General features: G+C 52.5%; 53 protein-coding genes, 1 tRNA gene and 1 pseudogene (1 of these 55 running past the window's edge). 26 read left to right on the plus strand and 29 right to left on the minus strand.

Annotated elements, in window-relative coordinates:
* From KP707_RS04030 to KP707_RS04075, 10 genes are all read left to right on the plus strand, one after another.
* Positions 1 to 1,151: ABC transporter ATP-binding protein (locus KP707_RS04030; protein WP_252348827.1), on the plus strand; the 1,151-nt coding region annotated here is incomplete at its 5' end.
* 42 nt (positions 1,152 to 1,193) lie between these two features.
* Positions 1,194 to 2,381: an extracellular solute-binding protein gene (locus tag KP707_RS04035; protein WP_249202783.1), complete on the plus strand. Its 1,188-nt coding sequence runs from the start codon at positions 1,194 to 1,196 to the stop codon at positions 2,379 to 2,381.
* Positions 2,378 to 2,809 (plus strand): hypothetical protein, encoded by a 432-nt coding sequence (locus KP707_RS04040; protein WP_211506653.1) that lies wholly within the window; start codon positions 2,378 to 2,380, stop codon positions 2,807 to 2,809. Before KP707_RS04035 ends, KP707_RS04040 begins: the two co-directional genes overlap by 4 nt.
* Complete coding sequence (locus KP707_RS04045; protein WP_046900785.1) at positions 2,806 to 3,294, plus strand: YcgN family cysteine cluster protein; 489 nt, start codon at positions 2,806 to 2,808, stop codon at positions 3,292 to 3,294. The genes KP707_RS04040 and KP707_RS04045 overlap by 4 nt, the downstream gene beginning before the upstream one ends.
* 4 nt (positions 3,295 to 3,298) lie before the next feature.
* Positions 3,299 to 3,982, plus strand: a complete 684-nt coding sequence (locus KP707_RS04050) for a M48 family metallopeptidase (RefSeq protein ID WP_211502249.1) — start codon at positions 3,299 to 3,301, stop codon at positions 3,980 to 3,982.
* 7 nt (positions 3,983 to 3,989) lie between these two features.
* A tRNA-Leu gene (locus tag KP707_RS04055) sits at positions 3,990 to 4,075 on the plus strand.
* A gap of 93 nt (positions 4,076 to 4,168) precedes the next feature.
* Complete coding sequence (locus tag KP707_RS04060) at positions 4,169 to 5,884, plus strand: tyrosine-type recombinase/integrase (protein WP_252348828.1); 1,716 nt, start codon at positions 4,169 to 4,171, stop codon at positions 5,882 to 5,884.
* The gene (locus KP707_RS04065) at positions 5,881 to 6,435 is read left to right on the plus strand and encodes a GNAT family N-acetyltransferase (protein ID WP_211509024.1); all 555 of its coding nucleotides are present in this window, start codon (positions 5,881 to 5,883) and stop codon (positions 6,433 to 6,435) included. The genes KP707_RS04060 and KP707_RS04065 overlap by 4 nt, the downstream gene beginning before the upstream one ends.
* A gap of 282 nt (positions 6,436 to 6,717) precedes the next feature.
* Positions 6,718 to 6,915: an AbrB/MazE/SpoVT family DNA-binding domain-containing protein gene (locus tag KP707_RS04070; protein ID WP_215751639.1), complete on the plus strand. Its 198-nt coding sequence runs from the start codon at positions 6,718 to 6,720 to the stop codon at positions 6,913 to 6,915.
* Between the two features lie 81 nt (positions 6,916 to 6,996).
* Complete coding sequence (locus KP707_RS04075; RefSeq protein ID WP_252348829.1) at positions 6,997 to 7,308, plus strand: PIN domain-containing protein; 312 nt, start codon at positions 6,997 to 6,999, stop codon at positions 7,306 to 7,308.
* An 83-nt stretch (positions 7,309 to 7,391) separates the two neighbouring features.
* On the opposite strand, the pseudogene KP707_RS04080 reads toward KP707_RS04075, so the two are convergent.
* The 3 genes and pseudogenes from KP707_RS04080 to KP707_RS04090 form a co-directional block, all read right to left on the minus strand.
* A pseudogene (locus tag KP707_RS04080) lies at positions 7,392 to 8,092 on the minus strand (IS5 family transposase).
* Positions 8,093 to 8,207: 115 nt separating this feature from the next.
* On the minus strand, positions 8,208 to 9,554 hold the full coding sequence (locus KP707_RS04085) for an FRG domain-containing protein (protein WP_215751638.1): 1,347 nt from the start codon (positions 9,552 to 9,554) through the stop codon (positions 8,208 to 8,210).
* A gap of 258 nt (positions 9,555 to 9,812) precedes the next feature.
* Entirely contained in the window at positions 9,813 to 10,394 is a 582-nt protein-coding gene (locus tag KP707_RS04090; RefSeq protein WP_252348830.1) for a recombinase family protein, read from the minus strand.
* 239 nt (positions 10,395 to 10,633) lie between these two features.
* On the opposite strand from KP707_RS04090, the gene KP707_RS04095 reads away from it, so the two are divergent.
* Both KP707_RS04095 and KP707_RS04100 read left to right on the plus strand, forming a co-directional pair.
* Positions 10,634 to 11,485: a hypothetical protein gene (locus tag KP707_RS04095; protein WP_215751637.1), complete on the plus strand. Its 852-nt coding sequence runs from the start codon at positions 10,634 to 10,636 to the stop codon at positions 11,483 to 11,485.
* A gap of 10 nt (positions 11,486 to 11,495) precedes the next feature.
* Entirely contained in the window at positions 11,496 to 12,410 is a 915-nt protein-coding gene (locus tag KP707_RS04100; protein ID WP_215751636.1) for a hypothetical protein, read from the plus strand.
* A gap of 20 nt (positions 12,411 to 12,430) precedes the next feature.
* On the opposite strand, the gene KP707_RS04105 is transcribed toward KP707_RS04100, so the two are convergent.
* Positions 12,431 to 12,991: a recombinase family protein gene (locus KP707_RS04105; RefSeq protein WP_215751635.1), complete on the minus strand. Its 561-nt coding sequence runs from the start codon at positions 12,989 to 12,991 to the stop codon at positions 12,431 to 12,433.
* Between the two features lie 361 nt (positions 12,992 to 13,352).
* Between KP707_RS04105 and KP707_RS04110 the strand changes: the two genes are divergently transcribed.
* Positions 13,353 to 14,840, plus strand: a complete 1,488-nt coding sequence (locus KP707_RS04110; protein ID WP_215751634.1) for a replication endonuclease — start codon at positions 13,353 to 13,355, stop codon at positions 14,838 to 14,840.
* A gap of 17 nt (positions 14,841 to 14,857) precedes the next feature.
* The gene (locus KP707_RS04115) at positions 14,858 to 15,409 is read left to right on the plus strand and encodes a recombinase family protein (RefSeq protein ID WP_215751633.1); all 552 of its coding nucleotides are present in this window, start codon (positions 14,858 to 14,860) and stop codon (positions 15,407 to 15,409) included.
* 239 nt (positions 15,410 to 15,648) lie between these two features.
* On the opposite strand, the gene KP707_RS04120 is transcribed toward KP707_RS04115, so the two are convergent.
* From KP707_RS04120 to KP707_RS04150, 7 genes are all read right to left on the minus strand, one after another.
* Positions 15,649 to 17,061, minus strand: coding sequence for a hypothetical protein (locus KP707_RS04120; RefSeq protein WP_215751632.1), 1,413 nt, complete (start codon positions 17,059 to 17,061; stop codon positions 15,649 to 15,651).
* Positions 17,058 to 17,405 (minus strand): plasmid mobilization protein, encoded by a 348-nt coding sequence (locus KP707_RS04125; protein ID WP_215751631.1) that lies wholly within the window; start codon positions 17,403 to 17,405, stop codon positions 17,058 to 17,060. Before KP707_RS04125 ends, KP707_RS04120 begins: the two co-directional genes overlap by 4 nt.
* A gap of 427 nt (positions 17,406 to 17,832) precedes the next feature.
* On the minus strand, positions 17,833 to 20,943 hold the full coding sequence (locus KP707_RS04130) for a type I restriction endonuclease subunit R (protein ID WP_215751630.1): 3,111 nt from the start codon (positions 20,941 to 20,943) through the stop codon (positions 17,833 to 17,835).
* A gap of 45 nt (positions 20,944 to 20,988) precedes the next feature.
* On the minus strand, positions 20,989 to 21,921 hold the full coding sequence (locus KP707_RS04135; RefSeq protein WP_215751629.1) for a DUF5655 domain-containing protein: 933 nt from the start codon (positions 21,919 to 21,921) through the stop codon (positions 20,989 to 20,991).
* The gene (locus tag KP707_RS04140) at positions 21,918 to 23,267 is read right to left on the minus strand and encodes a restriction endonuclease subunit S (protein ID WP_215751628.1); all 1,350 of its coding nucleotides are present in this window, start codon (positions 23,265 to 23,267) and stop codon (positions 21,918 to 21,920) included. The genes KP707_RS04135 and KP707_RS04140 overlap by 4 nt, the downstream gene beginning before the upstream one ends.
* On the minus strand, positions 23,264 to 25,105 hold the full coding sequence (locus tag KP707_RS04145; protein ID WP_215751627.1) for a class I SAM-dependent DNA methyltransferase: 1,842 nt from the start codon (positions 25,103 to 25,105) through the stop codon (positions 23,264 to 23,266). The genes KP707_RS04140 and KP707_RS04145 overlap by 4 nt, the downstream gene beginning before the upstream one ends.
* A 111-nt stretch (positions 25,106 to 25,216) precedes the next feature.
* The gene (locus KP707_RS04150) at positions 25,217 to 26,329 is read right to left on the minus strand and encodes a Fic family protein (RefSeq protein WP_215751626.1); all 1,113 of its coding nucleotides are present in this window, start codon (positions 26,327 to 26,329) and stop codon (positions 25,217 to 25,219) included.
* Between the two features lie 429 nt (positions 26,330 to 26,758).
* Here KP707_RS04150 and KP707_RS17050 point away from each other — a divergent pair, with 429 nt between their 5' ends.
* The 3 genes from KP707_RS17050 (at position 26,759) to KP707_RS04160 (ending at position 28,641) form a co-directional block, all read left to right on the plus strand.
* On the plus strand, positions 26,759 to 26,959 hold the full coding sequence (locus KP707_RS17050; RefSeq protein WP_338085305.1) for a DUF6538 domain-containing protein: 201 nt from the start codon (positions 26,759 to 26,761) through the stop codon (positions 26,957 to 26,959).
* A gap of 104 nt (positions 26,960 to 27,063) precedes the next feature.
* Complete coding sequence (locus tag KP707_RS16715) at positions 27,064 to 27,234, plus strand: hypothetical protein (RefSeq protein ID WP_249202785.1); 171 nt, start codon at positions 27,064 to 27,066, stop codon at positions 27,232 to 27,234.
* Positions 27,235 to 27,732: 498 nt separating this feature from the next.
* Entirely contained in the window at positions 27,733 to 28,641 is a 909-nt protein-coding gene (locus KP707_RS04160) for a hypothetical protein (protein ID WP_215751625.1), read from the plus strand.
* Positions 28,642 to 28,717: 76 nt separating this feature from the next.
* Here KP707_RS04160 and KP707_RS04165 read toward each other — a convergent pair whose 3' ends face one another.
* Together KP707_RS04165 and KP707_RS04170 are read right to left on the minus strand one after the other, a co-directional pair.
* The gene (locus KP707_RS04165) at positions 28,718 to 29,716 is read right to left on the minus strand and encodes an alpha-E domain-containing protein (protein WP_086633579.1); all 999 of its coding nucleotides are present in this window, start codon (positions 29,714 to 29,716) and stop codon (positions 28,718 to 28,720) included.
* Between the two features lie 26 nt (positions 29,717 to 29,742).
* Positions 29,743 to 31,215 carry a circularly permuted type 2 ATP-grasp protein gene (locus KP707_RS04170; RefSeq protein ID WP_202207186.1) on the minus strand — a complete coding sequence of 491 codons (1,473 nt, stop codon included), beginning with the start codon at positions 31,213 to 31,215 and terminating at the stop codon, positions 29,743 to 29,745.
* A gap of 261 nt (positions 31,216 to 31,476) precedes the next feature.
* Between KP707_RS04170 and KP707_RS04175 the strand changes: the two genes are divergently transcribed.
* Both KP707_RS04175 and KP707_RS04180 read left to right on the plus strand, forming a co-directional pair.
* Positions 31,477 to 32,325 (plus strand): transglutaminase family protein, encoded by an 849-nt coding sequence (locus tag KP707_RS04175; protein WP_215751624.1) that lies wholly within the window; start codon positions 31,477 to 31,479, stop codon positions 32,323 to 32,325.
* 39 nt (positions 32,326 to 32,364) lie between these two features.
* Positions 32,365 to 33,447, plus strand: a complete 1,083-nt coding sequence (locus KP707_RS04180) for a putative zinc-binding metallopeptidase (protein ID WP_099211816.1) — start codon at positions 32,365 to 32,367, stop codon at positions 33,445 to 33,447.
* On the opposite strand, the gene KP707_RS04185 is transcribed toward KP707_RS04180, so the two are convergent.
* Complete coding sequence (locus KP707_RS04185; RefSeq protein ID WP_211509396.1) at positions 33,444 to 34,376, minus strand: LysR family transcriptional regulator; 933 nt, start codon at positions 34,374 to 34,376, stop codon at positions 33,444 to 33,446. The two genes, KP707_RS04180 and KP707_RS04185, sit on opposite strands and share 4 nt — an antisense overlap.
* 107 nt (positions 34,377 to 34,483) lie before the next feature.
* On the opposite strand from KP707_RS04185, the gene KP707_RS04190 reads away from it, so the two are divergent.
* Together KP707_RS04190 and acnA are read left to right on the plus strand one after the other, a co-directional pair.
* On the plus strand, positions 34,484 to 35,506 hold the full coding sequence (locus KP707_RS04190) for an isocitrate/isopropylmalate dehydrogenase family protein (protein WP_215751623.1): 1,023 nt from the start codon (positions 34,484 to 34,486) through the stop codon (positions 35,504 to 35,506).
* Between the two features lie 33 nt (positions 35,507 to 35,539).
* Positions 35,540 to 38,230 (plus strand): aconitate hydratase AcnA, encoded by a 2,691-nt coding sequence (gene acnA / locus KP707_RS04195; RefSeq protein ID WP_215751622.1) that lies wholly within the window; start codon positions 35,540 to 35,542, stop codon positions 38,228 to 38,230.
* A gap of 58 nt (positions 38,231 to 38,288) precedes the next feature.
* On the opposite strand, the gene KP707_RS04200 is transcribed toward acnA, so the two are convergent.
* The gene (locus KP707_RS04200; RefSeq protein ID WP_211502272.1) at positions 38,289 to 39,974 is read right to left on the minus strand and encodes a Hint domain-containing protein; all 1,686 of its coding nucleotides are present in this window, start codon (positions 39,972 to 39,974) and stop codon (positions 38,289 to 38,291) included.
* Between the two features lie 128 nt (positions 39,975 to 40,102).
* On the opposite strand from KP707_RS04200, the gene KP707_RS04205 reads away from it, so the two are divergent.
* Complete coding sequence (locus KP707_RS04205; RefSeq protein ID WP_249202786.1) at positions 40,103 to 41,206, plus strand: LuxR family transcriptional regulator; 1,104 nt, start codon at positions 40,103 to 40,105, stop codon at positions 41,204 to 41,206.
* A 63-nt stretch (positions 41,207 to 41,269) separates the two neighbouring features.
* Here KP707_RS04205 and KP707_RS04210 read toward each other — a convergent pair whose 3' ends face one another.
* From KP707_RS04210 to KP707_RS04235, 6 genes are all read right to left on the minus strand, one after another.
* Positions 41,270 to 41,602, minus strand: a complete 333-nt coding sequence (locus KP707_RS04210) for a YegP family protein (protein ID WP_064274707.1) — start codon at positions 41,600 to 41,602, stop codon at positions 41,270 to 41,272.
* 110 nt (positions 41,603 to 41,712) lie between these two features.
* Complete coding sequence (locus KP707_RS04215; protein WP_233126093.1) at positions 41,713 to 42,375, minus strand: LysE family translocator; 663 nt, start codon at positions 42,373 to 42,375, stop codon at positions 41,713 to 41,715.
* Between the two features lie 35 nt (positions 42,376 to 42,410).
* Complete coding sequence (gene ahpF / locus KP707_RS04220; RefSeq protein ID WP_064274705.1) at positions 42,411 to 43,973, minus strand: alkyl hydroperoxide reductase subunit F; 1,563 nt, start codon at positions 43,971 to 43,973, stop codon at positions 42,411 to 42,413.
* A 98-nt stretch (positions 43,974 to 44,071) separates the two neighbouring features.
* A complete protein-coding gene (gene ahpC / locus KP707_RS04225; RefSeq protein ID WP_211502273.1) occupies positions 44,072 to 44,635 on the minus strand; it encodes an alkyl hydroperoxide reductase subunit C in 564 nt (187 codons plus the stop codon).
* Between the two features lie 167 nt (positions 44,636 to 44,802).
* On the minus strand, positions 44,803 to 45,927 hold the full coding sequence (add, locus tag KP707_RS04230) for an adenosine deaminase (protein WP_211506652.1): 1,125 nt from the start codon (positions 45,925 to 45,927) through the stop codon (positions 44,803 to 44,805).
* Positions 45,928 to 46,046: 119 nt separating this feature from the next.
* Entirely contained in the window at positions 46,047 to 46,778 is a 732-nt protein-coding gene (locus tag KP707_RS04235; RefSeq protein ID WP_211502275.1) for an SDR family oxidoreductase, read from the minus strand.
* 146 nt (positions 46,779 to 46,924) lie between these two features.
* Between KP707_RS04235 and KP707_RS04240 the strand changes: the two genes are divergently transcribed.
* Entirely contained in the window at positions 46,925 to 47,857 is a 933-nt protein-coding gene (locus KP707_RS04240; RefSeq protein ID WP_086633398.1) for a hydrogen peroxide-inducible genes activator, read from the plus strand.
* A gap of 138 nt (positions 47,858 to 47,995) precedes the next feature.
* Positions 47,996 to 48,940, plus strand: coding sequence for an SMP-30/gluconolactonase/LRE family protein (locus KP707_RS04245; protein WP_211502276.1), 945 nt, complete (start codon positions 47,996 to 47,998; stop codon positions 48,938 to 48,940).
* Positions 48,941 to 48,957: 17 nt separating this feature from the next.
* Here the strand turns inward: KP707_RS04245 and KP707_RS04250 are convergent, their stop codons facing one another.
* From KP707_RS04250 to KP707_RS04260, 3 genes are all read right to left on the minus strand, one after another.
* The gene (locus KP707_RS04250) at positions 48,958 to 49,422 is read right to left on the minus strand and encodes a hypothetical protein (RefSeq protein ID WP_232309178.1); all 465 of its coding nucleotides are present in this window, start codon (positions 49,420 to 49,422) and stop codon (positions 48,958 to 48,960) included.
* A gap of 59 nt (positions 49,423 to 49,481) precedes the next feature.
* Positions 49,482 to 50,735: a sodium:proton antiporter gene (locus KP707_RS04255; RefSeq protein WP_046900764.1), complete on the minus strand. Its 1,254-nt coding sequence runs from the start codon at positions 50,733 to 50,735 to the stop codon at positions 49,482 to 49,484.
* Between the two features lie 149 nt (positions 50,736 to 50,884).
* Positions 50,885 to 51,970, minus strand: coding sequence for a DNA topoisomerase IB (locus tag KP707_RS04260; protein WP_211502277.1), 1,086 nt, complete (start codon positions 51,968 to 51,970; stop codon positions 50,885 to 50,887).
* 154 nt (positions 51,971 to 52,124) lie between these two features.
* Between KP707_RS04260 and KP707_RS04265 the strand changes: the two genes are divergently transcribed.
* Positions 52,125 to 52,343 carry a hypothetical protein gene (locus KP707_RS04265; RefSeq protein WP_215751645.1) on the plus strand — a complete coding sequence of 73 codons (219 nt, stop codon included), beginning with the start codon at positions 52,125 to 52,127 and terminating at the stop codon, positions 52,341 to 52,343.
* Positions 52,344 to 52,357: 14 nt separating this feature from the next.
* Here KP707_RS04265 and KP707_RS04270 read toward each other — a convergent pair whose 3' ends face one another.
* From KP707_RS04270 to KP707_RS04290, 5 genes are all read right to left on the minus strand, one after another.
* Positions 52,358 to 53,014, minus strand: coding sequence for a glutathione S-transferase family protein (locus KP707_RS04270; RefSeq protein ID WP_211502278.1), 657 nt, complete (start codon positions 53,012 to 53,014; stop codon positions 52,358 to 52,360).
* A 2-nt stretch (positions 53,015 to 53,016) separates the two neighbouring features.
* Positions 53,017 to 54,099, minus strand: coding sequence for a tRNA 2-thiouridine(34) synthase MnmA (gene mnmA / locus KP707_RS04275; protein WP_211502279.1), 1,083 nt, complete (start codon positions 54,097 to 54,099; stop codon positions 53,017 to 53,019).
* A 5-nt stretch (positions 54,100 to 54,104) separates the two neighbouring features.
* Positions 54,105 to 54,419, minus strand: coding sequence for a ferredoxin family 2Fe-2S iron-sulfur cluster binding protein (locus KP707_RS04280; RefSeq protein ID WP_046900759.1), 315 nt, complete (start codon positions 54,417 to 54,419; stop codon positions 54,105 to 54,107).
* Between the two features lie 17 nt (positions 54,420 to 54,436).
* A complete protein-coding gene (locus KP707_RS04285) occupies positions 54,437 to 55,585 on the minus strand; it encodes a cysteine desulfurase family protein (protein WP_211502280.1) in 1,149 nt (382 codons plus the stop codon).
* Between the two features lie 253 nt (positions 55,586 to 55,838).
* Positions 55,839 to 56,930, minus strand: coding sequence for a cysteine desulfurase family protein (locus tag KP707_RS04290; protein WP_211502281.1), 1,092 nt, complete (start codon positions 56,928 to 56,930; stop codon positions 55,839 to 55,841).
* 137 nt (positions 56,931 to 57,067) lie between these two features.
* Between KP707_RS04290 and KP707_RS04295 the strand changes: the two genes are divergently transcribed.
* A protein-coding gene (locus tag KP707_RS04295) for an alpha/beta hydrolase (protein ID WP_064274695.1) crosses the window boundary here: on the plus strand, positions 57,068 to 57,671 show its 5' portion. The gene runs 62 nt beyond the window's last position; only the first 604 of its 666 coding nucleotides appear in the window; its start codon is at positions 57,068 to 57,070; its stop codon lies off the right edge, out of view.

The following is a 57,671-nucleotide window of genomic DNA, read 5'->3' on the forward strand; positions in this document are numbered from 1 at the left end:
CACCCGGCGCCCCACCTTCCCCCACACGCCGCAAGAAGCCCGCCACACGCCTGGCTCCGGCTCTCCGGCTTGAAGCTCTACGCGCTGGACTACGGGGAGAAGCGTTTGACCTCACGGTTTCCGAGGGGGAAACGGTTACCGCCTATGGAACTGATGAAGCTGCATTATCTGGCCTATTGGATCTGATCGCAGGCTTTTCTCCCCCAATGGGCGGGCGCGTCCTTGTGCAGGAAACAGATGTTACATCCCGTCCCGCCGGGCAACGCAGCACTGTCCTGATCAGCACCCGAGATCCGCTGTTTCCTCACCTCGATACGCGCAGTAACATCGTTTTCGCACTGCGCGCCCAAGGACAAAGCCGCGCAGAAGCCGATGCGGGTGCAGGCCGCATGATGTCTCTTCTGGGACTGGATGGACTGGGAAATCTTTCTCCGCAGGACCTCAATCCAGAGCAGACCTTCCGTGCAATGCTGGCCCGCGCCCTCGTAACCGCCCCAACCATTCTTTTGCTCGACAACCCATACGGTGGTCTGGACATCCAGGCTGGTCGACGTATCGCGTCTCTGCTGTCGAAACTGTCGCGCGCGCGAAATCTCAGCGTTTTGCAAAGCGTCACGCGCAAGGAAGATGCATTGCGCGCAGGAGGACAGATCGCCCTCTTTAATGAAGAGGCGTTGCTTCAGTGCGGAACAGCAGCCGAACTGTATGATCGCCCATCAGACGTTGGAGTGGCGACACTCTTTGGTGAAGCCAATGCCTTGACCGGGCAGGTTCTGGATATTGCGGATGACGTCGCGCGCGTTCAACTTGCCTGCGGCGGCATTGTGGAAGCTCTCGCATCCGACGATACGCTTCAAGAAGGTCACCCCTGTCTGGTGTGCGTTCGCCCGGATCGGATCTCGCCCTTTTTCGGCAGCCAGTCTCTTGGTCTTGATGATGAGGAAGCTCCACCTGTTCGCGGCACACTGACGGACAGCGTTCATCTTGGCGATCATATCAGAATGCGGGTGCGCTGCCCGGATGGTACCGAGATTGAGCTCCGGCGCCCGCCCCTTCAGGCCCAGAAGCTGCCACGCGCCGGAGCCGCCGTTCAGCTCGCGTGGCCAGCGGGCCATGCAACGGCCTTTCCGCTTCGTGCCGACCTGTATTAAAGTGCCGCCGCATTCGGTCAGGCATCTGCGCCTGGCTTCTTCATGCTGATTGAGGACACCATTCTGACCCGGCCCGCTTTCTTTCTGCGACATACGCTCCCGGCACGATGCCGGGCGGGTCTCGGTCGTATCATGCGTCCTGCAGCATTTCTGGTGGGCCTGCTTGCGATACAGGTTCTGCCTGCCAATATGCACGCGCACGCCACATCCGCGAGTAGCACCCGCCCTTCCGATGACATCGGGGATTTCTTTTCCCATGTCGGCCAGAGTGTCGCCTCGGTGTTCTCGCCATCCGAAGCCTCGGCGCACGCGCATAAACGAGCTGTTACACACCACTCCACAAAACATCGTCGTGCAGCCAAACCTGCTCCTCCCGCCCCCGGCTGGGCCATTCCTGAAGGGGCGGTGACTGCGAATGCCCTGATCACAAGCGACAAGTCGCTGAAGCAGGTTGAATGGGACGGCCAATACAGCACGCTGGAAACGGGCGTTCATTCATCAAACCCAAGCTGGGCTGCTATCCTGTTAAACGGCAGCCAGCTTGCAGATGCCTGTCAGAAAGGTTGGGTTCACCCGCTGGACGGTACTTTGGGATGTGGCCTGCCCGGAGGCCAGACAATCATGGCACTCGCATGGGATCGTTCACGACTACCTGCCGCCCCTGACTGGAAAGACTTCTGGGACGTTGCACGTCATCCAGGACGCCGCGGTCTTTATCTGGGCGCACGTACAACGCTGGAAATTGCCCTGCTTGCGGACGGCATAGACGCGCGTGACATTTACACTGCGCTGTCCACGCCCGCGGGCGTTAGTCGTGCGTTCCACAAGCTGGATCTGCTTCGCCCCTATATTGTGTGGTGGAAAACACCCGATGATGCCGCCCGGATTATGGAGCAAAGCAGTGCGCTCATGACCAGCGCCCCCATGACGGAAATTTCCAGCGTCAGCATGAAAGTCAAAGCGGGACCAGCGGCTTCTCTTTTTGTCGCGCAACCAGAGCAAACTCTCAGCACGGCACTCTATTGGGCAATCCCGGCTAACAACCCGACGACGACAGCCCAAAAAACCCTAATCCAACTGCACACTCAGTCTCCACACCTGAACGACATGCCCGACAGCGTCCTTGATCCGAGAGGAACAGCTTTGTCCGTCAATGACGCGTTCTGGACGAAATACGGCGACCAGCTGGAGCAGCGGTTTCAGGACTGGTACGGCAGCAGCAAGCCATGATGGCCATTTCCATGCGGCTTCACTTGCCTGCCATTATACTTGGCCTTCTCATTGGCTGTGGTGTCATCACGCTGCTGATGCGTCTTTTGCCAGCCAGACACGTACGCCTTCTTGGTTTGCTGGTTTTATTGCCCGGCCCTGCTCTCGCTTTTGCGCTTCCTGAACTTCATCGCGCTGGACTGAGCTTTGTCGGCCGACATTATGACATCCTCCAGGGTGTTCTGATTTCCCCAGCCGTCATGATGCCCTTCGGAGCCACGTTACTTGGACTGCCCATCGGAACAACACGCGCAGCAATCGGCCTGGGAGCAGATCTGACGACCCGCCTGAAATTAATATGGCTTCCCCTGCTTTTACCCGCCGCCCTGCTTTCCCTGACAATAGCGGTTCTGTTGTGCCTCGGCTGTGTGATACTGGATCGGCCATGACTTCAGTTTCTCCTTTCTGGCAAACCACGCCGCTAGATCAGATGACGTCCGAGCAATGGGAATCCCTTTGTGACGGATGTGGGCGTTGCTGCCTGAACAAGCTCCGCGACGAAGATACGGACGAGATCGTTTACACGACCGTTGCCTGCCGACTTCTGGACACACAGACGTGCCGTTGCACAGATTATCCGAAGCGCCATCGCAAGGTGCCGGACTGCGTTACCCTAACGCCTGAACTCTTGGCTGAAATCGACTGGCTTCCACCAAGCTGCGCTTATCGATTGCTGCGAGACGGGTTCGATCTCCCGGAATGGCACCCTCTGCGCTCCGGGACGCAGGACAGCGTTCTGCTTGCCGGTGCTTCAGCAGGTGGGCGCTGCGTAAGTGAGCGCCGCGCGGGTCCATTGGAGAATTACATTACCGCATGGCCCGGCGAATGGCCTGCGAATGCACCCGCGTGCATTTCTAGAAAGCGCTCCGGCTAACCCCATGCTTCCGCCGACCGTCCCTCTCGTATGGAGACGTTCGCCTCGTGCACGCCGCATGACCCTCCGCATTGATGCTCAAGACGGCAGGGTTGTTGTTACAATGCCGGAGCGCATCAGCCAGCGGCAGGGTCTTGCGTTCGTCCATCAGCATATGGACTGGATTACGTCCTCTCTCGCTGCTCTGCCTGAAAAACGCGTACTGGCTAACGGCCACGAAGTCATGATCGAAGGATCACCGGTTCCCATTCTGCACGAGCCAGATGCCCGCCGTGGCACATGGCTGGATTCAGATGGCCTTCATGTCAGCGGTGATGCGGCTCATACCGAACGTCGCGTAAGGGACTTTCTTCACAGCCTGGCCAAAGAGCGCCTTTCAACGGCTGTGGCACTTCACAGTAAAAGAATGGGGCTTGTGCCGTCCCGTGTCGATTTGCGGGAAGTCCGGTCTCGCTGGGGCAGTTGCACCCGAAAAGGACGCATCATGTTGAGCTGGCGTCTGGTCATGACGCCGCCGGAAATTCGAGATTACGTCGTGATCCATGAACTCGCTCATCTTCAACATTTTGACCATAGCGCTGCTTTTTGGGGTCTTGTTGACAGATTTTGCACAAATGGACGCACAGGACGTCTTGCAGCGGAACGCTGGCTGAGCCAAAACGGGACCGCCCTGCTGCGAGCAGCATGAGGCGTGTGCGAGCTTGGCGGAATGGTAGACGCACGAGACTTAAAATCTCGAGTCCGTAAGGGCGTGCGGGTTCGAGTCCCGCAGCTCGCACCACATAACCATTTGATTTCATTGGAAACGCGAGGATATGACCCATAACAAGTGGGTTGGTTCTCCAAAGCTCTTCTCCAAAGTTGGAGAAATTTTATGCTCAAACTTGTCGGCTCGCGATTCCATTTTCGACGCGTCGTCCCAGTCCCCTTGCGCCCGATTCTTGGTAAGAGCGAGATCTGGATTTCCTTGGGAAGAGCAGGCAAAATCGAGGCGCGACATCGTGCAGCACAACTGCATGGACAAACGACTGACCTGTTTGAAGGACTTTTCAGTGTGAGCGATATAAAGCAGTCATCTGATGCGCTCACTTCCCTACCGGAAGAAATCAAATCCACCAACGAAGAATACGTCTTAAAAAAAGAACTTTATGCCCGTGATACAGAAATAAGAATTTTAAAGAATATAATAAAAATACATGAAAACCTTAGAATAACAGGAATTCACAACGCAGAAAAAATGGCAGAAATAAAATACAAAGAAACTGTTTTTCAACACACTAAAGATTTATTACTTTTTTCTTTAGAAATTGACGAAATCGAAAAAGCTATAGAAACTTTTCGAACAGAATTTTTGGAGTCTATGGAAGATCTTGTTCGGAGGCTACAAATCTCTTCCGCTGAGAAAGAAGTCCTAAGAAGCGAAATTGACCGCCTCCATAACACTCTCGTTACAACTTTAACAAAAGCCATTGAAACTACAACTTCCCGACCAGCACCACAGTCTCCAACACCTTATTCCGAAGTGGCACTTCCCGTAGTAGCCGAAACTCAAACCAAACTACAATCAAAGGCTCCCTCACCTCTTTTACTATCGGCGGCCCTAAAGCGTTTTCTCAACACCAAACCCGCCAAAAGCCTCGAAACTCAGCGAGACACGAGCAGAACTGTCGCACTTTTCGTACAGGCATTTGGAGATCTTCCCGTCCGTGAAATTGATGGCAAAATCTCAGGTGATTTCCGCGACGTTCTCTTTTCCCTTCCGGCATCACATGGCAAGCGCCGCAACCTCTCTTTTCAAGATGAGATAGACCGTGCAGCTTCTCAGGATGTGCCATTGCTAAGCACAAAGACGGTAAAAAACCACTTCATGCGCCTGTCTTCTCTATGGAATGAACTTTTAAGACGGGACATGGTTGAGAAAAATCCATGGAACAAGTGGAGTTTCAACCTGTCCAACCAAATATCGCGTCGAGCCTGGAAACAGGAAGAAATGAATAAGCTCGTTAATACCCCTTGGCCAGTAGGCAGTATTTCTAACGAGACCTTCATGGGAATCACGATGGTTGCTGCTTACAGCGGTATGCGGCTTGGCGAAATCAGTAACCTGAGAAATGAAGACATCCAAGACGTGGAGGGTGTTCCGTGCTTCCGGATTTGTGCCCATCCAGAAGACAACTGGTCCCCCAAGACTGACGCAGGAGAACGCATTGTTCCCATTCACTCCACCCTACTGAGCTGGGGGCTGCTAGCTTTTCAAAAAGCCAATCAGAAATACCTTTTTTCTGATCTTAAAGACTCACGAGACGGAAACCGTGGCGCTGACTTCAGCCGGGCATTCTCACGCTACAAAATGATAATGGACCTTCCTCCGGCTGTTACTTTCCACGGTTTCCGGCATACAGTGTCAACACTTCTGCGCAATCAGAAAAGCGACATTCGCGAAATCTGGATTGATGCTCTGTTAGGTCATGAATCCAGCCACAAGAGTCAGGGGGCCACGACATATCTGAGCGGTATCGATCTCACCAATCTGCAAACAACAGTCGAGGCTATTCAATATCCAGACTTTTATTTGGGAAAAAGGCTATGAGCGATACAAAAAAGATTAAATTAGAGCCTTTAGGTCCTGAAGATGCACAAGATATGTTTTCAGGACTATCTGATAATCGCGCCTATCAATTCATTCCTGATGAACCACCAATAAGTCTTGAAGCTCTTCGTGACAGGTATGTTGTTTTGTCTTCAGGCGGGAATTCAAATGGTACCGAAATCTGGCTGAACTGGATCATCAGACAAGGTGTGGATCAGAAGACTGTTGGGTATACGCAAGCGACACTGACAGCAGAGGAAGCGGTTGTCGCCTATCACGTCTTCCCTCTCTACTGGCGTCAAGGCATCGCAGCAGAAGCCATGAAGATCACCCTCACAACTATTTTCTACAATCCCGACATCAAAATCGCACGCGCCTTTGTTGATACGAGAAATCACGCCTCTATAGCCCTGCTACACAAACTAGGCTTCAAACAGGTCAGAAGAATTCATGACGCAGACTTCTTTAAAGGAGCAAAAAGTCACGAATATGAATTTGAAATTACTCAAACAGAATGGCTGAAGACGCCAATGCCTTCTCAAACCCAATAGTATTGCTAGATCTACAGGAAATAGCAGACCATAATTTCCTACATGTATCCATGGACGTGTTCTTAGGAATGATGCCAAAGCGCATGTTTGGCCATCCCAACGATGCATAAAATTCCTTTCCGCTTATCTCCAATATCTGAAGTCGTATCCTCCCGGCAATCACCTCGCATCATGGGCGTTGAACTGTCCGGGAACCAGCGGCTAACGTTCTGGTCAGGTCAAGGATCGATCTTAGTATGATTTTCCTTGTCGTAATATGGATATCTATCCACGGAAAATGACATGCAGGTTTCAAAATGGGTTAACAGCCTTGCTGTTCGTATCCCCGCCCATATCGTCCGTCAGCTTGATTTGCAGGAGGGAGACAATGTTGAGACAGTCTTTTCTCACCTGAAACGCCCTGAAGAAGCTTTGCAGTCTTTGAAAACAATTGGTCGGAAACTGCCCAAAAACTTTCGATTTGAGCGTCCGCAAGACTGAATATGCCTGTTCTTCTGGATAGCAATATCCTGCTCTATGCGTTCATAGAGTAGGATGTGGAAAAGATGCGGATCGCTGAAGATGTTATCCGCCATACGGATTGTCATATCTCTGAACGAGATGACGAATACGTTGCCTCGTAAAACGAAGCTGTCTCTAGATGATATTGGCGAGCTGATTGCAGATATTAGAAGCCTGACAACCGTACATGACCTGACGACAGGTATTTATGCCAGAGGCTGGGCAATTGTACGCCGCTATGGCTTGCAGACTTATGACAGTATGATTTTAGCATGCGTCATCGAAAATGGCCTTGAAACGGTACTGTCAGAAGATATGCAGGCTCGCCTGTCCATTTTCGATATGACGATTATAAAAAACCCGTTTGGATAAAAGAAATTTTTGGAGAGCAATTTCGATATATCTCTAACTTTTTTGGGGTACTTATTCTTTTTCAATTTTTTTAGGCTCAGGAATCATATCCAGAAGATGACGGTCAGGCATGTGTCATAGCGAGTTGCGACCCGCCGCCAGTCTTTGAGCCTTCCGAACACGATCTCGATGCGGTTGCGGCGTTTGTATTTCCGCCTGTCGTATCTGACAGATTTCCCGAGAGATTTCCGTCCTGGAATGCAGGGTTTAACCCCTTTTTCTTCCAGGGCATCCCTGAACCAGTCGGCGTCATACCCTCGGTCCCCCCCAGTATCCTTTGTGCAGCAGGAAGACTGTCTAGCAAGGCAGAGGCTCCGGTGTAATCACTGACCTGTCTTGCTGGCATGAAGAAGCTCAGCGGTCCTCCGCTCTGAGTTAGTAACCGAGTGCAGCTTCGTATTCATGCCAACTTTTGTCGATTTGATCAGACAGCCCGAATCCCCCTTCTTAGACGGAGGCTTGAAGCCGTTCGGTGTGCCTTGAGATACGTCGAATTAATCATGATGTTCTAAGCCTCGACCTTTGCAGCAGACAGGCCGTCCGCCATCTGGGATAAGACCTTCATCACCATGTCGCTCCAACGCTTCAGGCGGTTGTAGAGCGTCTTGTGCTGACCGTATTTCCGAGGCGCATCGCACCAGCACAGGCCACTACGATTTATGGGAATGATGCCGCCCAGCACGCGGCGGTTATCAACTCGAGGTTTGCCGTGGCTCTTGGGAAAGAACGGCGGGAGACGTTTCATCTGTCATCCAAAACAGGTCGTTCATCTTAGATCTCCTCACGGGGTTTGAATAAGATGCTACAAGAAAATCTTTTAGGTCCTGAGCCCAATGAAACCCGCAAGAGAAAATAATAATTCAACATAATTTAATTTGTTCTCGTAAATGCATTGCTGTTTGGTCAATACTTGGGTACACAGTTGTGGAATTAATATTAATACTATTCAATTGACGAATTATATTTTCTTTATTGGTTATTGTAATTCTGCTTACTCCGATATTATATTGCCCATGATCTGGCAACTCTACTTCATGACCAAAAAGTAAAAACGCTCCAGATTGAGATTTTATACGGGTATTATTTCTTTTTGCTTTTACACAAATTATGCTACTTAAATCTTTTGGTATAATTCTATCCTCAAAAAAACCTTTCTCTGAACGTATGTGATGTAATAATTTCCGAATTGAATCGGATTTGTTAAAATCATCCGTATCCAAATTGAGGTTAATAGAATTTTTCTGATTGAAGTTAAGGTTCGATATATTTGATAAGCAGCTAACAGTATCGGAATCATAATATTTTATTGTATCTGCTATGATATTGAATATTATTACTTCTCCATTCTTCTCTTCATTACCTGAGCATGCAAAAAACAAAGCTACAAGGGGGTTACCAGACAAATCCAGTAATCTGGTTGGAAGTCCATAGTGTTGCATTCGTACAAGTCGATCAAAACAATACTGATCACTCTGAAATTCGTCATAATGGGAAATTAATAATTCTTTACAAAGTCTATCTTCATTGGGCATGAACTGCCAATTTCCGTTACTCCATTTTCTTAAAAGAGAAGGAGTCAGTTCGTAACTAGAATCACTATGGCCACGAAAAAAAAATTCTTTCTCTTCTCCTGTACGAGATTGGTACAAAAGTTTTAAAAAAGATTCTACACTATCGGCTAGTCCTAGAATATTTTTTTCACGTGGAGGCGGTTGAATATCTTTTTTATCTTGGAGAAAATTGTTACCTGGAATGACAAATTTCGATAAATCAGGTTTAAGTTTTACTAAATTTTTTAGAATTTCTTGCGCATCCCCTTCACGGACTGCCCAGTGAGTACGAGAAATTTGGAATCGATCTAGGTAGAAAAGGTCTTTCGCAGATTTAGGATCATCAAATTTTACTTTACCGAAATCAATTTCTGTTTGAAAATTTGCTTCTACTTCGCTATTTTTCTTGATTATATTATTTATTTTTCCATATTTTATTATTGAATAGTAACCATCATCATCCCTTTGAATCTCCGTACAAAGAAATGTTGGCAGGCTTTCAAGAAAATCTTTGGCGATATCACTATAATTTTGTAATCTTTTTTCTATATCTGGTGGAGTATATTCAAACATACGACCCAATTCCATTGATATGGAATCAATATTACCATCTACTTTGCTAATATTGTAGAAAGATATGTAATTGAAATTTTCCATTATAATTCCAATAATAACAAATTTATGAAAATTATATTATGCTTAGAGGCTTCGCTGCATTAATTCTCATGAATCATGCCTATCCTAAGGGGCTGGCTTTATAATGTTATAAGATAAACATTTTTTGCTTTTTCCTATGTTAGTGCAGTCTATAGAATAGACAAACCGAATGTATTTTCAAACGTTAAAATGTCCCGAAACCGGTCATTTGTGGAATGCTGTCAATAACAGTGTGAGGGAAGCGGTAAGTCCTGTTCCTCAACTCCGAGTATCGGAACAGTGGAGGCCGCAGTGAACCGTCCGCCAGACTGTCGTACGGCTGACCCGGAAAATCCCTGCGATTTCGCCCAGTGATCTTCCAGCAGCGCTCAGTTCCTTCACATGTTTCTTCTGCCGGGTTGTCAGAACATGCGGTCTTCCGAGCTGTTTTCCGGCCAGCCGGATAGCCGCAAGCCCAGCCCTTGTTCGCTCGCGGATCAGTTCCCGTTCAAACTGCGCAAAGCCTGCCAGGATGGTCAGGAACAACTGACCATTCGGGGTACCCGTCTCAATCCCGATATTGAGAATACGCACCCGGACGTGCCGGTCTGTCAGGTTGTTCACGAGCCCCATGACATCGAGCGTGTTACGACCCAGCCTGTCCAGACACGCCACAACCAGACTGTCTCCCTCTTTGAGGCGGCTGAGCAGGCCAGCAAGCCCCGGTCGACTGGCAGCAGGCACGCTGCCTGACACCGTATCAAATACGATTTCCGTCACACCTTCTTTCTGAAGAGCCGATACCTGCCCGTCACAGACCTGGTCGCCCGTCGAAACCCGTGCGTAGCCATACCGTGTCATGCTTCTGACCTCCCTGCATTCCGGAACAGGATTTCGGAACAGCAGGACCCGTTTTTCCTGGCCTGTTCCAAAAACGACGGATTGTGAAACCCGGCGTTGCAGGTCGTCGAGACAGAACCAGACGAGAAAAACAGCAGACAAAGAGCGGGTTGTGTCTGAGTTCTCAGTGTCTTTTGTGTGTTTGTCTCTCTGCGGCAACGTCGTCACGCCAGCGTCAGGTCATTGGTCCGGAGAAATTCATGAAACGGGTAGTCGTCTGTCTCTTACTGTGCGGTGCCCTGCCACCGGTCGCCCATGCACAGGATGCCGTAGCAGCTTTTCGCCGCAGCATGGTCAACGCCGCCATGGGGATGGGCGCTGGTCACATTCCCAATACTCCCGCAACGCCGCAGGCTCCTCAGGATAATGGCGGCGTGACACTGCAAAAGACCCTGACGTATCGTCCAATGGACAATGCACTGGGACATGCCTCTCTCATGGGGATCTCGTTGGGCATGTCTGCACTGGAGGCAACAGCCCAACTTCGCCAGGCCTGCCAGGCGGACCCATCAATTCGTACCGAGACCCTGCGGACTTCTTATAAGGGCGTCGATATGGAGACCCAGTCTTATCCGTCGATGCTATCCTGCCAACGAAATGGCGATGCCATCAATGTATCGCTGGCACCTCCCGTCATGGGCGGCGTCGTCATCAAAGTCGCGCGCAGTGTCGATTATCCGGCCGTTAATTCTCCGGGGTACGATGCTTTGAAAGCGGAGCTTGTCACCCGGTATAGCGCCCATCTCCCGTCTCTTTACAATGCTTCTGCCGTGACCGCTCTGTATGCACTCAAGGATGGCACGGTCACCGAAAAAGCTCATGGCGACCCTGTTGCATTCTCGCCATCCTCCGATCCACGGGCGTCTGTTACGCAAGCCTGGATGCAGATAGCGGTTGATGTGGTCCCGCAAAATCCGTCAGCCGTCAGTCATCTGAGCATTGCAATCGAGGATATCGGAGCTGTCCAGACCATAACGGCTGAAGTCATCAAGCAGCTCAATGCGGCTGTAGACGCAAAGCTGGCCCACAATACCGTCAAGCCAGCACTGTGAGGGCGTGACCATGACCGTATCCCCTTTGCAAAACGTAGCACCAGAAGAAGCAAATATCTTTCCTGGTAACAGTCAGGCTTGCAGAGTGCCTCATGAGCCGGAACATCGGGGGGTGGTCATCAAAACACCCGATGCTACGCCGGGTCTGATCGTCGCGGATGGCCAGCAATATTCCTTCGTACTGCCCAAGGTCTGGCAGGGAACAGCCGCTCCCGCCCGCAACCAGAAAGTTGTGTTCACACTGGCAGCGAATGGCGACGTCAACGCAGTGCGTTTGCTCGGGCGTGAGGTTTTAACCCATGAAACGCTCAGCGCATTGGGTCAAACCTTTCGCTCGAACGGTGGAACATTTGGCGAGAAAGTGTTGCCTCTGCTCCAGGCACAGAGAGACCGCATGACGGGGCCAGGTGTTGTCCTGTCGAGTGCATTGCTGCTCGGTTTTTTCGTGCTACCCGGTTGGAGCCTTGAAGCTGGCAATACGATCCTTGGCGTCAATCTGGCCTACACCGTCAGCCAGTTGTTGGGCGTTGATGCCAGTGCCGCCGATCTTACGGTTCACTTTGGTTTTTGGCGTCTGATCGGATGTCTGGTGATCGTCCTGCCCTGGATTGCACCATGGCTGACGTTCAAACGAGCGCAGATGCTGAATATCCTACCTCTTGTCTTCCTGATTACTCTCCCGCTGGTGGTGCATACGAAGCTGCGTCATTTCGCAGCGGATGCAGTGAAAAGCACCGGCCAGCTTTTCGGCGGTCTGGGAGGCGATGGCGCAATGCAGCGCGATATGCAGGTGATGGTCGAGAAGCAGGTCTCCTCGTTGATTCACGCGACGTCCTGGAACAGCGGGTATTGGCTCGCACTCATCGCAGCTTTTGGTCTTGCCGGTCTTGCACTCAAGAACAGGCAGGGCGGGATACGCCACTAAGCTGATACCTATGACTGGCTTTAAGCTGTCTGCTGCACGACGCGGTGGACAGTGCTTGGTCCGACACGAAACAGTCTGGCAATCGTTCTGAGAGACTTACCCTGCTGCGCCATTTCGCGAATGTGCTGCCGCTGAACGGACGTCAGGCGGGGTGGACGTCCGATGAGCTTTCCTGCCGCCCGGGCTGCGGCGATGCCTGCCTGAGTCCGCTCACGAATGAGCTCTCGTTCAAACTCTGCCATCGCCATGAGAATGGTCAGAAACAGACGGCCATTCGACGTGCCCGTCTCGATACCCAGATTCAGAATGCGTAGACGGATATCCCGTTGGTCCAGGAGCCTGACGAGTTCGAGCACGTCGACTGTATCGCGTCCAAGGCGGTCCAGCCGTGCAACAGTAAGGCTGTCACCTGGTTCCAGTTTTTTGAGAAGGGAAGACAGCGCGACCCGGTCATGAGCTGGAACGGAACCGGAAACCGTTTCCACGACAATGTTTTCCACCCCCTCATTGCGAAGAGCCAGGATTTGGGGGTCGGTCGTCTGGGCGTCGGTTGAGACCCGAGCGTATCCGTACCGTGCCATGACCGACCTCCTGAGCGGGAACATTCCTGATGCGACTATCATAGCATCTGTTCAGGATTAAGAATTTGGTCAGGGAAAATCCATCATGGTGAGAAAAATGACAGTAACAAAAAATATGAACGGAATTAATTGATAGGTTAATTCTGAGTTTTCCAAAAAATTGACAGAATAAAATAAGTATGAAGATTTTTGGTTATTTATTAGAAATCATCCACAATCCCTCGTAATTGGAATTGTTGCGCCGGAATAGTCTATATACTGATGTTTCCTTTCAGATCTTCCGGCGAAGGAAACGTTGGTGAAGATCTGGCTTCAATGACATGAACCTCGCATCTCGCCTGCCCGCATCAGCCGGAGATGGATGAATGCGATCATGTCTTTCTCGTATGAAACGTTGGCTCCTGTCTTAAAGGAATATAGCCATAAGATTGAGCAGCCACTCCGAGCACTCCATCCGTTTTATCAGGAGCGACTGGCTAACCTTGCTTACAAAACAGTTTTAGAGGCTGGAGTAGAGGCCCCCGAAAAACTGGATGTTTGCAAAGAGATCTTGAAAATTTTTGCGGGGTTCGATCGCGAAACCGAAAGACTACTGTACATGTCTTCTTACTTAGGCTTGGAACCCTGGCAATTTTCAGATCCTTCATTGAAGGAAAGTCGGAAACTTTGGAGTAGGAAATCCAAAAAAGTCAGACGGAATATCAGGCGTTATCTGAATATACCTGTTCCTGAAGATGCGGTTGAACAGGAATTCAATTCCAGAAAAGTCGCGAGAGCAGAGTCCTATATCGTAAAGAAAACGGAATCTGGGAAAAAGATCAGTGCATACGAAAATGCTCAATATAGAAAAAATATTCGACGTGAAAAATTTAACCTTATAGCAAAACTTATAAAACATAGCTCAATCGATATTTTATTATATAAGGGGTTTTTCCTGACACTTACTATGCCATCGGAGTTCCGCAAAACAAGCTACGAAGTCGCTATGGCAGAAATACGCGACAGGTGGAAGAAGATTATGGAAATCCTCCAGGCGGAGGGAATAATCGTTCTTGGTGTTAAGAAAATTCATCTTCATAAAGATGAAACTCCTCATATTCATTTAAGCCTGTACTGTAATCCTATCCATGAAGGTTTCATCAGGGAAACAGTCTGGAAGTTCTTTATCAATGATGAAAAGCACGGAGATGAAGCTTTTCAAGAAATCTATGATCATGACGGAGCTTTGGCATATCTCCTGAGAGACTTCTGCCTTGAGGATGATGAGACCTTTTGTGAGATCAAATTTATTGGTTTGAAGGCGGGCTTCCTGACTTTCTGGGATCATTTTTATAAAAGAGATTATGGCAATTCAAAGCTGTCACATCTTTCTAACAACCGTCTGTTCAAAGCCAGGCGTCTTTTGAAAGACCGAGAAGACTTAAAAAACCCGGCAAGTATCCTGTTTCTTCTTCGCGGTTTTGCAGAGCCCTCCCTCAATGAGATTTCGAAGTGGCACATTAATTTAAAGCAGCTGACGCTGACCGATGAGTGGACGACACTTAGGATCGCCGACTTGCAGTTCTGTATTCACGGACGTCAGAACATTCTTCCCAAGACACGCCGTACATCATTCGTAAATCCAGAAAAACGGCAGCTTTCTAATGTTTTTAGTATTCTTATAAGGGAGAACCAAGAAGGTGCCATCACCGCAATTCATCCCGTCAGGGAATGCGTAGACCGACGATTTTTAAGGACTAGAGCTGAACTTGCGCTCTGTCGGGCACGTCCACCTCCCAAACCCAGTGACACAAACGACCGGTTTCGCATCATCTCGGGGGAACGAGAGGTTTTGCGGCGTCCAGTGTGACAGAAAGGGCATGCGAAATGACAACCTATGGATATGCCAGGGTTTCGACTGACGGGCAGACGACAGATCCGCAAGTGCTGGAGCTGAAACAGGCCGGGGTCGACCTGGAGAACTGTTTTGTGGAAACCGTCTCCGGCAGTGTGAGTGCTGCCAGACGTCCTGTGCTGCAAAAGCTTCTTGAGCACCTTTGCAACGGCGACACATTGACGGTGGTGAAGCTCGACCGGCTGGGACGAGATACCATCGACACCCTGACCCTGATTCAGGACCTCAAGGCCAAAGGGGTTGGTGTGCGTATTCTGGCTCTGGGCGCAGATACGGGAGGGGCGGCAGGAAACCTGATCATCGGTGTTCTGGCCAGTGTGGCGGCATGGGAGCGGGATATCATCCGGGAACGGACGATCTCTGGTCTTCATGCCGCTCGGGTATCAGGAAAGTTGCTGGGAAGACGTCATGCCATGAGTCCGGCAGGTCGTCAGGAGGCGGTCAGGGCCACAACGGAGGTGAAGCGGTGCGCAGTGTTGCGCGGCGGTATGGTGTTGCACCCCGAACAATCTATCGGCTTTTAGAAGCGACAACCGAGAGGATGGAGACTGGAAAGGCCGCCTGAAGCGGGAGACTTTACGGCAGCATGCCGTGGGTAAAAGGAGCCTGTTCTGTCCGTGAGACAGCAACGCAGGGAAGGGAAAATATCCATCCTTTTTCTGAGGCGGGAAACCTTGAAAAAACGAAGCTTTTTCAGTGTCTTAATATAGACACGAAGTACAGGTCACAAAGTACAGAAAAGTGAGACACGAGGTACATTTTCTTACCGCCCCGGACCGGAAAATACCGGCCTTGCGGATACGACCGGGTTCGAGGCGGCAGGAGTGGGGTGAGTTTCCCGGCGGGGCAAACGCAGGTTGTCGAAAAGACCCAGTTCCAGTGCAGAGACGATCTCTGGGTCTCGACTTAAGAGAGCTTTCCGGAGTCTCCGCCGTTCCCTGAGAGCAGCGCGAACGGAAGGCGATCTGAAATGCTCCTGAACATCGGACTGTCGGTTTTCAGCGCACCGTCTGGCATAGTCATCAACAAGCCCCCGTGCTTCTTCGGCAGAGGTGACAGGCACCGTCAGGTTCCACCCGAACAGAGCATTCAGCATCCGGGCAATCAGGGCTTCGAGATGCCGGGACAGCTCTTCTTCAAGAGACATGTTTTCAAGCCGCCTGATCTCAGCGCGCCAGGGGCGAGAAATGATCTTTGGCCTGCACTCGGCCCGCGTCCATTGAGGACGGATAATGGACGCCAGACTGTCAAAATAGTCTTGCACAGGCCGGGGAGGAACACGAACTGGCACCAGACCTTGTTCCATCACATCCCGAGCCTTCAGAGGTTTGGGAGTCTTCGGTGCTGGCTGATTGGCATTCTGCATCAAATGCGCCAGCTCACGCTTTTTCAGGCCAAGCACACGATGAAGAGCAAGCCGGTTTCTGGCTTCGTCTTCGATCAGATAGACACCGTCCTTGTCGCCTTCGAAGATAAGGAGACCGACCTCGTTTGCGGCATTTATGAAATCCCCCAGAATGCGATGATGAGCATTCCAGAGGGTCAGGATGTCTGCCCGCATCGCTGGGAGAACCGACTGTCCTGAACGGCGTTTCGTCGCCTGGTGCTGGGCGTGAGTGAAAGCAGCGTCCGGCGTTCGGTCATTCTCATAGGTTGCAGCACGCAGGACATCTGCATGACGGGCTTTCCCGTGTGTCTCAAGCGCATGAATGACGGCCTGTGTGCCTTTGCCGAGAGTCAGGGCGTGACCGAATGCCATCTCGGCCAGTCGGGCAATTTTCTCATGGCGTCGTTTTGAAAAGCGACTGTCCAGAACCAGGCCGCTTTCCAGAGCTTCGGCATAAATGAGATGGTAGTGTTCGGCCTCGACTGTGTTGCCCGCCCGTTTCTTGTCGTGACGGACAGCGAAGAGGGGGCCGTCCGCCTTGAATTCCTCGCGAAACGTTTTCTGCAGCCAGCCTAACTGGCCTTTCCTGAGCGGTTCGTCGGGGCTGAAGATGACATGACGGAGAGCATAGGTGTTGTGTCTGGCGTGGGCGTCTTTGACAGCTTCGATCAGATCGTGCTCCGTGCCTCGGAGGATTGAGACCTGTTCGTTTTCGTCCGTTCTCAACAGGTGACGAAACAGTTTTCCATGACCGCTGCCCGTGCGAATTCTGGTCGCTTTGATAATCATGGTCGCAGGTTTCTCAGCAGAGCCCGGGTCTCGGAGTTTGCAGCCTGAATATCTCTCAGGACCTGAGAGACGGGTGCGTGGTTTCCGGCATTCAGAACATAAGCGATCTGATTGAGATTGTTCCCGATGGCTGAAAGCTGTCGGGACAGGCTGGTCAACGCGGATGCAACTTCGTCTGGCGCCCTTCCTGTCAGGCAATGTTCTCGTAGGAGTGTTCTCACGTAACGCGATAATGAGACATCCTGACGAGCGGCTTCAGCAACGGCTTCGCCATGTTGATCATCAGGAAGCCGGACACGAACATCACGTTTGCGGCCCTGTGCAGCAGGTGATTTTTTGACCATGGTCAGTCTCCGCCATTCGGCTGGTACAAAGGGGGTCCACGGGGGAACGAAGTTCCTCCTGGCAAGATGGCGATTGAGGAATACAAAGTATCCGCAGATCGCCACGGCTTGCTCTACCAATGTAGCCAATCTGAATGCTTACCGTCGGAGCCTGAATTTTTACTGTTAGGGTCGATGTTGCTCACTGGAATGAGTGTACCGGGCAGAGCTTTTTTTCTTTTGTCCGGTTAAACCTCTAAGTGCCTGCTTATGTGCTGAAGGAGATGAGAGCTTCCATCGCAGCACATAAGCACGCACTTAGAGGTTTGAGGCGTGCTAAAGGCGTCGCAGGCGAAAAGAAGAGGTGTAAAATTTTCTAGAGAAGATATTGCTACTCTTCCCTAGAACCCATTATTCCTCGCAATTCACAGATGGAGAACGTGGCGGCTTATAATCCAGCACCTCGCGTATTGGAGTATTCCCGCAAAGCCTCATAAAGCTGCGCAGGACCAAGAAGCACGTCTTTCAAGCCTTCTCGAACACGTTCAGACCCGAGTGCCTGATGGCTCATAACGTGATGAGCATCCAGCGCATCCATGATGGCGTCTAGAAGCGCTGTCTTTAAGTCCGGTGAGTTTGCAAATTGCTCTTTGCTATTACTGGCAGCCTGCTCCCTGAGCATCGCATTTTCCAGTAGCTTGCCCTTTATAACGCCATTCACGTACACGAGCTGATCATTATCTGTCAGCTCGCCATCAAAAAGGCCGTTCACACTCTGGATGATTTCATCCAGGAGTGCTTTCTGCTTGTCTTGCACCGCTCCACTGCCGACACCATCCATCGGAGGCAGTTTCGGAGTTTCACCATGCCCCAGACTTAGCGGCTGAGTGCCGGTGTTGCGCAGACTGTGATGCGTTAGAGTAACCTTGGAAAGATCGACCTGATCACGTTCGCGACCGAATTCCAACAAAGGAATGAGACGCTTGTAAAACAGAAACCGCTTTTCGATATCCGTGTTACCGTAGTCAAAGATCTGCGACAGGAAGGCATACAGCCGAACGAACGCGCCCATATCTCCTTTGAACAGAACCAATGCTTCCAGCGTATCACGTGCAGCTTGAGCCGCAGATACATCATTCTGAGCTTCTGCCGCCGTTTTCTCTGTTTGAGCCGCTTTATAACGCTTCAACAATCGATCAGCGACCGGGGCTATGGCAGCCTGCAACTGCGCCTGAGTGCCTTTGGGATCTAATTCAACCTGTGCAAGACGATCGACTTCATAATCATCATAGCAGTTTGCTGCATCCAGCTTGGAACGGAGATCGAACACCTGCTCGGGATCTGTCGTCGCTTCGAGTTCCGCCGTTTCGTAGTAGGTCTTGAATGCCTTAAGGACATCCGCGCCCTCGTTCACGAAGTCCAGAATGTACGTCGTATCCTTGCCCGGATAAGATCGGTTCAGGCGTGAAAGCGTCTGCACCGCCTGAATACCGCCAAGCTTTTTATCCACATACATGCCGCACAGAAGTGGCTGATCAAAACCCGTCTGAAATTTATTGGCGACCAAAAGCAGATGATAGTTCGGCTCTGCAAAGGCATCGCGGATATCCCGCCCTTTGAGGCCTGGATTAAGATCTTTACTGTTCTCAGTTACCGGATCTGGATAACTTTCTGGATCTGCAACCTCACCAGAAAAGGCAATCAGAACGCCAAGTGGGTAATTCCGCTTTGTAATGTAAGATCGAATAGCCTTTTGCCAACGCACGGCTTCTTTCCGACTGGCGACCACCACCATGGCTTTGGCCTTACCATTCAGAAGCGGCTGAACATTTTCCCGATAATGCTCGACAACAATTTGAACCTTCTGGGCGATGTTATAAGGATGCAGTCGAACCCACTGCATAATACCCTTCATCGCTGCACTGCGTTCGACCTGCGTCTGATCGAACTCCTGCCCATTATGAGCCAGCTTGAAGGCCATTTTATAGGTTGTGTAGTTCTTCAGAACATCAAGGATGAAGCGTTCTTCAATCGCTTGGCGCATGGAATATACATGGAAAGGTAAAGGTTTTCCGTCCGGGCCGGAACGACCAAACAATTCAAGCGTCTTCTGCTTTGGTGTGGCCGTGAAGGCAATATAGGTCAGTCCGTTTGAGTCCGTGCGTGATGCCATCTGTGCGGCTAACAGAACTTCGGTATCGACCTCGCCGCCATCCTGATACTCAGCCCATTCTTCTGCCGAGAGAAGCTGTTTGAGCTTGGAGGCTGCTTCGCCCGTCTGCGAACTGTGAGCTTCGTCCGCTATGACAGCGAAACGCTTGCCTTCGGTAGCTGCTAGTTTTTGAACCTCTGCCAACGCAAAGGGGAAGGTCTGGATGGTGCAAACAATGATCTTCTTGCCGTTCTTAAGAGCCTTGCCAAGCTGAGCACTTTTGCTTCCATGCTCGTTGGTGATGCTCTCCACCACACCATGCGTGCGTTCAAAATCGAAGATGGCTTCCTGAAGCTGGGCGTCCAGCACCGTGCGATCTGAGACGACCAGTACACTATCGAAAATCTTCTTGTGATCTGCATCATGCAGATCTGCCAAGAAATGAGCCGTCCAGGCGATGGAATTGGTTTTACCTGACCCGGCAGAGTGCTGAATGAGGTAACGTTCTCCAGCACCTTTCTCCAGCACATCGGCCACAAGTTTACGCGTGGCATCGAGCTGATGATAACGCGGGAAAATGACACTTTTGAGCTGCTTCTTTTCGTTGCGCTTGCCAATGAGATAACGGTGCAGAATGTCGAGCCAGCTTTCCCGTGCCCAGACCTCTTCCCACAAATAGGACGTCGCAAACCCTTTGGAATTGGGCTCATTTCCTGCCCCACCATGATTACCCTGATTGAACGGCAGGAAATACGTTTCTGGCCCAGCCAAACGGGTCGTCATCATGACTTCCGTCTGGCTGACAGCAAAGTGGACCAATGCTCCACCCGGAAAACTCAGCAGCGGTTCGCTCTGCTTGCCCTTGGGATGTGGGTTACGGTCAAAACGATATTGGTCCACCGCATCGTCTACGCCCTGCGTGAAGTTGGACTTCAATTCTGCGGTTGATACGGGTACACCATTGACGAATAGCACCAGGTCGACCGCGTCTTGCGGGTTATTGACCGAATGACGCACCTGCCTAACGACACGCAGGCGATTGGCCTCGTAACGCTTTTGCGTCACTGGATTGATAGCTAGAGCTGGTTTGAATTGCACCAGCATCAACGGTTCTTTGAGGCCAAGCATTTCCACGCCACGCCGCAACACATCAAGCGTGCCACGTTCATTAAGGCTTTTACGGACGCGTTCTGCCAGACGATCTTTAAGTAAAATACCGTGCGTCTTGTTCAAACGTTGCCAGCTCTCTGGCTGAGTTTCTTCAATCCATGCCAGAAGGTCAGGCATGAACAGGGCATTTGTCCGGTCATACTGAGCAGCATCACCCTCGGCATAGAGCCACCCTTTGCTGGCTAGGCTTTGGCAGATTTCGGTCTCGAAGTGATGTTCCTGATGCAGCGTGCTCATCAATCGCCCTGTTCGTTCAGTGTAGGCCGAGAAAACGGGAAGTGTTCAGTTTTCGCGATAACTGCGCTCAAGCAGAGGTTTTGCTTTTTCGAAATCGTCTTGCGTACGCAACGTCAACTCCAAATCCCCCGTACCCCAATGTCCAATATTGGTAACATCCCGGCTAAACCCATCTTCCAAGGCGACCGATGACGGGTCGACTTTCAACATGACTAAAAGTCGGTTGCTGTATGGAATGACACATGAAAAGTTCTTCAAACGACGGAACACCATGTAAAGCTTCAGTTGTTTTTCCTGAACATCATCGCCGAGGCTGATAAGATAACCAACCAACTGATCATAAATGCTACGAATGTCGTCAGACATGCTGGAGAGTTGTATATCTACGGTTTTATTGTGCCCCGCAGACTTAAGGACAGTCTGGTCTTCTGGTGCGCTGCTGGTAATGTTTTTTGCCGCCGTTGCATCCGGCACGCTCTGGGAATTGACGAGTTCCAAGAGCAGCAGATCATCTCCGAACAGCTTGTAACGCAGCAATTCGATATTTCTTGGGATTTGCTGGACCGCATATTCGTCATATCGCGTAAAATCAGCGGCGATGCAGAGCAAACGTGTGCCGGTCCATTCAATTTGATCGGCCGCCTCTTTACCGAGTGTTTCCATTACCAGCCAACGAAATTCCGCCTGATGGTCCAGTAGCCAATCTAGATAGAATAGCCCCTGATTGATGACGTTCTCATTGCTGTGGCGCTTGTATTCAATAATGACCGGACAGCCATTTTCATCCAGACCAAGAGAGTCGATACGCCCTCGATGGGTCTTGCCGGTTTTGTATTCACTGGCGAGAAAACGCACGCCAAGGCAGGTCGCCATATTGGCTTCGATAAGGGTTTGGAGGTCGCGCTCCAATTTGGCAGCCTGACTGGATAATTCGGTTGCCATGCCGTTGGAGAGGCGGAAAAGCTGAATATCGGTCATGCGGCTTGTACTTCAGAAACTGTATTGCGGACGTCGATTTTGCCTGTCACTGCTGCGGCTATGAGCGTGCTACGACGTTCTTTCAAAAGCTGAATGCCCTCTTCAGCCGATGAACTCAGTTGATCTAGTTCATTGGTTTTAGAAGCTAAAAAACTTGTAATTTCTATTTGTTCGTGAATGGGCGGGACTGGTAGTTGCATTGAATTCCACGCGTCCATTCTGAGAGCTTTTGTACCATGCCCGGCCTCATCAAGCCTAAATAATGACTCTCTGGCACTTCCTCGCAATAGCCAGGCTAAAAATTTATTATTAATATTTTCATTTCCTTGAATTCCTTTGAGGTCTTGATTAATACACATCGGAACCATGGCTTCAACTACAGGAAAAATTCTTGCCAGTATCATTCCTCGCACAACTATAATTATAGTTCCCGCAGGCAGAAGAGATGCTCCTCCGGCTTCGATGGCCAAATCAGTTATATGATTTGAGGTATCAAAAATTCGCTCAACCTTAAGATCTTTGGCTGATGCCCAAGGTATCTCCCCATTTTCCCAAAAATCTAAATTATCTTTGGTTGGTGTTCCGCCGCTTTTCAATGAAACCAGATATTTAATAGGTACTATCTCCCAATGTTCTGGCACTTCGCCGAGCCATGCGATGCCGGAATCTTTCATTGGGGCGTTGGGGTTGAGGCCGCGGGTGACGGCGTGTGAGATGGTGGCCTGACGCTTCTCCGCCAGCAACGTGAGAAGCTTTTCCTGCTCCGCAATCAGCGCATCAATCGTCCCAGTCTCACGATCAAGAAACGCCGCGATGGCGGTTTGTTCTTCGAGGGGAGGGAATACTACGGGAATTTCGGATAATTTTTCTGCCGTAAAATGAGAAATAGTCGATTTATTGCATATAATATCTATATATCCTTTTGATTTTATTGTTGAAATACAGTAATATAAAAATTTTGTATGATTATACTCTCTTGATCTAACTCTATTAATTGAATTTTGAAAATAGCACTCGTGTAACTCATCTTCCCAAATTGCAGAGCGTCCAACGTCGCCACCTTCACTGACCAATAAGTCTCCTTTTTGAAGACGAAGTTGGTTTCGCTCCCAAGGAGACAGCCACATAGATCTAACGTCGGATATATCAACCCCAGACCATTGAATATTTGCGGCCCGAAGATAATTGCATTTAACGTCGTCAACGCTTTTCAGTTCTGTCTGAAGCATTTTGCCAAGGCGTACGGTATAGCCACGTTTCAACGGAGCAACCTGCCAATGCTTAGGCACACGTCCAAGCCATTCAATGCCAATATTTTTATATTCGGGATAAGCAGGAAAGCTCATTCTGCTAACTCCCCAAGCATCTTCATAATATTGGCAGAAACAGCCTTCAGGTCCGCATCAATCTCATGCAGATCACGAGGCGGTTCAAACACATAGAAATGCCGGTTGAATGGGATTTCATAGCCGACTTTGCTTTTCGCATCGTCAATCCACGCATCTGGCGCATGAGGCAGAACTTCACGGGTAAAATACGCCCCAATATCGTCCGAGAGCGGGACGTTTTCCGTATCGCGCAAGGCACTATCAGGCTGCTTCTTGCCTTTCTGCTTCCCTTTGACACCGAGCACGACCCTGCCCTGCTCATCACGAAGCGGACGCTCAACTGTGATGGTCGTGTAGCCAAAATCCTCATTGCGGAAGATGCGAGAAATAGGGGCCAGCTTTACCTTGCCGCCCGTTGGCGCCTCCGGTGCAATCTCGCCCTCACGCAAAATAGAACGGCTGAGTTCTTTGCCCTCAGCATCCATAACCGTCGCCTGCTGGGCCTCAACAAAATGCCCAAACAAATTGGTGACAGTCGCAATATGTTCGTCGCTCATTTCCTTGCGTTTACTGCCAAGGCTCTTGCGCATCTTCTGCCAGAAGCTAGAAGCATCGATGAGTTGCACAAACCCTTTGCGCTGTGCCAGTTTTTTGTTGGAGAGAACCCACACATAGGTCGCAATACCAGTATTGTAGAACATATCTGTTGGGAGGCCGATAATCGCCTCAACCAGATCATTCTCCAGAACATAGCGACGGATCTCGGACTCTCCAGAGCCAGCGCCGCCTGTGAACAAAGGTGAACCATTCAGAACAATCCCGAAGCGGCTTCCCCCGTCCTGTGCGGGGCGCATCTTGCTGAGAAGATGCATGAGGAACAGCATAGACCCATCAGACACACGCGGAAGACCGGGCCCAAAACGACCGTCGAAGCCTTTATCCACATGCTCCTTAGTGACGATTTTCTGGACCTTTTTCCATTCTACCCCAAAGGGTGGATTGGAGAGCATGTAGTCAAATTTCTGCCCGCCATGCCCATCTTCTGAAAGTGTATTGCCCGCCACGATATTGGAAACATTCTGGCCCTTGATGAGCATATCTGCCTTACAGATGGCATAGGACTCATCGTTTAACTCTTGCCCGAACATCGTGAGGCGGGCAGCCGGGTTATGTTCATGGAGAAATTCTCCAGCTTCAGAGAGCATCCCCCCCGTGCCGGCGGTAGGATCGTAAACCGTGCGGACGACAGCCTTACCAGACGTCAGAACATCATCATCTTCAATGAAGATCAGATTGACCATGAGGCGAATGACCTCACGCGGGGTAAAGTGCTCACCGGCTGTTTCGTTCGAGATTTCCGCAAATTTTCGGATAAGTTCCTCGAAGACCAGTCCCATCTGAGCGTTATCGACGACGTCAGGATGAAGATCGATTTTGGTGAACTTCTCCGTCACTAGATACAGGAGGTCCGCTTTGGCTAGACGCTCGATTTGAGACGCAAAATCGAAGCGCTCGAAAATATCTCTCGCTTCAGGCGAAAAAGCCTGAATGTAGGCATGCAGGTTTTGCCGGATATGGTCCTGATCGCCCAGCAGCTTTTCCAGATCGAGCGGAGAGGTGTTGTAGAATGACTGACCAGACTTGCGCAGCAGGAAATAGGATGGATCGGCCATTCCAGCTTTTTTTCGGAGTTCAAACTCTTCAAGAACCGCCAGTTTTGTTGCTTCTAGCACGCAGTCCAGACGACGCAGGACCGTGAAGGGAAGAATGACCCGTCCGTATTCAGACTGTTTATAATCCCCACGCAGCAGGTCCGCGACGGACCAGATGAAAGATGAAAGTGCTTGATGGTTCATATTTGAAGGCCTGTCTGTACGCACGATAGAAAAAACTGTTAAAACCAGGATGTCAGTAACTTCAACGATATAGCCACCAGACTTGCCACAGCCTGGAAAACCCGTCGATGGCTAAGGGCTTGTTGCTATCGGCAGAGAATACCGAGCATACCGGTTTTCTCCTGTCCGGTTGAGCGCTCCGAGCGTGACAAGCTCTGCCAGGTCACGAGTTGCCGTGGCAGACGTTGCCCCGGTGATGGACCGATAATTCTGGGCGCTCAGACCACCTTGAAATCCATCAGGCCCTTCAGCCAGCATCCGAAGCAAAGCCTTTTCCTGACGAATGTTCAGCTTTCCCCGAAGGCGGTCCAGAAGCCTCGTCTTCTCAATCAGGAACCGAATGGTCTGAAGCGTGCGAGATTGAGCTTCCAGTACGATCTGGGAAAACCAGACCATCCAGCCTTCTATCCGGTTTGTCTCACTGGCTCGGTGCAGTTCGAGATAATACGCCTTCTTGTGCGTATTGATGGTCGCGGCCAAAGCCGTCAGCGTTGGGGCTTCAAGACTTTGCGCCAGTGCTTTTTCAGCAATGGCCCTTCCGATGCGACCGTTCCCGTCTTCGAAGGGATGGATGGTTTCAAACCACAAATGCGCAATCGCAGCCCGTTCAATCGCGGGTAAGGGGGCAGTGCCATGTGGAGCTGTTCTGTTGAACCAGTCAATAAACTGGGTCATCTCGGAAGGCACGCTTTGAGATGGCGGGGCTTCAAAATGGATGTGCGGTTCATGAAGGGGGCCGGAGATAATCTGCATGGCCTCAGCATGAGTTCGATATCCACCGATGACGTCCAGATCGCGACGGCCGTTCATGAGCATGGCATGCCAGTCAAACAGACTTTGGTCCGTTAAAGGAGAGGCATAATGACGATACAGATCTGCCATCAGTTCAGCGGCTCCTGCCTCGGCAGGCGTGGAACGTCGCCTGTCTGCTGCAAAGCCTAGCTGTCGGGCAATCGAGGATTGAACACTGGCCCGATCAAGCACCTCGCCTTCAATGGCTGAGCTCTCGACCATTTCCTGAGAGATCATCTGAACGACAAGCTGCTGACTGGCGTCTTTGTCGAGATGCTCCATCGCGCCTAAGACAACGCCTGCTCCCTTTAGGAACTGCGTTTCAGCATCCCGCAACCGGCTTTTCTCAAACTGAAAGTGCGGCCAATCCGGAAGCTGCCAATTCCAACGCATGATCGATACCTCAGAGTTATATCGATCACTTTATCCGTGTTTTATGATTGATAGAAGTTTAATCTATCAATCATCCTTACGGCCAATTTTCCCGCACATAAACCCGGAATAACCCGCAACGGCCTAGACCGATTTCATGACAAGATTTCTCATCCTTTCATCCGGATATGTGTAGTGTCGCGCAGCCCTTGACGGACCAAAGTTTTTCTCCAAACCTGTACTCCATCACGTTCACTGAGAAGAGCTTCATATTCCGCCGTTTTCTGCCGAAATTGAGACACTCCAAGCATCTCAAAAATGATGCGGAGCTGGTTCGAGTCCCGCAGCTCGCACCACATCTAAGTTATTGAAAATAAATGGCTTTTAGGGTTCTCAGCAACCCGGAGCCTCCATTCTTCTACAAAAGGCTTCTACAAAACGAGCCCCGTTGTGCTGATTCGTCTGCAATCCGGTTTCCATTTCAGACGCGGGATTCCCGTCCGCTTTCGGCCTGCTCTGGGAAAACGGGAAATCTGGCACTCTCTGGAAACCCTCGACAGAAATCTTGCCAGAACCCTCTCAGCTTTTCGAGTGCATCAGTCTGGCCATGTCTTCATCGGAAGAAACATCCTCGCTCAACAAGGCAATTAAGACCTTTCAGGAGGCTCTGGTCACACCTAACCTGCATTCTGTTCCAGTCCATTGTCCAAGCATACGATAGTGAGATTCAGGCTCTGAAGTCCTGCGACAGAACCATGAACGCCGAGCACCTTCTTGCAAGAATGGAAGACCATCAGCGGGTTTCCAGCGTGCTTGAGAAAATTGCTCTCGAAATCAGTGCTCTGACCGACATCATTCACAAGCTGGGAAAATCTGCGAGCCGCACTGGACATGGCTTGTCCGGTCCTTCCCCCCACTGCGAGTGACCCTGAGTTAAAAAAGTAAGGGTACTCATCAAAGGTTTTCGAATGCATCATTCTTCTGAAAAATCAAAACCAAGAAAAACTAAGTTTACGGAATAGTTTTATTTTTAATTTAATTAATTGTAAATTTAAAATCGAACATATTTCTAATGAAAATTATAATACATAAATAAGTATACATTAAATAAATTATAATTATTAAAACACATATGATATTTTCGGAATATTATATTTATCCATTTTAATTTTGCATTTTTCTCAATCGGTAAAATTAGTTAAAAATCCGAAAAAATAGATAATCTTTTGTATGTCAAAAAAAAGTTGATATCCACACTTTTAAGAAATGCTATTGATCTTCGTCCACGAAATAAGAAAGCGCCCCAGAAAAAGAGATGAATATTTCTTATTGCAACAAAGAATGAGCCTAGAAAAACAAAGCGATCCACTCGATAGCACGCGGTAAATATTCAATAATTCTTAAAATTCGTGGGAAGAATTTAAATGAATAGAAAATCCAACATTAAAATTCGTCATTTAAACGTAATAAAACATATTTATAAAATACAAAACTTAAAAAAAACATCCGAAGTGATGTCTTTAACACCCGCAGCAATATCCAAAACGTGTATAGAATTTGAAAAAATTATTGGTAAAACACTTTTTTCAAGAACTATACATGGACTTATACCCAATGAGATTGCGAAACGTGTTGTAGAATCTAGTATTTTAATTGAAAAAGAAATAGATAGGATGATTATCGATATAGATAATATCTATAACGAAAAAAACTATGTGAATATATCATTTCAATCAAACTCTATTATTTCAGAGATTATGAAATGTATCTTGTCTATAGTTTCATCTAAAAATGTAAATTTTACAGTGAACTATGGATCAAGAGAGCACCTATTTTCCTCTCTTTTGAAAGGAAGGACAGATATAATCTTTGCCAGTGCTTATAATGACATAATAGATGATAGGATTAACTATAAATATCTCATCCAAGATAAATGTGTTATTATCGATAAAGATCGTGCCTATTCAATGAAAGAGATAGTTAGAAACTGGGATAGCTTTCAATCGAAAGTATGGGTTCTACCCATTCGTGGAACAGCTATGCGTGATAGATTCGACTCTATTCTCGAATATAATGGCTTGAAAACACCGAAAAACCTGATTGAACTAAATTCAATCATTGGTGCATCCAGCTTGATAGATAATCCTGATACTATAGGAATGTCTACGATATCCTATTTAAAATCAGTAAAATATAAATTTGAAGAAAATAAAAACATCGAGGACCTTTCCGATATTACCCTCAACGTAGGGGTTTACTGGCGGCAAGATTCGAAAAAACTGGTTTCAGAAGTTGTGGATTTCTTCATCCATAATATGGATCTCAATAAGTAATTCATATTTATTCTCAATGCCTGAGAAGAAGGATTTCCACTTCTTCCCCTATTCGAGCGATCAGCCCCTTCCTGTTCTATTGCGCGACACTGGCATCCGATACGTGCTGCGTAGCTGCTGGGGGCCAGTAAGCAGTCACCAGTTCCGTCTGGATTGTTTCTATCTGCCCCTGAATCCAGTGCATATATTCATGCAGCCCACGAATAATGATCTCTTCTGCCGTTTGATCTTCGAGACTTGCGCGTAGGTCGGCCAGACGTTCCTGTACGGCATAGCATTGCTTGCGCAGATTGTAGTGCGTGGACAATGCGCCCAGAACGCTATCAGTCTGCCGTAAATTCAAGGCAAGAGACCGGGGAAATCCTTCGTTCTTCAGTAGAAATCCGACCACATTTGCTGGCGTTGTCGTGACCGGCTGCAAGCGTCGAAATGCGTGATATGCAGCCGCAGATCGCAGAACAGAAGCCCATTGTGTCGTATCGATTTCAGAGCCCACTTCTTCCTGGGGAAGCAACGTATGATATCGCGTGTCTATGAGACGGGTGATCTGGTCACTCCGCTCCATATGCCGCCCCAGAAGGTAGAAGAGCCATGCCTGATCGCGGTATAAAGTGCCTTCGGTTACGCCTGTATGGGTCTGGCAGTCCTGCTTGATGCGATTACACAACGCAGAAAGGCCAGTCCTGCGGATATCAGACGCCTGAAGATCAAGGACCCAACGGGTGAAGACGTTCAACTGCATCCACATTTCTGTGGAAATCAGTGGACGAACCGAGCGGGCATTTTCACGAACAGAGTTGGCCATCGCCTTAATGGAACTCGAATTTGCAACATCCGTAATGTAAAACTGTAGATAGTCCTGCTCGGTAGCCGCTGGATAAAGAGCGCTGAACCGCTCTTCGTCTGAATTGATCTGAACGATTGTATCCCAGGACGTCCGTCCGTCCGGGCCTCGTACGAACGCCTCGGTCACCTCAATCAGGCGTGCCAGATTTTCAATCCGCTCCATGTAGCGCGCCAGCCACATCATGCTTTCGGCATAGCGGGACAGAAGGGTATTCAGGCCGGGAAGCATGCCTGATGCCGTTGGGGAAAGCTGTGTCATACGGACATCACCCATGTATCCTTCGATCCTCCGCCCTGGGAAGAATTAACAACCAGAGATCCTTTGCGGAGAGCCACACGCGACAAGCCCCCCGGCAGCACCCACGTCGTTTTTCCGGTTAATGCGAAGGGACGTAGGTCAACATGCCGCGCCTCAACGCCAGCGTCACACAGGGTTGGCGTCACCGAAAGATCGATCACGGGCTGGCTGATGTAATTGGAAGGGTTCTCCGTCAGTCGGCGCCTGAATTCCTCGAGTTCGCTTTCCGTTGCGTGTGGCCCTATCAGAAGCCCATAGCCTCCGGACTCCCCGACAGGTTTGACGACAAGCTTCTCCAGATTGGCCAAAGTAAAGGCCAGCCCTTCTGGCTCAGCGCAGATGTGCGTTTCAACGCTTCCCAGAATGGGTTCTTCTTCCAGATAGTACCGGATAATCCGCGGCATATACGCGTACACGGCCTTATCGTCCGCAACGCCGGTCCCGAGAGCGTTGGCAATCGTCACGTTGCCTTGACGGTAGGCTTCCACCAGTCCGGGAACGCCGAGAAGACTTTCCGGATTAAAGGCCAGCGGGTCCAAGAAAGCGTCATCAATGCGTCTGTAGATCGAATGCACAGGTCGGAGCCCGGCGACAGTTCGCATGTAAACGTGGTTGTTTTCAACGAGGAGATCGCGCCCCTCAACAAGAGGAACACCCATCTCGCGTGCCAGAAAGACATGTTCGAAATAGGCTGAGTTATAGATCCCGGGAGACAAAAGAACGACCTGCGGGTTAGTCACGCCTTCCGGAGCGACATCGCAAAGCGCCCGATGCAGACGCAGCCCATAATCCTCTACCGAACGAAGAGGCATCCCTGATGCCAGATCCGGCATCAACCGCAGCATCATGTGTCGGTTTTCAATGACGTACGACACGCCTGACGGGGTTCTGGCGTTGTCTTCCAGAACAAGGAACTGCCCGCTGCGATCGCGGATCAGATCCGTTCCATTAATATGGACATACACGCCACCCGGGACATCAACGCCGACCATAGCCTGACAGTAATTGGCATTTTTCAGAACCAGATCTGCGGGAATGATACCGTCCTGCAGGATCTTGCGATCATGATAGATGTCCCACAGGAAAAGATTGATCGCCTTGACGCGCTGCTGCACGCCTTTTTCGATAAACGCCCATTCGTCGGCTGTCAGAACGCGGGGGATCACATCAAAAGGTAAAACCCGGTCAATGGCCTCCCGGTCAGAGTAAACCGTGAAGGTGATACCAAGACGGTACAACTGGGTTTCCGCATTGGATGTACGGTGGCGGAGTTCCTTGATGTCGAACTGGGACAGCCTTTCCTGAACCAGTTGCAGGGCCTCAGGTAACGCCTCTCCCCGGTTCATCAGTTCACAGAAAAACGCGGGCTTGAGATAAGCGGAGAAAATGCCGGCTTCCTGGACCTGGGATTGCAAGACGTTGGACCTCATCTGTTTGCCCCGTTTCCTTACCCGACAGCTGTATGAACCATACCCGGCCGGATCATTACGATTATTTATTAACCTATCAACTCCCTTCTGTTTGCCAAGCAATAAAAGCAGCAAGCAGTTTTGTTTTTCCCAGAATATATCAAGAGAGTTGCCGTTGCCGTTCTTCCTGTTACGATAAAGGAAGGATAATCCCGAGCTAACGGGACATCAGGGGAGCAGGGAACATCAGGTCATGAGAGTGGATCGCGGAAATCTGCCACAATGAACACGCTCGTGACGCTTCGCCACCACACGTCCTATCGCTATGACCGTCCCGTCTTTCTGGGCCCTCAGACTATCCGGCTGCGGCCGCCCGTTAACGCACGCAACCCTGTCCTGACCTATGCCCTGAACGTCGGTCCTGGCGAAGGTCAGATCGCGTGGCGGCTGGACGCCCACGAAAATACGGTTGCCGAAGCCATCTTTGCCGAGCAGGTCTCCCACTTCGATATCGAAGTCCGTATGACTGTAGATATCACGCCCTATGACCCCTTTCAGAAGGGCGGCCAGCCGCTTTCACAAACACCCGACAATCCCGCCTACAGAGTGGCTACGTCTGAGCCAGACCTGCTGGACGGCTTTCTTGACGGTCAATTCCTTTCAGCGGGAGAAACAGATCTGGCTCGCCTGATCTGGCTCAATCGCAAACTGGCACAATCGCTCCACTATAAGACCCGTATGGAGCCCGGCACCTGGGCGCCAGCTGAGACCCTGTCCCGCCTGACGGGCTCATGCCGGGATAGTGCGTGGCTAATGATTGCTTTCGCACGCAGGTTGGGCTTCGCAGCTCGGTTTGTCTCCGGATACCTGATTCAGCCAAAGCTATTGGATACAGACAGCCAGACCTTGACCTGCGACTTGCATGCATGGGCTGAAATCTGGGTGTCGGAATCAGGATGGTTCGGATTCGACACGACTTCGGGTCTGGTCACAGCCCAGAACCATATTCCCCTCGCCGTTTCGGCGACACCGGAAGAGGCTGCGCCTGTTTCAGGGCTTCTGGATCACTGTCAGGCGCGGTTTGATGTCCTAATGGAAGCACAACATTTGCACAGAGAGACCAATACCTGACATCATGCTTCGCAAGAGCTGCAATAAGGTGCCGAAACAGTGAAGCTTTTCTCATGTCAGTGCTGCCAGCAGGCTCTGTATTTCGAAAATATTGCGTGTGAATCCTGCCATCATCCCGTGGGCTATCTCCCTGGTTTGGCAACGCTGACCGCGCTGGAACCGACTGGAACGGGCCGTTGGCACCCCGTGGAAGAACAAGTCCAGCATGCAGAACTCGTCTACTGTGCGAACCATGCCTATGACGCCTGCAACTGGCTGACGACGCCAGACAGATCCGGCAGGCCCGCCATCTGCTTTGCCTGCCGCTTCAACCGGACAATTCCCAACCTCGACAATCCGAAAAATCTTGAGCGCTGGCGGAAGATAGAAGTCGCCAAACATCGTTTGTTTTACACGCTGCTTCGCCTCAAACTTCCAATCCGGAGCCGTTGGGAAGACCCTCATAACGGTCTGGCGTTTGATTTCCTGGACGATGCCGCAGACGGCTCTGCCCCCATTATGACCGGACATAACAACGGCCTGATTACTTTAGCCATCCGTGAAGCCGATGACGCTGAACGCGAGCGGATGCGGGTAGAGATGGGCGAGTATTACCGCACGCTTCTCGGTCATTTCCGGCACGAAATCGGACACTATTACTGGAATGTTCTGGTTCGGGATGCAGGGCGCCTGGAGAGTTGCCGCGCAGTGTTCGGCGATGACCAGCAGGACTATCAGGAGGCCCTGCAAAATCATTACAACAACCCACCGCCGGAAGACTGGCGGGAACGGCATGTCAGCATGTATGCGACGTCCCATCCTTGGGAAGATTTTGCAGAAACATGGGCCCATTACCTCCATATCGTTTCCACTCTGGAGACCGCATGGGCCTATGGCGTGACCATTCATCCTGTTCTGCCGGATGCATCACCCCTCTCAACCAACGGCCCCGGAAACGACCCGTATCTGACGTCCACATTTGACGAAATCATGGAGGCCTGGGTCCCCCTGACATCAGCGGTTAACAGCCTTAACCGCTCCATGGGCCTCTCAGATTTTTATCCCTTCGTACTGACGTCCGGGGTGCGGGAAAAGCTGGCGTTTATTCACTCCCTGATCCGGGAGACACAGGCGCTCGGCTAGGAAACCGCCTTTCCTGTCCCGAATTGGCGCGTGCGCATCTGCCGAGCCTGATGGATGAAGTACAGTTTGGCGCCCGTCATACGCACAGACCTGAACACAAGATAAACCGGCGCGGTCAGCGCCGTGCGGGACGAAAGCGGAATATAGGTGATCTGCCCCGCATGGTGCTGCTGCATGGAATGGGGAACGACCGAAATCCCCAACCCCCCGGCGACAAGACTGAGGGCCGCCATGAGCTGCGGCCCTTTCTGGCGGATATTGGGCATAAAACCTGCCCCGAGGCAGGCATCCACGATCGTCTTGTACAGACCGTTGTTGTACTGGCTTTGATAAAGAATGAAGTCTTCATTCTCCAGATCAGCCAGCCTGAGCCCCTCTGGTGGAGGATTGTCCGCAAGGGGATGGGCCTTGGGCACAGCCACAACCATGGGCTCTTCCAGAATCAACTCCACCATAACGTCCGAAACATCCGGGATGGACGCACGGACAAACGCGACATCCACCAGATCGTCTCGCAAGGCGCCGAGCAGCTGACTGGAATTCCCCTCTGTCAGGCCAAGCGTGACATCTGGCCAGCTTTCGCGAAAATACCCCAAAACGGCTGGTAAACTGGGGTGGCACATTGCTGAGTTGGTGAAGCCGACCGATAGCTCCCCGCTCTCGCCCCGCACGACACGACGGACATCTTCAACCGTCTCGTCCACACGGTCGAGAATATCATAGGCCCCCTTGAGCATACTGCGTCCGGCAGCCGTCAGGCGCATCCCTTTGGCATGACGCTCGAAAAGTTGAACGCCCATGGTTTCTTCACAGGAGCGCAACATCCGCGTGAGAGGAGGCTGCTGAATCCCCAGCCGTTCTGCGGCCCGGGTCAGGGTGCCTTCCTCCGCGATGGCAACAACGGCGCGGAAATGACGGAGCTCAACCATGCGATACCTTTAAGGTATGATGAAACCTGTATGGAAATATTGGATCTAACAGTTTTCCTCTCTAAAGTCCGCACGCCTTCTCACATACGGACAGACAGGACGCCCCCATGACCGACAAGATCCCCGCTACCCTTCTCGCCGGTGATGGTATCGGACCAGAAATCATGGCGTCTGTAACAACAGTGCTTGATGCTCTAGGAGCGCCTTTTGTCTGGGACCATCAGAGCGCAGGCATGGGTGCTCTGGAGAGCCAGGGAAGCGCCCTGCCTGATGCGACGCTGGAAAGCATCGCCCGTACGGGCCTGGTGCTGAAAGGCCCGTTGACAACACCTGTGGGCAAAGGCTTCCGCTCTATCAATGTGACACTCCGTCAGCAGTTCGATCTGTATGCGAATGTTCGTCCGACGCAGACAATCGTGCCAGGTGGTCGTTATGAGAACGTCGATCTGGTCGTGATCCGGGAAAACGTTGAGGGCCTTTACGCCGCCATGGAACACTACATGCGCGTTGGGGACGATCCGGAAGCTGTGGCATACGGCGCCGGGTTCAACACGAGAGCGGAATGTAACCGGATCGTAAGGTTTGCGTTCGAATACGCTGTGAAGAACGGCCGCAAGAAGGTTACGCTGGTTCACAAGGCCAATATCCTCAAGATCCTGAGCGGCATCTTTCTGCATGAAGGCCGCCGCGTAGCCGCAGAATATGAAGGCCGCGTGGAGCTTGAAGAGCGCATTGTCGATGCCTGCGCGATGGAACTTGTCATCAAGCCGGAAAATTACGACGTTCTCGTCACGACCAATCTTTTTGGCGATATCCTGTCTGATCTGGCTGCGGGGCTTGTCGGTGGACTGGGTATGGCACCAGGCGCGAACATTGGCGAGAAAATGGCTGTTTTTGAAGCCGTTCATGGCTCAGCACCTGACATTGCAGGTCAGGGCATTGCTAATCCGCTCGCACTGATGATGGCAGCCAGCATGATGCTGGCCCATGTGGGACGTCAGGACCTGTCCGCCCGCCTTGATGCCAGCATGAAGCAGGTCCTGACGACAGGCAATATTCGCACCCGCGATCTTGGCGGCACGGCTACAACAGAAGACGTCACGCAGGCCCTCCTGCGCGCCATTCACTAAACCAGACGACACGACCAGCAGGGAACACACATCATGAAACAGGTTGGACGCGATCTTCTGGGCAGCCAGCGCGACCTGTCCGTTGACGGACAGACCTATCGCTATTTCTCTCTTCCTGTCGCAGCGGAGAAGATCGGGGACATTTCCCGCCTTCCCGTCAGCCTCAAGGTTCTACTCGAAAACGTCCTGCGTTTCACGGACGGCACGAGCTACAAAGCTGAAGATGCAAAGGCCATTGCAGACTGGCTGCAGTACGCGGGTTCAACGCAGGAAGTGCCGTTCAAGCCATCCCGCATTCTGATGCAGGATTTTACAGGTGTTCCGGCTGTCGTCGATCTGGCCGCCATGCGCGATGGCATTCTGGCGCTCAACGGAGACCCGCGGAAGGTCAATCCGCTTGTGCCGGTTGATCTTGTGATCGACCATTCCGTCATGGTCGACGTGGCAGGCCGTGCAGACGCCCTTCAACAGAACGTTTCTCTGGAATTCGAGCGGAATGGCGAACGTTATGCGTTTCTCCGCTGGGGCCAGCAGGCATTCGACCAGTTCCGCGTTGTGCCGCCAGGTGCGGGCATCTGTCATCAGGTCAATCTGGAATACCTGTCCCAAGTTGTCTGGACCAGCACGATTGATGGCGTGACCTACGCCTATCCGGACACGCTGTATGGCACAGATTCCCACACCACCATGGTCAATGGACTGGGTGTTCTGGGCTGGGGCGTTGGCGGCATTGAAGCCGAAGCCGCGATGCTCGGTCAGCCAATTTCCATGCTCATTCCGGATGTCGTCGGTTTTCGTTTGGATGGCAAGCTCCCCGAAGGCACCACTGCCACAGACCTTGTCCTGACCATCACGCAGATGCTGCGCGCCAAGGGCGTTGTCGGGAAATTCGTCGAGTTCTATGGCCCTGCACTGGACCATCTGCCCGTCGCAGACCGCGCAACCATCGCCAACATGGCCCCGGAATATGGCGCAACCTGCGGCTTCTTCCCGGTCGATGCGCTGGCACTGGATTACCTGCGCCAGACCGGCCGTGACGAACACCGTATTGCGCTTGTTGAAGCCTATCTGCGGGCTCAGGGGATGTTCCGTGATGCCTCTACGCCAGAGCCAGTTTTCTCTTCCACGCTTTCGCTGGATCTCAGCACCGTCACGCCGTCTCTTGCAGGCCCGAAGCGCCCACAGGATCGCGTTGAACTCCGCTCTGCCTCCGAGGCTTTCGAGAAGGCCCTAACGGAGACGCTCGGCGTCAAACCGGAAAATACCATCGTCACCGCTCCGGTCGCTGGAACAGATTACGCGCTGGAGCATGGTTCGGTCGTTATCGCGGCCATTACATCCTGCACCAACACGTCCAATCCGGCCGTTCTGATTGCCGCAGGACTGGTTGCCCGTAAGGCACGTGCACTCGGCCTCAAGCCCAAGCCATGGGTCAAGACCTCGCTCGCGCCAGGGTCGCAGGTCGTGACCGATTATCTGGATCGTGCAGGTCTAACGGCAGATCTGGATGCGTTGGGCTTCGAAACCGTTGGGTATGGCTGCACGACCTGCATCGGAAACTCAGGCCCATTGGCCCAGCCGATAGTTGATGCCATTGAGGGACATAACCTCGTGGCAACATCCGTCCTGTCCGGCAACCGGAACTTTGAAGGGCGTATTTCACCCAACGTTCGCGCAAATTACCTTGCAAGCCCTCCACTTGTGGTTGCTTACGCCCTGCTCGGAACGATGCGTCAGGACATTACGACAGCCGTTCTGGGTCACACGCCGGACGGCAAGGCCATCTATCTGAAGGATCTCTGGCCCTCTAACCATGATGTTGCAGAACTGGTTGGGTCCGCGGTTACCCGGGATGCCTTCGTTGAGCGGTATGGTCGCATCACGGAAGGCACGCCGGAATGGCAGGCGCTTGGAACAGCCAGTGATTCAGCCACGTTCAAATGGCAGCCTGGCTCCACGTATGTACAGGATCCGCCATATTTTTCTGGCCTGACAGCTGACCCACAAACAACGAGTGACATTTCAGGCGCACGCGTTCTGGCGCTGCTTGGTGACAACATCACTACCGATCACATCTCGCCTGCCGGCTCCATCGCAACGTCCTCTCCTGCAGGCGAATACCTTCAGGAACATCAGGTCGCGGTTAAAGACTTCAACTCCTATGGGTCACGCCGCGGCAATGACCGCGTGATGGTCCGCGGCACCTTCGCCAATATCCGTATCCGCAATGAAATGGCGCCGGGTACCGAAGGTGGCATGACACGTCATCAGCCGGATGGGGAACTCATGTCCATCTATGATGCGGCCACGCGCTACGCTGACGAAGGAACACCACTTGTCGTGTTCGGCGGCAAGGAATACGGCATGGGCTCGTCCCGCGACTGGGCCGCGAAAGGTACGCGTCTCCTTGGTGTCAAAGCCGTCATCGCCGAGAGCTTTGAGCGCATTCACCGTTCAAACCTTGTGGGAATGGGTGTTCTGCCACTCACGTTCGAACCTGGAACGACGCGCAAGACACTGAATCTGGACGGGACTGAAACCATCAATATTGCGGGCATCAGTGATCTGACTCCTCGCAAAACATTGGTTATGACCATCACCCGTCGTGATGGCACACAGGAAAACGTTCCCCTCCTGTGTCGCATCGATACGGTGGACGAGGCAGATTACTATCGCCATGGCGGCATCCTGCCTTACGTCCTGCGCGGTATGGCTGCGGCCTGAACAAAAAAGGCTCTGCCCCCGACAAGGGGACAGAGCCAAAGCAGGAAAATACCGTGTCTCAGGCTGTAAGAGACAGGCCTGCGTCGTTCTGAGGGGCCAGCTTGTATGGTCCGCCAGCCTTGATCTGCAGAGCAAGAATGGCAATGCTGTTGGAAGGGCGGCTGCCAAGCGGCAGAAGGCCACGACCAGCTGTCCAGCGCATGTTACCCTTCTCCGGATTACTCCAGCCTTCCAGCGCCTCAGTCTTCAGATGAGCTGTAATCCGGTGAGTACGGCTCTCTTCAAACAGAGTGATATCACCAATCAGAACGCCGAGGTTGCGTCGGTCATCTACAAACGGGCCGATAACGTCACTCGGGCGGCTGGTTCTGGAGACAATCCGCACACTTTTGACGTTGGCAGGGATCATGAACATGACACGGTCATTGGCTTCACGGGTCTTGCGAATAACCGTGCCGGTGTCCGTCACCAGGTGAAGATCGGCATCGTCCGTAAGAGGTGCATCTTCGGAAACCGTCTCTGAGCAGACCTTGCTGGCACGCGCATCAAACTGGTGGAATAGCGGCTCCACAAACTCGCGCCTGACGTCCAGCGGCGCATTCCCGTCTTCAGCCCATGTTTTAGCACGCCCCCCCAAGGTGACGACATTGCCGCTTTGAGCAAATGAGCGACGATTTCCTGTGTCCAGATAGCTCTCTGTAAGAACGCCATTCGCGGTAATAACAGAGTGCTGCTCTGTCTCTACATGGTAATAGTCGTAAGACGTGATGCTCTTGTCGTAAAAAATGGAGCGACCGTTTACGAGCATCCGCACAGGTACGAATTTACCGTCGAAGAACAGGCAATGCTCAGCAGTGATCAGCAAATCTTCATAGGGCACACCATCTGAGATGGCATTCTTGAGAACACGGACCGGATAACCAGCTTTGTCATCAGGCAGTCCGGGGCAGACAAAGGCCTTTTTGGTTCCAACCCACACGACCGGGCGATTTACTTCAGCCTGAGCCTGCCAGTCATAAACGGTAACTTCGTCGCCAATGCAGATATCTTCAACAGCGACCTCTCCCTGTGCGGTGCGGACCATTGATCCCCGCAAAAAGCACACGACAACCAGTGTTCTCAGATAAGTTTTGCCGTTGATCGTCGAAACCGTGAAAGTCGTTCCTTCATTCGCTTCGGGAAGCTGGAATGAAGACGTTCCAGAAATTGGCTGCCCCTGACTGGTCAGCGTGTAAACTCCATTCACATACGTGTAGCCATCTGCCGAGAGGCCATTCAAAATAATTGTGTCGTTTTCCTTAATATTTGTAATATATCCGATAATGCTTGGCGTTGTTCCTGCTGCAATTTCAATTGTACCGCCGCCACCTTCATCGAACTGGATAAGTCCGACAGTTGTTGTCGCATACCCGCCAAGAACTACCGTTCCGCCGTTTCCAATAATTATTTTAGAGTTACTTGAAACCGTAACAGTGTTATCGAGAGACAGAGATGCTCCGTCGCTTACGGTAACTACAGCTGCGTCGGCAGTCGTTCCGACCTTCCAAGTAGATGCGCTTACATCAGAATTATTGTTTATAACAACAGATCCTGTAGTAGATTTACTTACATCTGCCACCGGAAGCCCCGTATAGAACGCTGCTCCCGTTATACTTCCCGAATTATCTATGGTTATTATGCCGTTCTGGGCCGTAAGAACAGCTTGATCTCCCCCATCTGGGGTGAAAATTACTGACGCTACCATTGTTTTCTCCTGCCTCTAGCCAGATGAGATCTGCAACTCACCGCGCCTGTTTTTTTGAAGCATGAGAATTTTGGCCACCACTCCCATATGGTAGTGGATGTTTGCTTTTTTTTGAATATTTTTGTCTGATGATTCCGGCTTCAAAAGAAAGAATCCATCAAATGGAAACTCATATTTTTATTACAAAAAATATCTACAAAACTATTGAAGACCGTTCTGAATGGAATGAAGCCTTAGTAAATATCGCAAAATACTGCACAGATAGCAGTTTTGGCGGCGCATCTTTAATTCCATTAGACGAAGACATGTCTGAATGGCGGTTTGGCTCCAATCAGGATCCGAAAACAGAAGAATTATATTACAATCACTGGCGAAACAAATCACCTCTGTCTGTCTATACAAGAAAAAAAATAGAGAATGATTTCCTGTATGTTGATGACAGCTTCTTATCTGACAAACAAATCGACAAAATACCGTTTTACATGGAATTTTTAAGGGAATTTGGTGTTCGAAGAATACATCATGCCATGTTCAAAACTGAAAATGGGAATAGGTTTCTACTGTCTGTACAGTCTCCAGACGGATTAACAATACAATCAAGCGCAATCATCAAGCAAAACCTGACACGAATAATTCCGCACGTTATTCAAGCAGTTGGAACCGGAATCTCCTTTAACAAGAGCAAGAATTTTCATGAAATATTTGAGAATTCCTTTAAAGAAATGCCGTTTGGAATTGCTCTGATTAATTCAGAAAATAAAATTGTATATGCGAACAACAACCTAATCCGGATGGAATCCGATGGAATTTTTATAAAAAACAACACAATACAAGTGAAGAGTTCTGATGGTAACAGTAAATTTTCTCGCCTCCTCTCCGGATCCGGCGATATTTACAATCCTATAAAAATAAAAACCGAAACAGATAAGATTTTCTTTGCGAAAGTAATAAACGTTTCATCCCAAATGGAACAAACCAGAATGGTTATTTTTTCCATTCATAGAGTCAATTCTGAAACGGAAGCTATTTTGAGCAACCTTTTCCTTACAGCGTCTCAATCAAAAATTGCCTGCCTGATCGCGAATGGGAATTCCATTAAGGACTCTTCTTTGAAAATGAATATCACCGAAGGAACTGCCCGACAGATGGTCAAAGATATTTTTGTCAGGTTAGGCGTCAATAGCCAGAGCCAACTTACGGCTTTTGTTAAGAATATCAGCTTTATAGCCTAGTTTTATTACACACCCCTGCATCAATAGTACTAAAATGATGCAGAGGCAGATTAACAGATCTTCTTATACAGCATCCACTGTCACAGCTGACGGTGCATTTTTCTTAACGGATTCAATCCCGGCATTCCGCGCACTTTCACTGCTGTACGCCTGACTGCTACCAATCACCTGCCCGTTTGAAGCCTTCAGATTGAAGAATGGCTTTCCAGACGCTGAAATCTTACGCTCATAATGGGCGTCGTCAGGGGCATGCTTCTGAACGGAAGCAATACCATTCACCGCACTGGCTTTTTGCTTGTACCCTTCACTGGCAAGAATATTCTCTCCGTTAGCTGCTTTCAGGCGGAAACGATATTCGCCAGCAGTGTCGGTATAGAGTTCAAATTTTGCACTCATGATCGAGCTCCTTTCAGAACAGCATTCATCAGCAGACCCCGCATACCAGATTCAAGAAGACCTGCTGCTCTGAGCCTGCCACAAAAAGTGCTGAAAAATCGAGTCTGCTCTCAAGCCCGACGGGCAAGTGCCAGCTTAAGACTGAACAGCAAAAAAACACTGCCGGTTAGACGGTCCATACGTCGTACGACAGTCGGGCTGGACAGAAAGCGTCCAAGGGGAATGGTCAAGGCGACCAGCAGTCCAAGCCATGCAAAAGACAGCAACGCCTGGATAGCGGTTAGCAGAAGCGAAAATTCGCGCACGTTGACATGAGGCGGAATGAACTGCGGCATAAACGTCATGTAAAAGACGCCAACCTTGGGGTTCAGCAGATTGCTCAGCAAACCGCGCCGAAAGGCCAGTCCTGCCTCTGGACGGTTCGTCGGCTGCTCAATGGCTGCTTCAGCCTCTTCTTTCGACAAGGATGATCGGGGATGTAGAAGCAGCTTGATGCCTATCCATCCCAGATAAAGCGCACCTGCCCATTTGACGGCTGTGAATGCTGTCTCTGATGCCGCCAAAAGGGCGGTCAGGCCAAAAGCCGCTCCCAGGCCCCAGACGCCAAGCCCAAGACAGATTCCCATAACGGCTGCCAGCCCGGCTTTCCAGCCAGACGTCGTGGCCGTCCGGAGGGTCATGGCGGTATCCAGGCCCGGCGTAATGGTGAAAACGGCGGCAGTCAGTGCGAAGGCAAGGAGGGGGAGCAGATAAGGATGCATGGCCTGAACCATATACATCCTTTCCGTTCCCCCCAAGGCCTCACCAATTATGCCTGCACAGGCAAGCGGATCAGGTAGTCAAAGGCAGATAGGGAGGCCTTTGCGCCCTCACCCATGGCAATGACAATCTGCTTGTACGGCACTGTCGTCGCGTCACCCGCAGCGTAGATCCCCGGCACTGATGTTGCGCAATGATCGTTGATTACGATCTCACCATACGGGCTCAGATCCAGGGTTCCCTTCAACCAGTCTGTATTTGGCAGCAGACCGATCTGAACGAATACGCCATCCGTCTTGATGTGGTGCAGGCCACCATCGGCATCGCTGTAAGTCAGGCCCGTGACTTCCTTGCCATCACCTTCGATCTTCGTGGTGAGCGCACTCATCAGAACCGTGACATTAGGCAGGCTCAGCAACTTGTCCTGCAACACCTTATCTGCCTTCAGATGCGCACCACGCTGCAAAAGCGTAACGTGTGAAACGATATTCGCGAGATCAATTGCAGCTTCTACACCGCTATTGCCACCGCCCGTCACAACAACAGGGCGCCCCTTGTAGAACGGGCCATCGCAATGTGGGCAGTAGGCCACGCCCTTGGTGCGATATTCCTCTTCACCCGGAACGCCTAGCTGCCGCCACCGTGCACCGGTTGCCAGAATGACCGTCTTGGAATGCAGGCTCGCCCCACTTTCCAGAGCGATCTCATGCAAGCCACCAATCTGAGCCGCCGGAACAAGTTTGGCAGCTTTCTGGGACGCGATGATCTGCACGTCGTACTGGCGCACATGGGCTTCAAGCGCAGCAGATAGCTGTGGGCCTTCTGTTTCCTTGACGGAAATGAAGTTCTCGATGCCAGCCGTATCCATCACCTGACCACCGAAACGGTCCGCAACGAGGCCCGTCCGCAAGCCTTTACGTGCAGCATAAATTGCTGCGGATGCACCCGCCGGGCCCGCACCCAGTACCAGAACATCAAATGGTGCAACGTCGTTCAGCTTGGCAGCCGCACGCTCAACAGACGACGCATCCAGCTTTGCCAGAATATCCGCGACTTCCATGCGGCCAGAGGCAAATGGCTGCCCATTCAGATAGACCTGCGGCACAGACCGAATGCCAAGGCGTTCGACTTCTTCCTGAAAATCCGCCCCATCAATCGCGACGTGATGGATTTTCGGGTTCAGGACGCTCATGGCGTTCAGCGCCTGCACCACATCCGGGCAGTTCTGGCAGGACTGGGAGAAATAGGTCTCGAAATGGAAATCCCCGTCCAGCGCTTTGATCTGCTCAACAAGATCAGCGTCGATCTTGGGCGGATGACCGCTCACCTGAAGCAGCGCCAGGACCAGCGAGGTAAACTCATGCCCCATCGGGAGGCCGGCGAATGTCACGGCTTCAACCGAACCGGCCCGGCGGATCAGGAAAGATGGGCGGCGGGAAGCAGTTCCGGCGTCGGAGAACGTCACCTTGTTGGACAGGCTGGCCATGTCTTCCAGCAGTCCACGCACTTCGGCGGAGCGCTCGTCGGTGCCAAGGGTAGCTTCCAGCACGACGTCACTGCGCAGATATTCCATATAGGCGCGCATCTGGGTTTTCAGGTCGTCCTGAAGCATCGTTTTCTCCAGCAATTTAAAATTGGTGAAATCTTGAAGAGCCCTGCCCCGATGAAGGGGCAGGGAATGGTGAGGCGATCCCGCCTCACCCGGCAAAATCAGATCTTGCCGACGAGGTCGAGAGAAGGCTTCAGCGTTTCGCCGCCTTCCTTCCACTTGGCCGGGCAGACTTCACCCGGATGCGTGGCGACATACTGTGCAGCCTGGATCTTCTCCAGCAGTTCGGTCGCGGAGCGGCCAACGCCACCAGCCGTGATTTCGATGTACTGAACCTTGCCTTCCGGATCGAGCAGGAACGTGCCGCGATCAGCCAGGCCAGCTTCTTCGATCAGAACACCGAAGTTGCGGGAGATCGCACCCGTCGGGTCGCCCAGCATGGTGTACTTGATCTTGCCAATAGCCGGGGACGTGTCGTGCCAAGCCTTGTGCGTGAAATGCTTGTCCGTGGAAACGGAATAGATTTCAACGCCCAGCTTGTCGAAAGCGGCCTGATTGTCAGCCAGATCTTCGAGTTCCGTCGGGCAAACGAACGTGAAGTCTGCCGGATAGAAGAAGAAGACGGACCACTTGCCACGGACGTCTGCATCCGTGACCGTCAGGAATTCGCCGTTGCGGAATGCATCGGTCGAGAACGGGGCCAGTGTGGAGTTAATGCGAACCATCAGAAGGTCTCCTGCTTTGTCGCTCGTGTTAGGTTGCGGAACCTATGTCCCACAAAATGAGAAGGTCAGGAAACAGTTCCTGTCAATATGATTGATCGGTCAAACCGAACAGAGATCAAACCCTCATCACCACTACCTATTTCATATCAGCCCCACTGACCAGTCCTTCAAGCCCACTGACGACGAAAGGCTTCCAGCTTGCCCAGATAGATTTTGCGCTGCGCCGTGCTGATCCAGGCAGCCTCAAAACTGTTTCGCGCCAGCGTCAGAAGATCGCCTTTGCTCAACGCGCCATCGCCCTGCGCCACGACAAGGCTCTCCGCCACATAATTGCTCTTCATGTAGGCGGGATCATCAGACGCGACCGTAACTTTCAGACCCTGATCCAGCATTCCGCGAATGATGTTGATGTTTTCACCATTCTCCCGCAGCCAGCCACAGGCAACCGGGCAAACAGTAAACGCTGTGCCTCGGCGTTTTGCCACAGCCACCAGATCCGGACGCTCCAGAATATTGCCGCCATGATCAATGCGGTCTGCCTGAATGTCTTCCAGCACCTGCCGGATATGTTCATGCGTATCGAGTTGGTTCAGGTCACAATGCATCGTCAGGTGGAAACCGGCTTTACGGGCGCGGGCAAACACCTCCCGGAATTTGTCAGGGGGATTGTTCTTCTCGTCAGAGTCCAACCCAATGCCGACAATATGCTGACGATAGGGAAGCGCTGCCTCCAGCGTCTTCATGGCAGACTCAGCCGTCAGTTCCCGCTCGAAGCAAAGAACAAGCTGGGAGTCGATCTTCAGATTGCGTCGGCCATCAGCCTGCGCCCGCGTGAGGCCACTCATAACCGTAGCGAACGGAATGCCACGGTCTGTATGCATCTGCGGATCGAAGAATATCTCCGCATACAGCACATTCTGAGAGGCTGCTTTGGTCAGATAGGCATATGTGAGGTCATAGAAATCCTGCTCCTTGAGCAGAACGGTTTTGCCCTCATAGAAAATCTTCAGAAAGCTCTGAAGGTCGTGGAAGTTATAACTGGCCCGCATGTCTTCAACCGTGCTGTACGGCAGGGAGACCCCATTGCGCTGGGCCAGACGGAACTTCATTTCCGGCTCAAGCGTGCCTTCAATATGCACATGCATTTCGGCCTTTGGCATTGCATAGATGAAGCGGGTCATATCATCGCCCGCTCCGTCTGAAGCTGCCACAGCCGATGCACGCCCGGTCAAAGCGATACTGGCTGAAAACAGCATTGTATTTGCCAGAAAGAACCTGCGCCCGAACGTCATCCTGTTTTCCTTTAGCGTTTACGCGGCATCCCCCTGCCCACGACTTTCGCAGGGAGAATGTTGCGCATCCGCTCCGATAACAAGGAGAGAAAACAGGATAGACCGCACGTTAATTTAGATCAGGCCGTCAGACCGCCATCTACCGGGAGGGAAGCGCCGGTAATGTAGGAGGCAGCAGGGCTTGCAAGGAAGCCTACGAAATCCGCAATATCAGCAACCTTGCCGTAGGAGTTCGTCGCGGTGAAACTGCTGATCAGGGCCGCACCTTCGCCGTCAGCCGGGTTCAGATCCGTATCAATCGGACCTGGCTCGACCACATTAACGGTAACCCCCTTTGTCCCAACATCACGCGCTACGCCGCGGGCAAAGCCTTCCAGAGCCGCCTTGGTAGCGGAGTAAAGAGAAATACCCGGGAAAGGTGCGCGGGCACCAAAAGCAGAGCCGATGTAAATCAGGCGGCCACCCTGCCCCAGATGTTTCACAGCTTCCATCGTCTCGATCATAACGGCACGAACATTCAGGTTCAGCACCTGATCGATCTGCTCAACAGTCATCTGATCGATCGGCCCATAAGGATAAATGCCGGCGTTACAGACGAGTGCATCCAGCCGACCAAATGTTTCCACGGCCTTCGTGACAACAGCGCGGTTACCTTCCGCTGTTCCGCCATTGGCCTTGATCGCAACAGCCTTGCGGCCCTTGGCTTCAATCTTGCTGACGATATCCGCAGCAGCCTTTTCGTTGCTGGCATAAGAGATCGCAACGTCATATCCGTCTGTGGCGAGACGAAGGGCGATTGCGGCCCCGATACCACGGGAACCACCGGTCACGAGAGCAGCGCGCTGTGTCATGGAGTCTTCTATCCTTGCTGTGGAAATTCTTTGAAACCTTATACGCTTCGTCAGCAGATGTGTCTTGCCAAGGCCGATGACGCTTTCATGCAAATATAGGAAAAACCGCACTTCCATATTTTGGTGTTCGGTATTATCTATAATTCATGAGTTACGTTCCCCTTTCCGGCCTGTCCCTGCGGGACATCGAATATGTCGTGGCAGTGGATGACCTGCGCAATTTCTCTCGTGCGGCAGAACGCTGTGGTGTGAGCCAGGCGGGCCTTTCAGAGCAGGTCCGCAAGCTGGAGCAGCTTCTCGACGTTACGCTGTTCGAGCGTTCGCGCAGGCACGTCGCCCCCACACCTGATGGAGAGCGCCTGATTGCGCTTGGCCGTGAAGTTTTAACGGCAGCCCGGAATCTTCTGGAAGTCGCACGGACGCGCACCAGTCCGCTGGATGGCATTCTGCGCCTGGGCGTCATCCCGACGCTTGGCCCGTATTACATCCCCGGCACGCTCCCCCATTTGCGGCAGTCCTATCCGAACCTGAATCTGCGCCTGACAGAAGGAACGACGGATACGCTGGTCCAGTCTCTGCGAAACAACGAACTCGATCTGGCTCTGATGGCGCTGCCTGCTCCGTCGGAGGCACTGGAAGCACTTCCTCTTTTCGAAGAGGCTTTTCTGGGGGTTTTTCCAGTCACGCATGAACTGGCTGGCAAGAACAGGATCTCGCTGAAACAACTGGGGCGACCTGATCTTCTGTTGCTGGAAGACGGCCATTGTCTTCGCGATCAGGCGTTGTCCATCTGTCCCACCATTCCCAGACAGCGCGAAACCAGACTGGCCACAAGCCTGGAGATGCTCTGGCACATGATTGGTGCGGGCGAAGGCTTCTCGCTCATTCCCCGGCTTGCTCTGCGCAACCGGATGGATTTTGAGAACCTCATTACCGTTCGCCCCCTTTCCGAACCCGAAGCAAGTCGGACAATCGGCCTCGTGTGGCGCGCCTCAGATCCACGTGCCAGCACATTCCGGGAACTCGGCATCTTTCTACGGCAGGCCACCCCCGAAGGATGCAAAATGTATCCGGCATGAACCCCGTGAACATCAGGGCGTTTTTGTAAGATATCGCTTTTCCGAAGGCTCTGTCCGGGGAAGCCAAACACTGCTGTAGGCCTGCGCCACAAATATGGCTGAGAAAGTCGCAATGCGTATTCAGATAAGACGCGCCGCGTGAAGAACGCTCTGATTGGTACATTCCTGCGGTTACCGGGTGCACCAGAAACATCAGGCCCTCTTCCAGGCATCCGGATTGATGACCCGGCACTCGCTGCCGTTCTGGATTTCGATATTCCGCTTCTGCTGCTCCACGAGGGAACAACGCTGGGCGACAGCCCGGTCTGGGATCAGGACCGCAACAGGCTCATCTGGTCAGATGTCATCTCACGCAGAGTGATGGCATGGCACCCGGACGGCCATGTCCACACCATTATTGATCCCACGTGGTTCATCAACGGCAATGCCCTCCTCCCGGATGGCACGCTGGTGCATTGCGAACAGGGACGTCGCTGCATCAGTCTTTCACAGGACGGTCAGGAAACCCTGCCCCTCATCACGCACTACCAGGGCGGCCGCCTTAACGCCCCAAATGCCATTATCACTGGCCCCAATCATACCCTCTGGTTCACTGACCCAATCTTCGGCATCCACTCTGCGAGAGAAGGGTATATCGCGGCACCAGAACTTCCCCATCGCAGCGTGTATAGATACGATCGAAAAACTGGCGATCTGACGCGCATGGCTGATCTGGACCAGCCCGATGCTCTGGCGTTTTCGCCAGACAGGAAAACCCTATACGTAACGGACACATCCAGAAAAATTGGCGGTCACGGCTGCCACATCCATGCATTTGATGTCGGCCGCCATGGAAAGCTAACGGGGAAACGCCCCTTGTACAGCACAGAAAACGGCGTACCTGATGGCTTGGCCGTAGACCATCGCGGATGGGTATGGACCACCGCAGATAATGGGATTTACGTGCTCGACGCCTCGGGCTGCACGCTTGGGTTCATCCCTCTTCCGTGGTCACCAACGAACTGTACATTTGGTGGCCCGGAGAGTAGGCGCCTCTTCATTACCTGCCGCGAAAAACTGGTGGCTCTGGACCTCAGGGACTGAATCCAGAGCACCGTTCTTTAGTTGGACGTATCGCAGGCTTTCTTGCTTCCCGGAAAATCGGAGCAGCCAGCCTTACTGACGCCCCACTGATAATCCTTCTCGTCACTTGCCATGCCGTTCGGCTGAACCTGCGTCAAAACAGCAGACAGATCCGAGACGTGTCCGGCGGTATACGTCAGCTCAACGTAGCCGTTATAGGCTCCGGGCGTTTTGTTCGCGCTCTCGAAATAGGTGGGCTTATGGTCCTTGCCTGGAACACCCAGAATAGACGTCACCTGTGCAGGCGTGGCTTTCTCAAGACTTTTCAGCAAATCTTCCGTGAAGCTCCGACACGTCACTTCCGGTCGCTCGTCTTCACCCGGAAGAGCAGCCCAGCATCCTGCCTGTCCCGGGAATCCCTTGGCGGCAAATGCATTCCCGGACACACCCATGACGGCACCCGTCACGATTAGTAGACCCATCACCCGCTTTAAAGTCACCATTTTACCGCACTCCTGCCGATCCATTTTCAGTCTGCCAAAATCTCTCAGCAGGCATACACTCAACTGGTAGCTTTCGGGTAAAGCCGATTGACCACCTTCTCCATCGTCAGTCCCTGCACGATGATTGTAAAGACCACCACCCCATAGCAAACCGGCAGTAGCGTCTCCCTCAGTTCCCCCGGGGGCAACCCCAGGGCCAATGCCACGGAAATCCCGCCCCGAAGCCCCCCCCAGGTCAAAACACCGAGAGCTCTACCACGCTCACCTTTTTTCAGGTGAACCGGCATTGTGGACAGGAACACACTCAGTCCTCGAACAATTACGGACAATGGAATGATGATGAGTGTCGCTACAAGGTTGGGCAAATGTGGGGTAATTTCGAGAAGCTCAAATCCAATCAGCAGAAACAGCAATGCGTTCAGGATTTCGTCGATAAGCCCCCAGAACGTGGTGAGCTCCTGGCGGGAATGCTCTGGAATCGCACGCTTGCCTGTATCAGTCGCCAGCCACATCCCTGCCACAACCACGGCAATCGGGCCGGACATGTGCAAAGAACTGGCAAGGCTGTAAGTGCCCGTTGCCAAGGCCAGCGAAGCCAGCAGATCAATCTGCATGTCCTGCACGCCCCGAATGATCTTCAGGGCGACCCAGCCCAGCACACCTCCCAGCACGCCACCACCGACCGCTTCCACGAGAAAACGAACGATAAAGTCCGTCATTGCAACGCTATGGACCTCGCCGGTCGCAAGACCGATGACGGTCCCGTACATCACAATGCCTACGCCATCGTTAAACAGGCTTTCTCCTGCAAAAGTGGCCTGAAGAGCTTCTGGCAAACCCAACCGACGCAACATTCCCACGACGGAAACCGGATCCGTCGGCGCGAGAATAGCCCCCAGAACGACACACCAGCTGAAGGGAACATTCATACCCAGCAGCGGAAAGACCAACCATGCTGCGCCTGCCAGCAGCCCCACGGCCAATACCGTTCCCAAGATAGCCAGTGCAGCCACAGCCTTTCCGCGGGAGAGCAGCAGTCCGAGATTAACCTGCATGGCCCCAGCGAAAAGAAGGAAGGACAGAGCCCCTTCCAGAAGCGTTTCTGGAAGATTGACCTGCCCAAGGAGGGTCCGGGGAATGTGCTGAAGGTCGTAGCCTGGCACCAGAGGATTGATCAGCATGATCAGCATCGAAATGACCATGGAAATCAGGAGAATACCGATGGTCAGGGGAAGCTTGAAAAGGCGCTCGTTCAAAACCCCGAAACACGTCGCTCCCAGCATCAGCAAGGCAAAAAGACCCAGCGAGTTCATCCGTTCTTCTCCTCCTGACAGTGCATCATGCACTGACCTTCCGTCGCCAGCCATCAATTCCGTTACGACGCATTTTTATACGGTCCGTCAGAAACAGAAGCTTCTGTAACAGGCAGAGTTTCCTGCGAAAGATTTCAACATACTGCGGTTCAGGACTTTGATGTGCCGTTATTTCGAAGATGCGGCAAACGGTTTGCCAGGAAGCCCGTCACCGCTGCTTCCTCAGCCGATAATCCATGCTCCGGCATATCCAGAACATCCTGCGCGCGCTTCTGAAACGCGGCCCTCAAAGTCCCGTCCAGATGCCCATCCACCACACAGGGATTAATATAGCTCTTCCGACAGACCGCAGGCGTATTTCCAAGCCGGGCAGCCACGGACTTCACGGCTTCCACAACCTGCTTTTTGGCTTTCGCTTTCGTATCGTAGCCGCTGAAGGCACAGAGCGTGACGGCAGCCAGTTGCGTGGCAGCCCAAGTGCGAAAGTCTTTGGCCGTAATGTCTTCACCAGTGATGGTCTGAAGGTAGTCGTTCACATCCTGTGAGTGCACATCGTGGCGTTCACCGTTTTCATCCAGATACTGGAAGAGACGTTGCCCCGGCAGATCTTCGAGGCGTGACACAAGCCGCGCCAGTCGAGCGTCAGACAAATCCAGATGCTGCTCAATTCCATGTTTGGCCCGGAAATCAAGCGTGACGTGCTTTCCGGTCACATCAACATGCCGGTGCCGCAGCGTTGTCAGGCCATAACTACGGTTTTCACGCGCGTACCGGTCATTTCCGATCCGGGCCATTGTCCGTTCCATAATGAAGACAATCGCGGCCAGAACGCGGTCCCGGTCCAGCTTCTTGCGCGCCAGATCCTTTGCCACCTGCGCTCTCAAGGCAGGAAGATGCTCACTGAAGACAAGCATTCGACCGAACTTGGCGACGTCCCGGGTTTCCCGCCATTTGGGATGATAGCGATACTGCAACCGCCCCCGCGCATCGGTGCCGACGGCTTGCAGATGACCATCGGGATCAGCACAAATCCAGACATCGCGATAAGCCGGAGGAATTCCCAGGCGTTTCAGGCGCCCAATAACGTCCTGATCCGTGATGCGCTCTCCGGAAGAATCGTAATAGGCGAAGCCTTTGCCGGCTCGTCTGCGGGTAATTCCTGGTTCCGTCCTGTCCACATAATGCAAACCCGCGCGCCGGGCCTGTTTCTGCTCAGGTGAAAGTCTTGCTGTCACGGTTTCGCGGTTCCCTGTCCGTCCAACTGTAACAGCGTGCTGCTGGAACCGGAGTTTCGTCAGATCTGCTTACGCTTCCTGATACTTCCTGACATGACACCTGCTTTTCCACAGGTGACTTACAAGGAGGACATTACGGGTAGGGAATACAGATGTGAAACGACTGTTGTTGGGATGCAGTATGCTCTTGCTCGCAAGCTGCGCATCGCATGCACCATCCGATATGTCAGAAACTGCTGACAGCAACGACGGCCCACCATTCAGTCAGACGGGCAGCGGGCCTGGTGGAGGCCGTGGTGGTGGCGGTAGCAGCATCTGGTCTGATGTGTTTCGCACCGCCTTACAAACTGGAATGGGCTTCGTTCACCACTGAACGAAGCCAGACCCTTATTTGTCTTCGTAACTCAGTCGCCACTCAGCAGGCTCTGCATCCGCAAGGCTGTACCATTCCTTCATGAGCGGATGGTGCAACATGCTCTGAACCCAAGCTTTCACAACGGGGTCAACATTAAGTTGATACGTGTGAATCCGGATAGCGACGGGCGCATACATGCAGTCAGCCACCGTCAGGACGTCCCCGAACAGATACGGCGTGGCCGTGCCGGAGCGCAGAAGTGCCCCCTTCAGCGTCTCGCTTAACAGAGCAACATCCTTGGCCAGGTCTTCGCTAATTTCTGACAAAGGTGCTGGAACACGTTCCACATCCATCGGACAATTCTGCCGGATTGGGCGGAAACCGGCGTGCATCTGGGCGCTGACGCTGCGGGCATGACCACGCACCACACGGTCCTGCGGCCAAAGAGACGGCTTATGCTCGGCGCAGTATTCGCAGATGGCCAGACTTTCCCAGACATGCGCGCCATCATGCTGCAAATACGGCACCAGCTTATTGGGCGACAGTGCGTGGATTTCCGTAGTCTTGCCACCGCCCTTGAGAGCAATGACCTTCTCTTCCACATCCAGCTTCGCCAGCTTGACGGCCAGCCAGCCACGCAAAGACCAGGACGAATACCGCCGCGACCCGATCAGAAGTGTCCCTGCCATTCTTACTCTCCAGCCAGAATAAACCCGCCACCCAGAACGCGGCTTCCATCATACAGAACACAGGCCTGCCCTGGCGCCGGCATGGCTGGCTCCAGCAGTTCGACTAGCGCGCCACCATTCTCAAGAGGCTTCACCACCGCATCCCGGAGCTTCTCCCGGGCACGGATCTGCACGCCACAGGAGACACCTTCCGGCGGAGCATCAATCAGCCAGTTCATGTCCCGCAGACGGATCGCCTTGCGCGTCTCAACTTCGGTCGCCTGAACGCGAGGTCCAACAACAATCCGGCGCTTTGGCACATCAATCCGCGTTACCATCTGGCGTTCGCCAACGGCCGTATGGATGTCTCCCAGCCGCTTGCTCTGCCCAACCGTATAGCGCGCAACGCCTTCATGATGCCCAAGGACCTTGCCCTGTTCATCCACGATCTCGCCTTCACCCCGAATTTCGGGACGAAGCTTCTCTACGATATCAACGTAAGACCCGCTTGGGACGAAGCAGATATCCTGACTGTCCGGCTTGGCCGCGATTTCCAGTCCAAGCTCCTGTGCCAGTTCACGCACATGCGCCTTGTCCGGCATCTCGCCAAGCGGGAAGCGCAGGTAATCAAGCTGGTCTTTCGTCGTCGCGAACAGGAACCAGGTCTGGTCCCGCTCTGCATCAACGGGGCGATGCATTTCAGCACCACACGGACCTTCAACACGCCGGACATAATGCCCGGTCGCCATCGCTTCACAGCCCAGATCGCGGGCCATGCCCAGAAGATCCGTGAACTTCACGCCCTGATTGCAGGCCACGCACGGCACGGGGGTTTCCCCGCGCGCATACGCATCTGCGAAGTTCTCAATCACGCTGTCACGAAAGCGACTTTCCGCATCAATGACGTAATGCGGAAAATCCAGCTTATCCGCCACGGCGCGGGCATCCATGATGTCCCGCCCGGCACAGCAGGCGCCCGGCTTGGACGCCTGACCGTGATCGTAAAGCTGGAGGGTCGCACCGATCACCTCGTGGCCCTGCCTTTTGAGCAGCGCGGCCACTACGGAGCTGTCCACGCCTCCCGACATGGCAACGAGGATACGCATGGTCTTCAGCCCGCCTTTGGAAGCTGAACGGTCAGACCGTCCAGATCTTCGGTCATGACAATCTGGCAGCCCAGACGGGATGTCTGCTCAAGGCCGAAGGCCAGATCCAGCATGTCTTCTTCATCGTCGGTCGGCTCGGACAGCTTGCCAGCCCATTCCGGGTCCACCACGACATGGCACGTCGCACAGGCCAGGGAGCCTTCGCAGGCGCCTTCGAGGTCAATGTCATGCTTGTGAGCGATTTCCAGCACCGACAGGCCGACAGGCGCGTCAACTTCACGGCGGGAACCGTCACGTTCGATAAAGGTCATCTTGGGCATGGGCTGTCCGTCTTGTTTCAGTCTCTTGAAGGTTGGCAGGTACGGACAGCATCGATCAGAAGAGCCGCCGCACGGTCAATACCGGGCTTGGAGGTAGAGCGTCCGACCGACAGGCGCAAGCACCGCGATGCTTTCTCTGCAGAAAGTCCCATCGCCGTCAGCACATAAGAGGGGGTAATTTCTGCGGCCGAACAGGCTGACCCTGTAGACATGGCAACTTCCGGGACCCGTTCAAGGATGTCCGTCGCCCGCACGCCTTCCGGTAGACAGAAATTCAGCGCACCCGGCAGGCGCGAGACTTCACGTCCATTCAGTTCACATCCTGGAAGTGCCGTTTCAATCTGGCGCCACAGATCATTCCGTAGGGCGGAAATCTGCAAAATATCCACATCCAATCTTTGTTTCGCCAGCTCCGCAGCTTTCCCGAACCCCAGGACAAGAGGGGTAGGCAACGTGCCTGAACGAAAGGCCCGTTCCTGCCCTCCCCCGGAAAAGAGCGGCTGTAGTCGCACACGGGGACGACGCCGCACATACAGGGCACCGATCCCCTTGGGGCCATACATCTTGTGCGCGGAAAAAGACGCTAGATCGATACCATCCAGCGAAACAGGCAACTTCCCGGCCATCTGCGCCATGTCAGTGTGAAACAACGCCCCAGCCTCACGGGCGATTCGTGACAGGAGTGGAATGTCCTGCAGGATGCCCGTCTCATTATTCGCCGTCATGATGCTGACAAGCAGTGTCGGCACCGACAGTGCCTCCCGCAGAGCCTCGGGATCAACACGCCCTTGCCCGTCCACTCCCAAGATAAGAGGGTCAAAGCCTTCAGTCTCCAGATCCCGAACGGATTCCAGAACGCATTTATGCTCAGTGGCAACGGTAACAACGCGACGACGCTCATTGCCCATGCGCTTCAGGTGGCGAGCGGCTCCCTTGATGGCAAGATTGTTGGCTTCCGTGGCTCCAGACGTAAAAACGAGCTCCCGGGCTTCAGCGCCGATCAGGTCAGCGATAGTCTGGCGGGCTGCATCGACAGCCTGCGCCGCTTTCTGGCCCGGGCCATGAACACTATGTGGATTACCAAAATCCTCCGCGAACCAGGGCAGCATTGCTTCCACAACCTCAGGGGCGCAGGGCGTTGTGGAAAAATAGTCCAGATAAATCACGCTATACCTTCCACTGACCAACACAGATCGTTACGGTTCCAGATATAGATGGGCTTTTCAGCCTCGAAGCCTGTTTCAGGCAGAGAATGCCTCATGGACCTGATCCCCCTGGCAGCACTCTGTTTGCCATCGCCTTCGGTATTCTACTCCTCAGCCTCATTTCCCCTTTAGGCCGATGGATCAACGCCCGGCGAGCCTTTCTGAAAGAGCAGGCCCGGAAACTCAGACTGGAAAATGACCACATGAGCGCGCCTTAACGTTTGCTCAAACGACGCGCCATACGCTCATAGGCATCACAAAACGCGTCAGCCTGCTCTGCCCTCACATTCCACGGCAACGATACTCGTATTGCCTGAGAGGCCCCGGCTGTCTCTCCCATCGCCGTCAGAACATGAGATGCCGCGACCTTTCCAGAAGAGCATGCCGAACCGGCAGAAACACAAAACCCTTCCAGATCAAGCGTCATGAGCTGCACCTGTGCAGCAACCCCGTCGAGGATCAGGCAGCTTGTGTTCGGCAGGCGAGCGACCTCACGCCCGGCAACACGGGCTCCCGCTGCCATCGCCACCTGTTCGACGTGCTCCCGCAGTGCCTCAATAGCGGACCAGTCTTGCGCCTGCGCCTCGTCAAAAGCAGCAGCCATGCCCAGAATAGCTGGCAAAGGTTGCGTTCCTCCTCGCCGACCGCGCTCCTGACCACCGCCCACCATCAGGGCATCAATCGGTTCATCCCGTGGCAGCAGCAACGCGCCTGCGCCTTTTGGTCCGCCCATCTTGTGCCCCGAGAGAGCAACGCTGCACTCATTCAGGCTGAAGGGCAGTCGCCCAGCGCTCTGAACCGCATCCACATGCAGATGTGCGCCCGAGTCGCGGCAGAGCGCAGCCACATCCTCTAGTGGCGACAAAACCCCTGTCTCGTTATTGGCAGCCATGACACAGACAAGTGTTGGTGCCCCATCCGCGAGACGCTGGCGGAGGGTTTCAAGGTCCAGAATGCCCTGGTCATTCACCGGAATAATGTCCGCGTCCGGGGTGGCTTTACGAATGGCATCATGCTCCGTTGCGCCGATCAGGATCCTACGTCCCTTACCGAACGCATGAATGGCCATTGCGTCAGCCTCCGTGCCACCGGACGTGAACACACAGGTCCCGGAAATCCGCCCGAAACCCGCACTGATACGACTACGGGCATCTTCAAGAGATCGCCTAGCTTCGCGCCCTTCCGCGTGGACCGAAGACGGATTGCCGGACAGCAGCAGACCGGACAGCACAGCCTCCCTCGCTGCGGGGCGCAGAGGCTCGGTTGCATTGGCGTCAAGATAGGTCGGAGCAGATGCGTTCGTCATGTTCTCTAGATCGTGCAGAGTTGCAGGAATCGCAATCCCGAGTCGATTTTGGTGGAAATTCTGGCTTTCAACTCGATATACAGACGCCCACCGGAAGGCAGGGCCGTAATCCTGCCGGACATAGAGCGAGAGTATTCATGCCTGAAGTGATGTTCGCCGGCCCAGATGGCCGGCTTGAGGGTCGTTACCACCACTCCAGCGAACCAAACGCTCCCCTCGCCCTGGTGCTGCACCCACACCCGCTTCACGGCGGCACCATGAATAATCGTATTACGTACACGATGTATCGCCACTTCGAGAAGATGGGCTTCTCGGTCATGCGCTACAACTCGCGCGGCGTCGGCCGCTCCCAGGGGCGTTACGATGGCGGTATCGGAGAAATCTCCGATGCAGCTGCAGCACTTGACTGGATGCAGATGGTCAACCCGAACTCCAGCGAACTGTGGATCGCCGGATACTCGTTCGGTGCGTTCGTCGGCATGCAGCTTCTGATGCGCCGCCCGGAAATCAGTGGTTGGATCAGCGTTGCACCTCCAGCCAATGATTATGACTTCGGCTTCCTTGCACCTTGTCCGTGTAGTGGTCTGATGATCGCTGGCGGCAAGGACGAAATGGCTCCCGAGCCAGGCATCCGCAAGCTGGTCGACAAGCTCAACACGCAGAAGAATGTGACGGTCGATTATCGTATCTTCGACGATGCCGACCACATTTTCGCCAAGCAGGCTGAGCGCGTCGGAGAAG

The sequence above is a fragment of the Gluconobacter sp. P5E10 genome (assembly GCF_018812145.1).
GTDB lineage: Bacteria > Pseudomonadota > Alphaproteobacteria > Acetobacterales > Acetobacteraceae > Gluconobacter > Gluconobacter cerinus.

Bases quoted from the DNA above. Each gene is read 5' to 3' on its own strand.
- KP707_RS04035 (WP_249202783.1), top strand. From the start codon at position 1,194: ATGCTGATTGAGGACACCATTCTGACCCGGCCCGCTTTCTTTCTGCGA.
- KP707_RS04040 (WP_211506653.1), top strand. From the start codon at position 2,378: ATGATGGCCATTTCCATGCGGCTTCACTTGCCTGCCATTATACTTGGC.
- KP707_RS04045 (WP_046900785.1), top strand. From the start codon at position 2,806: ATGACTTCAGTTTCTCCTTTCTGGCAAACCACGCCGCTAGATCAGATG.
- KP707_RS04050 (WP_211502249.1), top strand. From the start codon at position 3,299: ATGCTTCCGCCGACCGTCCCTCTCGTATGGAGACGTTCGCCTCGTGCA.
- KP707_RS04060 (WP_252348828.1), top strand. From the start codon at position 4,169: ATGCTCAAACTTGTCGGCTCGCGATTCCATTTTCGACGCGTCGTCCCA.
- KP707_RS04065 (WP_211509024.1), top strand. From the start codon at position 5,881: ATGAGCGATACAAAAAAGATTAAATTAGAGCCTTTAGGTCCTGAAGAT.
- KP707_RS04070 (WP_215751639.1), top strand. From the start codon at position 6,718: ATGCAGGTTTCAAAATGGGTTAACAGCCTTGCTGTTCGTATCCCCGCC.
- KP707_RS04075 (WP_252348829.1), top strand. From the start codon at position 6,997: ATGTTATCCGCCATACGGATTGTCATATCTCTGAACGAGATGACGAAT.
- KP707_RS04085 (WP_215751638.1), bottom strand. From the start codon at position 9,554: ATGGAAAATTTCAATTACATATCTTTCTACAATATTAGCAAAGTAGAT.
- KP707_RS04090 (WP_252348830.1), bottom strand. From the start codon at position 10,394: ATGACACGGTATGGCTACGCACGGGTTTCGACGGGCGACCAGGTCTGT.
- KP707_RS04095 (WP_215751637.1), top strand. From the start codon at position 10,634: ATGAAACGGGTAGTCGTCTGTCTCTTACTGTGCGGTGCCCTGCCACCG.
- KP707_RS04100 (WP_215751636.1), top strand. From the start codon at position 11,496: ATGACCGTATCCCCTTTGCAAAACGTAGCACCAGAAGAAGCAAATATC.
- KP707_RS04105 (WP_215751635.1), bottom strand. From the start codon at position 12,991: ATGGCACGGTACGGATACGCTCGGGTCTCAACCGACGCCCAGACGACC.
- KP707_RS04110 (WP_215751634.1), top strand. From the start codon at position 13,353: ATGAATGCGATCATGTCTTTCTCGTATGAAACGTTGGCTCCTGTCTTA.
- KP707_RS04115 (WP_215751633.1), top strand. From the start codon at position 14,858: ATGACAACCTATGGATATGCCAGGGTTTCGACTGACGGGCAGACGACA.
- KP707_RS04120 (WP_215751632.1), bottom strand. From the start codon at position 17,061: ATGATTATCAAAGCGACCAGAATTCGCACGGGCAGCGGTCATGGAAAA.
- KP707_RS04125 (WP_215751631.1), bottom strand. From the start codon at position 17,405: ATGGTCAAAAAATCACCTGCTGCACAGGGCCGCAAACGTGATGTTCGT.
- KP707_RS04130 (WP_215751630.1), bottom strand. From the start codon at position 20,943: ATGAGCACGCTGCATCAGGAACATCACTTCGAGACCGAAATCTGCCAA.
- KP707_RS04135 (WP_215751629.1), bottom strand. From the start codon at position 21,921: ATGACCGATATTCAGCTTTTCCGCCTCTCCAACGGCATGGCAACCGAA.
- KP707_RS04140 (WP_215751628.1), bottom strand. From the start codon at position 23,267: ATGAGCTTTCCTGCTTATCCCGAATATAAAAATATTGGCATTGAATGG.
- KP707_RS04145 (WP_215751627.1), bottom strand. From the start codon at position 25,105: ATGAACCATCAAGCACTTTCATCTTTCATCTGGTCCGTCGCGGACCTG.
- KP707_RS04150 (WP_215751626.1), bottom strand. From the start codon at position 26,329: ATGCGTTGGAATTGGCAGCTTCCGGATTGGCCGCACTTTCAGTTTGAG.
- KP707_RS16715 (WP_249202785.1), top strand. From the start codon at position 27,064: ATGAACGCCGAGCACCTTCTTGCAAGAATGGAAGACCATCAGCGGGTT.
- KP707_RS04160 (WP_215751625.1), top strand. From the start codon at position 27,733: ATGAATAGAAAATCCAACATTAAAATTCGTCATTTAAACGTAATAAAA.
- KP707_RS04165 (WP_086633579.1), bottom strand. From the start codon at position 29,716: ATGCTTCCCGGCCTGAATACCCTTCTGTCCCGCTATGCCGAAAGCATG.
- KP707_RS04170 (WP_202207186.1), bottom strand. From the start codon at position 31,215: ATGAGGTCCAACGTCTTGCAATCCCAGGTCCAGGAAGCCGGCATTTTC.
- KP707_RS04175 (WP_215751624.1), top strand. From the start codon at position 31,477: ATGAACACGCTCGTGACGCTTCGCCACCACACGTCCTATCGCTATGAC.
- KP707_RS04185 (WP_211509396.1), bottom strand. From the start codon at position 34,376: ATGGTTGAGCTCCGTCATTTCCGCGCCGTTGTTGCCATCGCGGAGGAA.
- KP707_RS04190 (WP_215751623.1), top strand. From the start codon at position 34,484: ATGACCGACAAGATCCCCGCTACCCTTCTCGCCGGTGATGGTATCGGA.
- acnA (WP_215751622.1), top strand. From the start codon at position 35,540: ATGAAACAGGTTGGACGCGATCTTCTGGGCAGCCAGCGCGACCTGTCC.
- KP707_RS04200 (WP_211502272.1), bottom strand. From the start codon at position 39,974: ATGGTAGCGTCAGTAATTTTCACCCCAGATGGGGGAGATCAAGCTGTT.
- KP707_RS04205 (WP_249202786.1), top strand. From the start codon at position 40,103: ATGATTCCGGCTTCAAAAGAAAGAATCCATCAAATGGAAACTCATATT.
- KP707_RS04210 (WP_064274707.1), bottom strand. From the start codon at position 41,602: ATGAGTGCAAAATTTGAACTCTATACCGACACTGCTGGCGAATATCGT.
- KP707_RS04215 (WP_233126093.1), bottom strand. From the start codon at position 42,375: ATGGTTCAGGCCATGCATCCTTATCTGCTCCCCCTCCTTGCCTTCGCA.
- ahpF (WP_064274705.1), bottom strand. From the start codon at position 43,973: ATGCTTCAGGACGACCTGAAAACCCAGATGCGCGCCTATATGGAATAT.
- ahpC (WP_211502273.1), bottom strand. From the start codon at position 44,635: ATGGTTCGCATTAACTCCACACTGGCCCCGTTCTCGACCGATGCATTC.
- add (WP_211506652.1), bottom strand. From the start codon at position 45,927: ATGACGTTCGGGCGCAGGTTCTTTCTGGCAAATACAATGCTGTTTTCA.
- KP707_RS04235 (WP_211502275.1), bottom strand. From the start codon at position 46,778: ATGACACAGCGCGCTGCTCTCGTGACCGGTGGTTCCCGTGGTATCGGG.
- KP707_RS04240 (WP_086633398.1), top strand. From the start codon at position 46,925: ATGAGTTACGTTCCCCTTTCCGGCCTGTCCCTGCGGGACATCGAATAT.
- KP707_RS04250 (WP_232309178.1), bottom strand. From the start codon at position 49,422: ATGGTGACTTTAAAGCGGGTGATGGGTCTACTAATCGTGACGGGTGCC.
- KP707_RS04255 (WP_046900764.1), bottom strand. From the start codon at position 50,735: ATGAACTCGCTGGGTCTTTTTGCCTTGCTGATGCTGGGAGCGACGTGT.
- KP707_RS04270 (WP_211502278.1), bottom strand. From the start codon at position 53,014: ATGGCAGGGACACTTCTGATCGGGTCGCGGCGGTATTCGTCCTGGTCT.
- mnmA (WP_211502279.1), bottom strand. From the start codon at position 54,099: ATGCGTATCCTCGTTGCCATGTCGGGAGGCGTGGACAGCTCCGTAGTG.
- KP707_RS04280 (WP_046900759.1), bottom strand. From the start codon at position 54,419: ATGCCCAAGATGACCTTTATCGAACGTGACGGTTCCCGCCGTGAAGTT.
- KP707_RS04290 (WP_211502281.1), bottom strand. From the start codon at position 56,930: ATGACGAACGCATCTGCTCCGACCTATCTTGACGCCAATGCAACCGAG.